This is a genomic window from Vibrio diabolicus (assembly GCF_011801455.1).
Lineage (GTDB): Bacteria > Pseudomonadota > Gammaproteobacteria > Enterobacterales > Vibrionaceae > Vibrio > Vibrio diabolicus.
This window is the reverse complement of the sequence record NZ_CP042451.1, coordinates 1,095,752-1,153,422: the sequence shown is the minus strand read 5'-3', so window position 1 is coordinate 1,153,422 and position 57,671 is coordinate 1,095,752. Positions and strand designations below refer to the sequence as shown.

Below are 57,671 nucleotides of genomic sequence, written 5' to 3'. Positions count from 1 at the left end.
CGCAAGGAGACAGCGAAATGACAATCAGCGCAATTATTATGATGGTTATTGGTTTAGGTATCACTTGGGGCGGCGCTGCCGTTTGTATCAAGCGAGCCATGGATAAACAATAGCAGTATTGCATTCCAAACAAAAAACGCCGGTATTTACCGGCGTTTTTTTATGTTTCTTTTATTCTAGAAACTGTATTTGATGCCAACGGCACCACCAAGTTGTAAGTCAGCACCTTTGTAAAGATCTAGCTCTGGGTGTATTTGACCATAAAGATCCCAGCCGCGTGATAAATCCCAGTTCACACCGAGAGGTACACGCACGCCAAACTCATCATCCCACTCATACCAACCACCAACGCCAACATACCAGGTCACAGGCATGTTTTGATCGAATGTTCCACGTTTAGCGATGTAATCAAACGCCATACCATCGTTACCGATAATGCCGCGATACTTATTATCTAACTCAACAACAACACTCAACTGTTGATCGACAGCCATACCAACAGACAAGTTCGTTGGCTCATTTGCCGCAATTGCGGTACTAGAAACTAGTCCTGCTACTAGTCCTGCTAATAAAATTAATTTGCTCTTCATACACGTTATCAATTATTAAAAAAACATCATGCGCTATTCAAACATAGTGGTGTTTCAATATGTCAACGATGAGTAAGCGCGATGTATGAAAAGACTGGCAAAAGTAAAGATGAGTTTAGGATCACACTCAGAAAGCACTTTTAGCAATGAGAGAGGAACTAAAAAAGGAGGCCGAAGCCTCCTTTTATTCATTGTTATGAATGACGGTGATTAGCCGTGGTTACGGATCCACTCATCCATTTCAGTTTTTAGGTTGTCAGACTTAGTACCGAAGATAGCCTGTACACCACCTGCAACAACTACAACACCAGCAGCGCCAAGTTGTTTCAGTTTGTCTTGGTCAACAGCTGCTGTATCTGCAACCGCGACACGTAGGCGAGTGATACATGCGTCTAGACCAGTAATGTTAGCTTTACCACCGAACGCTGCAACCAGTTCACCACCCATGTCAGAGCCAGAAGTTGCTGCCGCACTTTCTGTTTCATCTTCACGACCAGGAGTTTTTAGGTCAAGTGCTGTGATTACGCCACGGAACACTACGTAGTAAATCACTGCGTATACTAGACCAACAGCAATCATTAGACCCATCTTCTGAGCGTTACCAGATAGAACTAGGAAGTCGATCAAACCGTGAGAGAAAGAAGTACCGTGTACAAAGCCTAGAGTGTTAGAAACAATGTATGCAGAACCAGCTAGTAGAGCGTGGATACCGTATAGTAGTGGAGCAACGAATAGGAATGAGAATTCGATAGGCTCAGTAATACCAGTTAGGAATGAAGTCAGTGCAGCTGACGCCATGATACCCATTACTTTTGCGCGGTTTTCTGGTTTAGCACAGTGAGCAATTGCGATTGCTGCAGCTGGTAGACCAAACATCTTGAACATGTAACCACCCGCTAGCTGACCGAAGCCATTACCAGCAGCACGAGATGCTTCATCAGCAACTAGGTAACAAGTTAGTACGCCGTTTTGAGCTTCACCAGCAGCGTTAACACAAGAACCAGCTTCGAAGAAGAACGGTACGTTCCATACGTGGTGTAGGCCGAATGGGATTAGAGAACGCTCTACAACACCGTAGATACCGAATGCTAGTTGTGGGTTTTGGTGCGCAGCCCAATCAGAGAATGCAGAGATTGCACCGCCAATTGGTGGCCAAATTACAGAAAGGATAACACCAAGGATGATCGCTGCAAAACCAGTGATGATAGGCACTGCACGCTTACCAGCGAAGAAGCCAAGATACTCTGGAAGTTGAATTTTGAAGAAACGGTTGAATGCCCAAGCAGCCACACCACCGACAAGGATACCACCTAGTACACCTGTATCGATTTTCTCAACACCCATAACACCCGCCATTACACCTAGCGTTGCCGTCATGATGCCGTAACCAACGATTGCTGCAAGACCAGCAACACCGTCGTTATTAGTGAAGCCTAGAGCTACACCTACTGCAAATAGAAGTGCCATTTGGCCGAATACTGAACCACCAGCTTGTTCCATAAGATTAGAAACGATCTCTGGAATAAAGCTTAGATGGGCAGCACCCACACCTAATAAAATACCTGCAACTGGTAAAACTGATACTGGAAGCATCAGCGCCTTACCAACTTTTTGCAGGTTAGCAAAAAGGTTCTTAAACATGTTTATGCTCCTGATAAATTTATAAGTATTATTTGGGCACTAACGGCACACCCCCGTAGCCTAAAGGTTAGCACCCAATGAAAATGTAACCACAACTGCATTATATTTTCCGGCTCTAAATATATATTGATGACCCTCAAACTTTCCACACAGTTACGAAATTTAGTTTCAAAACAAGTCTTGGATCACACCCAAAAACAGCTGATGAAAAGGTTTGCATTGCAGTTATATTACTGTTTTATAAAGAGTTTATTATTTATATAATTAATTTTAAGGCGTAAATAAAATACGCTCCAATGTTATTTTTAGTAACAAAATTACATTTGTGATTTTTGAATGTTATTAAATCAACATTTTTAGTAAACATTAAACTCATGAGTATATCTGTTGTTTTTATCAACAAAAAAGGAGCATACGCTCCTTTTTTATGCTCTTATTGATTTTTTATCGCAAAAAAAGATTTCGGAAATTTTCGGTGGTTTTTTGTGCCACTTCAGAAAGAGAGCACGATTTGAGTTGCGCAATATAAGAAGCCACCTCGACAACATAAGCAGGTTGATTCTCTTTACCTCGGTGAGGGACTGGAGCCAAGTAAGGAGAATCTGTCTCAATGAGAAGCTTCTCTAGAGGTAGAGTCTTCACCACTTCTTTCAACTCTGTAGCTTGACGGAAAGTGACAATCCCCGAGATAGAAATATAAAACCCCAGCTCAAGTGCAGCTTCAGCAAATGGAAGATCTTCTGTAAAACAGTGGATAACACCACCACATTTCTCCGCCCCACCCTTACGCAAAATATCTAGAGTATCCGCACGTGCGTTTCTGGTATGGATAATTAAAGGTTTGTTAAGCTCCACCGCAAGATCAACGTGTTGCTCAAAACGCTCTTTCTGTAACGCTGCCGTTTCTGGCTTATAATGATAATCCAAGCCTGTTTCACCAATGGCAACGACTTTTTCATTCGATGCGTGGTGACGTAGCACGTCCATCGAAAAGTCGCTTTCAACATCAAGTGGGTGTACACCGCACGAAGCATAAACATTCTCATAAGGCTCAATCATTTCCATCATTTTAGGGAAAGAATCCAGCGTAACTCCCACAGAAAGCAGCTCGGTTACCTTTGCTTGTTTAGCTTTGTTAATAACGTCTTCCACATTGATGTGGAGATCGTCGTAATTCAATTTGTCTAAATGACAATGAGAATCTACGAACATAATGCCTCTCGTGATTCAATTAACCAGTTCATTGATAGTAGCTCAAGGTTTAGACCAGGAAAGGCTTGCACCTGAGCTTTGAGGTCCATCAGCGCCTTCGCTGATGAGTACAAACCGTTGTAGTTGTTCGGCTGAAACTTTATAGCGCCAGGAAGCATTTGTGCTTCTGATACACCAAACTGCGCTTTCTGAGCGTCTGTTAGTAAATACCACGCCCAGTCTAGTGATTGCTCCGAGTGTTTAGCCATTAAAGAAGCACACTCAGAAATGTCTGAGGCAGGAGAAGACATCGCCTTAATAAAAGTGCGCTCAAAAGCCAAGTAAGCATCGAGATCGCCATTATTTAACGCATCCAATGTTTTTATAGGAGAGCCCATATTCAGTTTTAAGGCGTAAGCAGGAACTTGCTGCGCCCCTTGTTCGCGCATCCATTGCATCGCTTGTTCCGTTGACGGCGGCGCAACAACCCAGTGTTGGCAACGGCTACGAATCGTTGGAAGCAGGCGCTCCTGATTGTGGGTAACGAGCAAAAACAAGCACTTTGCCCCAGGCTCTTCTAGCGTTTTTAACAATGCATTCGATGCCGATTCATTCATAGAGTCCGCTGGCTCTATAACAAATAGGCGATAACCATTAAGCTGTGATGATTCCTGAGCAAGACGGTTGCAAGCTCGAACTTGGTCCACCGTTATCGCTTTTCCTTCTTTTTCTGGTTTGATCCAGTGTAAATCTGGGTGGTTGTGTGATTGATTTAATTGACAGCTATGACAAAAACCGCACGCTTCACTGGCGTAATTTTGGCAAAGAAGTGCTTGGCTAAAAAACTCGATAAGTTTTTCGATGCCTAAGCCTTGCTCGCTTTGCAATAAAAGCGCACCTGGTACTCTGTCCGACTCTAGCCCTACTTTGAGGTTATCCCATACTGGCTGCAACCATGGATAATCATTTAACATGAGTCACCTAAATTTAAGTTTCACTTATTATTGACGAGCTAACCACTCGTTAAGAGCGTCCCGAATATCACTCGACACGTCTTCGATCGCCTGCTCAGCGTTAATGATAATGATAGAAGGATCAGCATGAGCAATCTCCAAATAACGCTCTCGTGTACGTTCAAAGAAGCTGATATCCATCTTCTCGATACGATCGAGCTCACCACGCCCACGCGCACGCTCAAGCCCAACGCGAGGGTCAATATCCATATAGAGAGTGAAAGCAGGTTTAAAATCACCAAGCGTTGTGTCTCGAAGGTTTTTCATTAGCGACGCGTCAATCTGACGGCCACCACCTTGATAAGCCTGCGACGACATATCGTGGCGGTCACCCACCACCCACTGACCGTTCGCCAAAGCTGGTTTGATCACGTTCTCAACCAACTGGACACGTGCAGCATATAGAAGAAGCAACTCCGTCATGTCTTTAAGTTCTTCGCCTTCATGCTCTTCTTTCACCAGAGCGCGCATCTTTTCTGCTAGCGGCGTGCCTCCTGGCTCACGGGTATTTACGATATTTTCAATACCTGCCGCTTTTAGCGTATCTAAAACGGTTTTAATCGCAGTGCTTTTACCCGCGCCTTCTAGGCCTTCAACGACAATAAAGTTTGCTTTCATCATTTGTTCTTTCTTAGTTCTCTTAAATAGGCTCGAACAGCACGATTGTGCTCTGCAAGGGATTTCGAAAATACGTGTCCGCCCTTTCCACTTGCTACGAAATATAAATAGTTGCTACTTTCTGGATTCAAAGCAGCTTCAATAGAGGCTTCACCTGCCATCGCGATTGGGGTTGGAGGTAAACCATTGATGGTATAGGTGTTATATGGTGTCGGCGTGCGCAAATCTTTCTTACGAATATTTCCGTCGTAAGCCTCACCCATACCATAAATAACCGTCGGATCCGTTTGTAAACGCATGCGTTTGTTCAATCGGTTGATAAACACAGAAGCGACGCGCTCACGCTCAGAGTCAATGGCCGTCTCTTTCTCGATGATAGACGCCAGAATCAAGGCTTCATATTTGTCTTGCAATGGCAGCTTTTCTTGACGAGCTTCCCAGTTAGCATCCAGAATCTTATTGAGTTTTCGATGCGCTCGTTTTAATAACTGGCTTTCACTTGCACCCGCCGTGTAATGGTAGGTTTCTGCTAAAAACAGTCCTTCAAGCTTTTCTCGCTCAATACCCAACTTTGCTGCCATGTCTTTTTCTGATAGATCGGTTAAGTCATGCTCTAAATAAGGAGCACTTTTCAATTGCTCTACCCACTCAGAAAAGCGGCTGCCTTCAACAAAAGTGATCGCAAACTGGTATTCTTTTCCGGTATTCAGGTGCTCCAATGCTTGCGAAAGCGACATACCAGGCTCTAGTTGATAAGTACCCGCTCGCACTTGCAACAGTTCTGGATATAAGTGAGGTATTAAACGGATGTACTCCGATGTTTCAATTACCTCATCTTCAACTAAGGCGCGCATGACATGATGAAAGCTTGTACCACTTTCTACAGTAAACAGCTGAGGTTGTTCCAATAGAATAGGCTTTTCAACGTATTGTTTAGCCTGTGAAATTATATAAAAAACAGCTGCTGCGCCTATCACTGCGATCAGCACAACAAAAGCCAACAGTTTTTTAATCACGTAGTTAAATTCCCTTGCAGTCGTTGAGTCAATTTTCCTATCGGAAATATAGTCTTAGAGTTAGATGCCACTATGCTGCGAATTGGTGCGACACCTAATATTGAGTTACACATGAAAGCCTCGTCTGCGCTCTGCAAATCTGGAAGTATAAAACGCCCCTCGATGACTTCAATATGACTTACTTTTAGTAGCTCAAGCACCTTACGACGCATTACGCCCGCAACGCCAGATAAGGTCAGCTCCGGTGTAAATACTTTATTACCTTTAACCCAAAAAAGGTTGGCCATTGTAGTTTCAATGACATGGTTTTGCACATTTAACGTTATTGCATCTGCAAACTCGGTATCGTCTATTTCAGCCTTGGCGAGAATCTGCTCTAAACGGTTGTTGTGCTTGTGTCCAGCGAGTAAAGGTTGAATCCCGAGACGAGTCTCACAAACGCCCAAATCCACGCCTTTTTCTTGCCAAGAAGAGTAATGAGAAGGAAACGCAAAATTGGAGATAGTCACGATAGGGCCTTCAATCCCATTAGGACTATACCCTCGCCCACCAATACCACGGCTAACGTGAATTTTCACCCCAGCTTGTGCATCAGATAAAGCCGCTTTGCTTGCCCAAGCATGCACAACTTGCCAGTCAGGGGAAGAGATCTTCAATACGTCAAGGCAGGACCTCATACGCTCAATGTGTTCTTGCCAGTAAACCAACTCTCCGTTTTGGGTCAGGATGGTGGTAAAACCTCCATCGCCGTATTGGAATGAGCGATCACCCAGTTCTACATGCGTTTGTGGAACTCCATTTACCCAAAACATTCGCGTACCTTCAAATTAGCAGACAACAAATAAAACAAAACGGCTCAATGCTAAGCATCGAGCCGTTAGAATACAAGTTTCGCTTATCTAAATAAGGTTAGATAGTGTTACTCAGCGAACTTTTTGAAGATCAAAGAACCGTTTGTACCACCAAAGCCAAACGAGTTACAGATAGCGTATTCCATACCTTCAACTTTGCGCGCAGTGTGTGGCACAAGGTCGATGTCTAGACCTTCTTCTGGATCATCAAGGTTAATCGTTGGTGGAACGATTTGGTCAACCAAAGACATAACCGTGATAATTGCTTCAACAGAGCCTGCTGCACCTAATAGGTGACCAGTCATAGACTTAGTTGATGATACAAGTACTTGCTTCGCACCTTCTTCACCAAGAGCACGTTTCACGCCCTTGATTTCTGCAACGTCACCAGCAGGAGTAGATGTACCGTGAGCATTCACATAACCTACTTGGGTGCCTGTGATGTTGGCGTCACGCATTGCCGCTTCCATCGCAAGTGCACCACCCGAGCCATCTTCGCTTGGAGAAGTCATGTGGTAAGCATCGCCAGACATACCAAAACCAACCAGTTCTGCGTAAATCTTCGCGCCACGTGCTTTCGCGTGTTCGTACTCTTCAAGCACCATCATGCCAGCACCATCGCCTAGAACAAAGCCATCACGGCCTTTATCCCATGGACGAGACGCTTTTTGAGGTTCTTCATTACGAGTAGATAGCGCTTTAGCTGCACCGAAGCCAGCCATGCCAAGAGGCGTAGACGCTTTTTCTGCGCCACCAGCAACCATCGCATCTGCATCGCCGTACGCAATCATTCGTGCAGCATGACCGATGTTATGTAGGCCAGTAGTACATGCTGTAGAAATCGCGATATTTGGACCACGAAGACCACGCATGATAGATAGGTTACCTGCAACCATATTTACGATGGTCGAAGGAACAAAAAATGGGCTAACTTTGCGAGGGCCTTTTTCTACTAATGCAGTGTGACCTGTTTCGATCAGATCTAGACCGCCAATGCCTGAGCCGATAGCAACACCAACTCGAGCCGCATTTTCTTCGGTAATTTGTAAGCCAGAGTTATCAAGAGCTTGAATACCCGCTGCAATGCCGTACTGGATGAAAAGATCCATCTTACGAGCATCTTTTTTAGACATGTACTCTGTGCAATCGAAATCTTTAACAAGACCTGCAAAACGAGTTGAGAAGTTCGTAGCATCAAAGTGCTCGATATTCACGATACCACTTTGACCTTCTAGCAGGGCTTTCCAAGATGATTCTACTGTGTTGCCTACCGGTGACAACATACCCATGCCAGTGACAACTACACGACGCTTGGACACGATATAATTCTCCGGGAATTGAATATTTCTATGAGAGGATAGAAGAAGTTAGAAAGAACACAGGCGGTCTAGGAGACCGCCTGGGAGAGCTAATTACTGAGCGCTGTTTACGTAGTCGATTGCAGCTTGAACAGTAGTGATCTTCTCAGCTTCTTCGTCAGGAATCTCAGTGTCGAATTCCTCTTCTAGAGCCATAACTAGTTCTACAGTGTCTAGAGAATCAGCACCTAGATCGTCAACAAAAGAAGCTTCGTTTTTAACTTCTGCTTCGTCTACACCTAGCTGTTCAACAATGATTTTCTTTACGCGTTCTTCGATGTTGCTCATTTTTCTTTTCCTTTACAGATTTCGCCTAATGCGATGATTCCGTAGTTTATTCGAACTATTGAAAGTTGCAAGGGGGTCCTTGCTGGTCAAACCACAAAATTAGCGAATTTAACCGAATTTCAATACATTTTTGACTTAAATCATGCACAAATCTTGCGCATAAGCATGACAAGTTTATGACAGTTAACTGCAACTATAGGCTATTTTTCACAATGTAAAATAGCTTATTTTGCACAAACTGTCTCATTAAACCATGTACATGCCACCATTTACATGCAAAGTTTCACCAGTAATGTACGCTGCTTCAGGAGAAGCAAGGAAAACTACTGCTGATGCAATTTCACGTGGGTCACCTAAACGACCAGCTGGCACGTTCGACAACGTTGCCGCACGTTGCTCATCATTTAGTGCCTTTGTCATGTCAGTTTCGATGAAACCAGGGGCAACAGTGTTCACTGTTACACCACGAGACGCAACTTCACGAGCCATTGATTTAGTAAAACCAATCACGCCCGCTTTCGCTGCTGCGTAGTTAGTTTGACCTGCGTTACCCATGGTACCAACAACTGAGCCTACGTTGATGATACGACCCGCACGTTTTTTCATCATGCCGCGTAAAACCGCTTTAGACATGCGGTAGATAGGCGTTAGGTTGGTATCGATGATGTCGTTCCACTCATCATCTTTCATACGCATCAATAGGTTGTCACGAGTAATACCAGCGTTATTCACCAGAATATCGATCACACCAAATTCTTCGTTGATCGTTTTTAGTGTCGCTTCGATAGACTCGACATCAGTCACGTTAAGAGCTAGACCTTTACCGTTATCACCAAGATACTCGCTGATAGCAGCAGCGCCACTTTCAGAAGTAGCCGTACCGATAACCGTCGCACCGCGCTCTACAAGAAGTTCCGCGATCGCGCGGCCAATACCACGGCTTGCGCCGGTAACTAGCGCGATCTTACCTTCTAGATTCATCATGTTGTGTTTCCTTTTCTTATCGCAAGTTTTATCGCTTGATGGATTACTTCGCCGCGTCTAGCGACGCAACATCATTCACTGCTGCTGCAGTTAGCGTTTTCACGATACGTTTTGTTAGACCTGTTAAAACCTTACCAGGACCAAGCTCAAGAAGCTGTTCTACCCCTTGCTCGTGCATAAGCTCGACTGTTTCAGTCCAGCGAACTGGGCTATGTAGCTGACGAACAAGCGCATCTTTGATTTTTGCAGGATCTGTTTCAGCGACCACATCAACGTTGTTGATAACTGGAAGCTGTGGTGAGTTAAATTCGATAGACTCAAGAGCTACTGCAAGTTTTTCCGCTGCTGGCTTCATAAGCGCACAGTGTGATGGCACTGAAACAGGAAGAGGAAGCGCACGTTTCGCACCAGCTTCTTTACATAGTGCTCCCGCACGCTCTACTGCATCTTTGCTACCCGCGATAACTACCTGACCAGGCGAGTTAAAGTTTACTGGAGAGACCACTTCACCTTGCGCTGCGTCTTCACACGCTTTTGCAATCGCATCATCAGCCAAACCGATAATCGCGTACATAGCGCCAGTACCTGCTGGTACCGCCTCTTGCATTAGCTTACCGCGTAATTCAACCAGCTTGATTGCTTCTTTAAAGTCAATCACACCCGCACATACAAGTGCTGAATACTCACCTAAGCTGTGACCGGCTAGGTTTGCTGGTTGCTCTAAACCGAGCTCCTGCCATACACGCCAGATTGCAACAGATGAAGCTAGCAAAGCTGGTTGAGTGCGGAAAGTCTCGTTTAAATCTTCTGCAGGTCCATTTTGAACAAGCGCCCATAGATCGTAACCTAGTGCGTCAGATGCTTCTGCAAATGTTTGTTTTACTACGTCATATTGTTCGCCTAGTTCTGCAAGCATACCTACAGCTTGAGAACCTTGACCTGGAAATACGATAGCAAACTTGCTCATGTTGTTTTCCTTTAAGCAAAGTAAAAAGAAATAAGATGCAACAAGTGCACCTTAAATTTTGAATTCTCGTGAAACTTAGAACTTCACCAGAGCAGAGCCCCAAGTGAAACCGCCACCAAACGCCTCTAGCAATAAAGTCTGCCCGCGTTTAATGCGACCATCGCGCACAGCTTCATCCAGCGCAGACGGTACTGTCGCCGCAGAAGTGTTCCCGTGTCGGTCTAATGTCACTACGACTTGGTCTAAAGACATTGAAAGCTTTTTCGCTGTTGCCGAAATAATTCGATAGTTCGCTTGATGCGGTACTAGCCAGTCTAGTTCAGACTTATGCATGTTGTTGGCTTCAAGCGTATCTTTTACTAGTTTCGATAACTGAGTGACAGCGACTTTGAATACTTCGTTACCTGCCATATGAAGCCATTTGTCAGCATCTTGACCACGCTCAGGTACAGGTAGGCTTAGTAGCTCACCGAATTGACCATCCGAGTATATGTGGGTAGAAATAATACCTGGCTCTTGGCTAGCGCCTACGACAACGGCTCCAGCACCATCACCAAATAGGATAATGGTTGAACGGTCTGTCGGATCACACGTTTTAGACAAAGCATCTGAACCAATAACAAGTACGTTTTTACACATACCCGATTTAATATGTTGGTCTGCAACGGATAATGCGTACACAAAACCAGAACAAGCAGCGGCTAAGTCAAAAGCTGGACAACCTTTAATGCCAAGCTTTGCCTGCACCTGACACGCAGATGAAGGGAAAGTATGGCTACTGCTCGTTGTGGCTACGATAATCAGGTCGATATCGTTTTTATCAATACCCGCCATATCGATAGCGTTTTCAGCTGCGTAGAATGCCATGTCCGCTACAGTCTCATTTTCTGCAGCAATTCGACGCTCTTTAATACCCGTGCGAGCAACGATCCACTCATCACTTGTATCTACCATTTTCTCTAGATCTGCGTTTGTACGCACCTGAGATGGCAGGTAGCTGCCAGTACCTAAAATTTTGCTATACATGAAGACTAATAATGCCTCTCGAGTAAAACCGCTTCCAAACGATCGCTAATACGGCTTGGTACTTGTCGTTTGACCTCGTGTACTGCCTCGCCAAGTGCATTGACAATCGCAGATACATCCGCACTTCCATGGCTTTTTATGACAATGCCGCGCAATCCTAGCAAACTTGCGCCGTTATACTGGTCGGGGTTCAGTGTTTTTAGTTCATTAAATAGCCGAGAAAACAACTTTCTAGCAATCCAACCCTTTATCGTTGACGCCATCATACTGGTTTTAATTTTTTCGATAAAAAGTTGAGCTGTTCCCTCACTGGCTTTTAAGCATACGTTGCCGACAAACCCATCACATACAATGACGTCTGCAACATCATGCAAAATTTGATTACCTTCAATATAACCAACAAAGTTAATCGCGTCGGTCTGAGAAAGCATTTCTGCGCAACGTTTGACTAAATCGTTACCTTTAATCTCTTCTGCACCAATATTGAGTACAGCAACGCGAGGAGGACAACTTAAGTGTTCTTCTGCTAATGCACTGCCCATTACAGCAAATTGGAATAAACTATCAGCATCGCACGATACATTCGCACCTAGATCTAGCATCCAAGTACGCTTTCCAGTAATCGTCGGTAAAGCTGAAACTAAAGCAGGACGTTCAATACCAGGAAGTAACTTAAGAATGAAACGCGATAGTGCCATTAATGCACCGGTGTTGCCACCACTAACACAAGCATCCGCCTTCTGCTCAGAAACCAAATCGATAGCCATACGCATGGAACTATTTTGGCTATTACGTAGTGCCAATGAAGGTTTTTCTGAGTTCGAGATAACTTTCTCACTATGAAGAATAGTCAAGCGGGAACTGGTCGAGGTACCGAGTTGAGATAATTGAGACGTGATCAGAGATTGATCACCTATAAGAATCACTTTTAGCTCTGGGAAATGAGACAGTGCCTGCACGGCGGCAGGCACTGTTACGCGTGGACCGAAATCCCCGCCCATTGCATCAAGTGCAACGGTAATACTTTGCAAAGGTTCAACCTTACTTGTTGATAACCTTTTGACCACGGTAGTAACCTTCAGCAGTTACGTTGTGGCGTAGGTGAGTTTCACCAGAAGTCGCGTCTACAGATAGAGCAGCTGTAGTTAGCGCATCGTGTGAACGACGCATACCGCGCTTAGAACGAGTTTTACGGTTTTTCTGTACGGCCATTGACCCTACTCCTATACTATTGGGTTAAAAACCTGAAGAAGAATCGGTTACCACACCTATTACTTTTTCAGACTTTTCAAAACGTCGAATGGATTCGGTTTTTCTTCCTCAATTTCTTCAGGAATCTCACCAAAAACCATGTTATTTGAATCAACGCTACAATCCGCTTCATCGTGCATCGCAATTTGAGGTAATGCTAAGATGAACTCGTCTTCAACCAGTTGTATAAGGTCTAATTCACCATATTCATTTAGATCTACCAAATCATAAATTTCTGGTGCTTCCTGTTCCGTTTTCTCACCGTAGTAAGGAGTAGAAAGGAATTCAACTTCGCACTCATGTGCGAATACCTCATTACAACGCTGACACTCTAAATCGACTTCGATGTTAGCTTTACCAGAGATAACAACGAGTCGCTGTTCATCCATCCCAAATGACAATGAGACTTCTGCGTCGCGTTTTACGCCTTCAGTTGTTTCCGCTAAGCGCTTGAAAAGACTAGCTTGGATGATTCCATCGTAATCTAATCGTTTCTGTGCAGCTTTCGCTGGGTCAACCGTTCGCGGTATTTTTACCTTTTGCATAGGGCGCGAATATTATCTTCCAAATCAAAATTAGTCAAAGAAAAAGGCAAAAAAGTTGTACTTTTTTACGCTTAACATACAGAGCATTAGCCAGAATCATTTTTGATCGATTATCCTATCGGAAATGCTCCCACGAATTGTAATTCAAAATGAAAAATTACCAACTGGTTTTAGCTTCAACCTCCCCTTTTCGTAAACAACTGCTTGAAAAGCTTTCACTACCGTTCATTTGTTTATCACCTGATTGCGATGAAACACCGTTTGACCAGGAAACGCCTCTTGAACTGGTGCAAAGATTGGCCCAAGAGAAAGCAACATCTTGCCAGACGGATAAAGCAAGTTTAGTTATCGGCAGTGACCAGGTTTGTGTCATTAATGGTGAAATCGTTGGCAAACCTTTAAATAGAGACAACGCAATAAATCAACTTTTGTCTCAAAGTGGAAAAGTCATCACTTTCTATACTGGTCTTGCGGTACATAACACCGTCACAAACCATACAGAAGTCGGCTTTGATTCTTTCGAAGTACACTTTAGAGATTTGACGCTTGAACAAATCGAGCGCTACGTCGACAGGGAAGAACCTTTTTACTGCGCAGGCAGCTTTAAAAGCGAAGGAATGGGAATTTGTTTGTTTAACAAATTAGTGGGGAAAGACCCGAACACACTTGTCGGACTACCATTGATTGATTTGATTGATATGTTGCATGTTCAAGGACTCGATGTCCTTTGATCAAAATATGATAAAAGGGAGCCACAGGCTCCCTTCTTGCATCCGCGAGGAAAACATGGTTACGCGTTTCTTAAACCCGCCAACACTTTTTCTAGCTTCGGTTCCATCGGTGCGTTGATTTCCATCCACTCATCATTTGATGGGTGTTGGAACTTGATGTTTGCCGCGTGTAGGAACAAACGATCTAAACCAACTTGACCTGTGTAAGCATCAAAGCGGCGGTCACCGTAGCGATCATCCCAAGCGATTGGGTGGCCCGTATATTGTGTATGAACTCGGATTTGGTGAGTTCGACCAGTAATCGGACTCGCTTGAATCAATGTTGCTTGTTCAAACTTTTCCAAAATCTTAAAACGCGTTTCAGACGGCTTACCGTTAGGGTTAACACGAACAATACTGTTCACTTCGTTTTTAAGCAGTGGCGCGTTCACAACCTTACAACTGCTTTTCCATTGTCCCATGACAAGAGCTAAGTAAAACTTCTTCACTGTCTTTTCACGAAACTGGGCTTGCAAGTGACGAAGTGCAGAACGCTTCTTAGCAACCAGCAAGATACCTGAAGTATCACGGTCAATACGATGCACAAGTTCAAGAAAGCGAGCTTGAGGACGCAGAGCTCTAAGCGCTTCAATCGCGCCAAACTTTAAGCCACTGCCACCATGCACAGCGGTACCAGATGGTTTGTTTAGAATCAACATATGATCATCTTCGAAGATGATCATATCTTCCAGCTCTGCGACTTTGTTTAGTTTCGTACTTGGCGCAACATCGTCATCTTTTTTCTCGACTGTCACCGGTGGAATACGAACGAGATCGCCTGCTTTTAACTTGTACTCTGCTTTTATACGCTTTTTATTTACACGTACTTCGCCCTTACGCACGATTCGGTAAATCATGCTTTTAGGGATGTCTTTTAATTGGTTGCGCAAAAAATTATCAATGCGCTGACCCGCCATATCTTCGTCAATGTCGACGAACTGGACTTTTGTTCTTATTTCGCTCATGGGCGGTATTGTAAACTCAATTTCGCGCGACTTCACATTATTCTTGTCGTAAAAGAAACACTTGATAGTACAAACTGGTCTAAATTTCGCCAAGCTTTTGTTTAAATTATTAAAACTCTCAATCGAGTTCTCAATTTGTTTTCTGTCTTGATCAGTTTACACATCTCAATTGCTTATGAAACAGCCAGTTATAAATTAGAAATTTTGAGTTTAGCGGCAAATTTTCTATCGTTTGCGTGAAAGCAGATTGCTGATAGCCACGCGCACTGCTATAGTTCACAGCTGCTAAGGAAGGTTTGGTTACATTTTATTCATTACCAATCATTTATCCTCAAGCAATGTGAGTAGATCGTTGAAGGTCGAGTGCAGCATTGGCGTGAGACACATCGAATTCAACACTCTTGCCACCCTACTCCTCGCATATTCACGTTGAGTACCTACCGCCCAAATAGCGGGTCACAAGTCTACGTTTCCAACAGAAACCACAAGAGGCTTGTGATGACTGAAGTGCCCGAGAGCATCCCCTTCCAGCCGGGAGGCTGCAAAATACAAGCCATGGGATCAGGCACCGTGAAAGAGCGAAAAAACAGTGGCAAGTCGACAAGAAAGATATAAAAGAAAAGACAACGAGAATTTTCAATGAAAAGAATGTTAATTAACGCAACTCAAAAAGAAGAGTTGCGTGTCGCTCTGGTTGATGGCCAGCGACTTTTCGATCTTGATATCGAGAGTCCAGGTCATGAATCTAAAAAAGCGAATATCTACAAAGGACGTATCACACGTATCGAACCAAGCTTAGAAGCCGCATTTGTTGATTACGGCGCCGAGCGTCACGGTTTCCTCCCTCTCAAAGAAATTGCCCGCGAATATTTCCCTGAAGGTTACACCTACCAAGGTCGTCCAAGCATCAAAGAAGTGCTAACGGAAGGCCAAGAAGTTATCGTTCAAGTGGAAAAAGAAGAACGTGGAAGCAAGGGCGCAGCTCTTACTACTTTCATTTCTCTTGCTGGTAGTTACCTTGTTCTTATGCCTAACAACCCTCGTGCTGGCGGTATTTCTCGCCGAATCGAAGGTGACGAGCGTACTCAACTAAAAGCCGCATTAAGTACTTTGGAACTGCCTCAGGGCATGGGCCTAATCGTACGTACTGCTGGCGTTGGCAAGAGTGCTGAAGAACTTGAGTGGGATTTGAATGTACTACTTAACCACTGGGGTGCAATCAAAGGTGCAGCGGACTCTAACCCTGCTCCATTCTTAATCCACCAAGAAAGTAACGTTATCGTTCGTGCAATCCGTGACTATTTACGTCGTGATATTGGCGAAATCTTAATTGACAGCAACACCATCTACGAACGTGCAAAAGAGCACATTCAATTGGTGCGCCCTGATTTCCTTAACCGCGTTAAGAAATATGAAGGCGAAGTTCCACTATTCAGCCACTACCAAATCGAAAGCCAAATTGAATCAGCTTTCCAACGTGAAGTGCGTCTGCCATCTGGTGGTTCTATTGTTATTGACCCAACCGAAGCACTAACGTCTATCGATATCAACTCTGCTCGTGCAACCAAGGGCGGCGATATTGAAGAAACAGCTCTAAACACGAACCTAGAAGCAGCCGACGAAATTGCTCGCCAGTTACGTCTACGTGACTTGGGTGGCTTAGTGGTTATCGACTTTATCGATATGACACCTGTTCGCCACCAACGAGAAGTAGAAAACCGTCTACGTGAAGCCGTTCGTCTTGATCGCGCTCGTGTACAAATCGGTCGTATTTCTCGCTTTGGTTTGTTGGAGATGTCACGTCAACGTTTAAGCCCTTCTCTAGCAGAAGCAAGCCACCACATCTGTCCTCGCTGTAGCGGTACTGGAGTCGTTCGCGACAACGAATCTCTAGCACTTTCTGTGCTTCGTTTAATCGAAGAGGAAGCACTGAAAGACAATACAGCGCAAGTTCTCGCAGTTGTACCTGTGCCAATCGCTTCTTACTTGTTGAACGAAAAACGTCGTTCAGTTAACCATATCGAACGCATTCAAGAAGTGAAGATTACGGTTGTTCCAAACTCTGACATGGAAACGCCGCACTTCGAAGTTATCCGTGTTCGTGAAGGTGAAGAGTTCGATCTGATTTCTTACCTACTTCCTAAAAAACTGGAAGCAATGAAAGAAGCGGAAGGTAAAGAGCCAGCGGAAGTTGACGTAAAACCTAAACGAATCGAAGAACCTGTTCTTAAAGGCTTTGCGGCTCCTTCTCAAACGGCACCTGCACCAGCAGCTAAACCTGCCCCTGAGGCGAAGAAGAAAGAACAGAAAGTTGAACAAGAAGAAAAACCTGGACTGTTCAGCCGTTTGTTTAAAGCACTTGGTAGTTTCCTATTCGGCGGTTCTGAAGAAGTAAAAGAAGAACCGAAACCTCAGGAAGAGAAAAAGCCAAATCGCGATAATCGACGCAACAAACGTGATCGCAATGATCGTCGTCGCAATAACAACCAACGCGATAATCGTGAGAACCGCGACAATCGTGATAACCGTGATAACCGACGTCGTCGTAAGCCTCGTGATGAGCAAGCGAATGAACAAAACGAAGCTCAACAACAAACCAATAAACAGCAAAACCGCAACCAAAAGCGTAAGCCTAAAGCTCAACAAGCAGACAAAGCCCAAGAGCAAAAAGCAAATGCAAAAGTAGCGGAAAAAGGCCTGCAGCTAGCGGCGGAAGCTCGAACTGAAACAAAACCAGAAGAGAGCAAACCAAAGCAACAAAACGCGAAAGCAGAAAAAGTGAAGGAGCGTCGCCAACGTCGCAAACTGAACAAGTCTGTACGCGTTAAAGACCAAGAAGCGGTTGAGAAGAAAGCAGAAGAAACGGCGGTTAAGACTCAAGAAACGGTTGAAACCAAAGTTGAGAAGCCAACAGAAGCAGCGGTAGAAGCACAGCAAGACAACAAGCAAGCAGAGTCTAAGCAACGTCGTAACCGTCGTTCGCCACGTCACCTGCGTGCAAGCGGCCAGCGCCGTCGCCGTGGTCGCGATCGCCGTCCTAACCCGTTCCGCCTGCGTAAAGGTGGTGTAGCTTCTCCTGAGATGGCTATGGGTAAAGTAATGCCACGCTACATTCCGAAACCTGCACCTAAGAAAGAAGAGCAAGTTAAGGAAGAAGCAGTAGCAGCAGTACCTACAATGCAAGGTGGTTTTGCTTGCCCAGAAATGGCTATGGGTAAAGTGATTATTCGACGCGAGCAACCTGTTGTAACAGAAGCACCAGTTGTTGAATCAAAGGTTCAAGAAACAGTTGAAGCGAAAGTTGAATCTCCAGCAGTAGAAGCACCTGTTGTGGAAGCAGTAATCGCAGAAAAAACTGAATCGGCAGTAGTAGAAACAGCCTCTGTAGAGCCTATCGTTGAAACTCCTGCAACTGAACATGCTGAACCGGTTGATGCCATTGTAGAAACGGCACCAGCTGAAGAGCCTGTGGTTGAAGCAGCAAAAGAGATTGCAGCCGAAGCGCCAGTAGCTAAACCAGAGCCTAAAGTCGAAGCCATCAAAGTTGCTGCTAAGCTAAACGCTAGCGCACCGATGACAAAAGCACCTGGCCCTCAAGAGCTACGCGAAATCACGGTTGCAGCAGCACCGTTCAAAACCGAACGTTACCAAGCTAAAGGTGCGGGTAGCCAAGTGGCTAAAAACCGCGCATCGGCAGAGATGACAAAGCCTAACTTTAACTAGGCTAAATCATTACGTTCAACTGCTTAACTGCATAAATAAATTAAAGGCTACCATCTGGTAGCCTTTTTTATCTTCATATCTGCCCAATAAATTGTTCATATAAATACCAATTCGTGATCACATTTGTACGCCATTATTCGTATCATTCTTGAACTTAATCACACTTTTCGGTAGCATGCGCCGACTCAAGTTTTCGACACCATTCTGATGCTGCTCTTTTAATACTACGGTTTACACTGCAATGTTTGATTAGAAATCAACCACTCAGTGGCTTGTGCAAATACGAATATGTGTCGGGTTTAACTCATTGCAAAGAGAACTTAAAAACAAACATGTTCGAATTTCCCCAATTTTCTAAGCACTCCGTAAAAAATGATGTGCTATCAGGCTTAACCGTTGCGCTAGCATTGGTTCCTGAAGCTGTCGCATTTGCGTTCGTCGCAGGCGTAGATCCGATGGTCGGTCTTTACGCTGCATTCATCGTTGGTCTTATTACTTCCATTTTCGGTGGTCGTCCCGGCATGATCTCTGGTGCAACAGGTGCCATGGCAGTCGTAATGGTTTCGCTTGTCGCGACTCACGGTGTCCAGTACCTATTCGCAGCCATCATGCTCGCTGGTATTCTTCAAATTGCCGCTGGTATGTTTAAATTGGGTAAGTTCATCCGTATCGTGCCTCACCCTGTGATGATTGGTTTTGTGAACGGTCTGGCTATTGTTATCTTCCTAGCTCAGTTGGGTCAGTTTAAAGCGCCAGATATCAACGGCATGCTTACTTGGCTACCACAAGACCAAATGCTGCTAATGCTTGGTTTGGTTGCGCTAACTATGGCAATCATTCACTTTCTACCAAAAATCACAACGGCTGTACCCTCTTCACTTGTTGCAATCGTAACGGTGACTGCTTTAGTGGTTGGTTTGGATCTGGAAACTCGCACTGTTGTTGACTTCTTGCGTACAATGTCTGGTGATGAAGCGGCAACACTCGCAGGTTCACTGCCGACCTTCTCTATTCCGGCGGTGCCATTTACGCTAGAAACTCTACAAATCATTCTTCCATACGCGATCATTCTAGCGGCCATTGGTCTAATTGAATCTCTGCTAACGCTGACAGTTTTAGATGAGATGACGAACACTCGTGGTCAATCTAACCGCGAATGTATCGGTCAAGGTATGGCAAACATGACCTGTTCTGTGTTTGGTGCTATGGGTGGTTGTGCAATGATTGGTCAGTCGATGATCAACGTAAACTCAGGTGGTCGCGGTCGTCTATCTGGTATCGTTGCTGCTATCGCTCTATTGATGTTTATCTTATTCGCTTCTTCGTTAATTGAAATGATCCCACTCGCTGCTCTGGTTGGTGTGATGTTCATGGTTGTAATTGGTACATTCGAATGGGCAACATTTAAACTAGCGCGTCGCGTACCGAAGCAAGACTTCTTCGTTATTGTTCTTGTGACCGTTGTTACTGTTCTTACTGACCTAGCCGTTGCCGTAGCGGTTGGTGTTATTGTTTCTGCATTAATGTTTGCATGGCAACACGCTAAGCACATCTATGCCGACACATGCTTAAACGAGGAAGGTTCAAAAGAGTACAAGATTCACGGTCCTATTTTCTTTGGTTCTGCCGCTAACTTCTTGGAGTTGTTTAACGCGCCTGAAGATCCAAAAGATGTGATTGTCGATTTTGCAGACTCTCGCGTGACGGATCACTCCGCAATTGAAGCGATTGAAACACTAGCAGAGCGTTACAACTCTCAAGGTAAAACGCTGCACCTTCGCCACCTAAGTCCAGATTGCCGCAAGCTTTTAGATAAAGCGGGCAGCTTGGTTGAAATCAATGTGAAGGAAGACCCAAGCTACAAAGTGGCAACCGACATTTTAGCGGGTTAATACAAATAAAAAGGGATGGGCTCAGCTCATCCCTTTTCCTATTATCTTTAAGCCCGGCGATTATAGCTTCTTCAAAATCTCCTCTGATGCCTCTTCGATTAAATCAAGCACCAGTTCAAAGCCATCTTTTCCACCGTAATATGGGTCTGGGACTTCATCGTAATCTGACCCAGAATGACTTAAAAATAACGATACTTTGTGTCGATACTTCAACGGACAAATATCCAATAAATCGGCTAAATTTGCTTTATCTGCGGCTAATATCAGGTCAAACTTTTCAAAGTCATCAATGGTAACTTGACGCGCACGCATTCCTTTAAAAGAGTAACCTCGCTGCTTTCCTGCGGCCATTGCCCTTGAATCCGGTGGGTTTCCTGCGTGGTAGCCAATCGCACCTGCCGAATCAACCTCCACGGCAATACCCAACTCTTGAGCTTTCGCTCTTAACACTGCTTCTCCGGTTGGTGACCGACAAATGTTTCCCATACAAACAACAAGTATTTTCTTCATTTTATTCCCTGAATTATCGGTGGTTTTTCTTCACGATATGTTGGTCTATCATAGCGAGATAAATCAATGAACCCAAATTAGCTTGGGCACAGCACGAAAAGGAATTGAGGAAGTATTATGTCTATCGAAGAAAATAAAGAAGCACGCCATAAGGCTCGCCAACAAAAAGTCAAAGAACAGGTAGACGCAAAAATTGCTGCTGCTCAAGAGGAAAAAGGTCTGCTACTGATCATTACCGGAAATGGTAAAGGTAAATCGACATCAGGGTTCGGTACGATAGCACGCGCAGTGGGTCATGGTTTGAATTGTGCTGTCGCGCAGTTTATTAAAGGTACTTGGGATAATGGTGAGCGCAACCTACTTGAGAAACTCGGCGTTGAATTCCAAGTAATGGCGACCGGCTTTACATGGGAAACTCAAAACAAAGCCGCTGATACCGAAGCAGCGCAAGGCGTATGGCAAGAATGTAAGCGCATGCTCAAAGATGAATCTATCGATGTGGTTCTTTTTGACGAGCTGACGTACATGGTGAGCTACGGCTACATTGATTTAGACGAGGTCGTTGAAGCGCTGAACAACCGCCCTAAAATGCAGTCGGTTGTCATTACTGGCCGTGGCGCTCATCGCACTCTGATTGAAATGGCTGATACCGTTTCTGAAGTGAAGAATGTAAAGCATGCATTTGAGTCAGGCGTCAAAGCGCTGAAAGGTGTCGACTGGTAAAGCTCACCAGCAGAACTAAAAAAGGGTTGGCTAATGCCAACCCTTTTTGCTTTGGCTCGAATCTAATTGAATAGATTCTTTATCAAACCATCGACTGCTTCTTTGGTTTTTTCGTCTTTGATCTTGTCCGTTAGCTTCTCTACGCCACGATCGATTTCTTTCTGAGCTTTCTGCTTCAGAACATCATCGAATACGAGCTTGAATTTAGGATCTGCCCACTTACCAGACACATTGATTGGAATCGTGATGTCTTTCAACTCATCTATATCTTTACCGCCCTGGCCTTCTAGGCTGCCTACAACTGACGTGCTGATAGTAAAGTTAACAGTTTCATTGATGTAGTTTGCGGTGCCTTTACCACGAACACGGAGCAATGGAGACTGAGCTTGCATATTATCCGTTGATACGACACCTTTATTGAGCTTCAATGTCGCCGTCATCGCACTAAAATCTGTTTTCTTAACTTCATTGGTGCCTTCGACTTTTTGCCCTTTAAATTTCGCGTAGTTTTCACGAATCAATTGAGCAACGTTGATGCCATTTACCGCACCGTCAGCAAAATTGATAACAACCGTACCAGAAAGATTCTTCTTGATACCGGTAGGCGTGAGACTCTTACCGGTAACATTCACATCAATGTTACCCGTCCCTTCAAGCTTGTCGTTATCAGCGACATCAATAAGTAGCGGTTGAACTTTCACGCCTTTGATTGACTTTTTCACACTGTAAGTCGCTGGTGATTGGCGTGCATCTAACTTCGCTGTCGCTGAGATTGTGCCTTGGTACAGCTTCGAACTAAATGAAGTAAGCTCAAATACGCCACGATTTACAGTGAAGCTCGTTTTTACCGCTTCCATCTTCGCATTTGCCGCTTTGAATTTGTCGATGGTAATGTCACCCTTTACATCTAACGTTTTCAACGCAGACAAATCAGGCTCAACCTCAGACCCAGCTGGAGCACTCTCGCCACCAGAAGCAGGCTTATTACCTTCGGAATCTTGCTGATCTAATCCTAAGAATTCATCAAGATCGATATTTGGGCTGTGGAGAGCAAATCGTACTTTAGGAATATCGCCAAGTGTCACATCTGCCTTACCATCTAAGGCGATAGCATTCGCTGTTAACTTCTCTAGGACAAAACTAAGTTGGTTTTTCGTTAGGTCGAAAGACAGATCAGACACCATGTCGACTTTCATCGGTGACTGAGGTAATGCATCACCCTCAAAAGTCGATTTAAGAGTTAACTTATCCAACTGCACTTTGCTGATAGCCTTGTCTACACTAAGTTGACCAGCACCCTGCATATCTAACTTCATACCACCAGCGTCGCCCTTCATGGCATAAGTCAGGTTATTTACTTTATCGAATTCAAACGAATCTAAACCGATCGTTGCCGATTCAATCTTATTGGCAGGGTCAGAGTATGTCGCATCAAAGTTGATGTTCTTTAGCGCGTAGTTTGCCAAACCTTTTTCTAGCTTAAGGTCGGCCTGACCTTTCGCTGTGAACTTTTGGTCATTCATTTCGCCCTTCACGCCAAAATCAGCCGTTGTCCAGTTGTCAAAAGCGAATTCGGAAAGGTTTAATGAAATATCATAAAGTTTGGTGTAACTACCGGCTTGCTTATCCTGCATTTCTAATGAGCCATTAGAAACCGTAACACCAGCAAGATTAATGCTCCAATCAGAGCCAGAAGGCTGCGTTTCACCATTTTGCGTAGGCGCAGTATCGCTCGCTTGCTCTGCTTGTTGTGTTTGGGCTTTCGTCAATGCATCAATATTCTTGCTGCCATCTTTCTTGGTTTCAATATAGAACTCAGCCCCATCAAGCGTGACGTTTCCAATTTCAAGCTGCTGACTAAAAAGTGGCATGACAGAGATGTCTACACCAACGGTATCAACTTTGAATAAATTGGGTTTACTAAAGCCTTGTGGGTTTCGCAATTCTGTATGTCCCAACTCAAAGCCGATCGATGGGAAAAATTGCCAACTGATATCTCCTTCAATCACTAGCTCTAAACCGGTTTGCTTTTGCGCTTGCTCAACAATAAGGGGCTTAAACTGGTTAGGATTGACGAAGATGGTTAACGCTAAAATTGCGACCAAAATGACCACAATCGGTATTGCTAGAATTAAGAGCAGTTTCTTCATTTGTTTTTCCTTGCTCGAGTGTTTTTACAATTATAAGCGCAGACTCCATTTACCGCTGACAGTTCCACAAAAGCGTGAAAAATGTCTGGTTTTAACCTGCAACTGACTAATTTAAAAACAAAAAAAGAAGTGGCACTTAAGGTGCCACTTCTTCTCTTAAAAATAAAGCGATATAGCCGTCTAAAGGCTTAAGCTTTCAAAAGTCTTGCAATGTGAGCTTTTAATACATCGATTGCGATACGGTTTTTACCACCGCGAGGAACAATAATGTCCGCATATTGCTTAGAAGGTTCGATAAACTGCATGAACATCGGACGTACTGTTTGTTGATACTGCTTAAGAACAGATTCCATAGTTCGGCCTCGTTCTTCCACGTCACGCTTAACACGACGAAGTAAGCAAATATCTAACGGTGTATCCATAAATACTGTCGCGTGCATCAAATCACGAAGACGAGGGTCAGTAAGAAGAAGGATGCCTTCTAGAATGATCACCTTTTTAGGCGTCATTGTGGTCGTGTTACTTGTTCTTGTGTGCTCAGTGTAGCTGTACTCAGGTACTTCTACTGCTTCACCACGTACCAATTTTTCAAGGTGCTCACACAGTAGGTCGTGGTCCAACGCACTCGGGTGATCGTAGTTCGTCTTTACTCGCTCTTCCATGCTTAGGTGGCTTTGGTCGTTGTAGTAGCAATCTTCCGTGATGACACCGATTTGATGATCGCCTACTTTCGCGCGAAGCTCATTATAAATAGTGCTCGCGATCAGACTTTTTCCAGAAGCAGAAGCGCCAGCAATACCTACGATGACGCATTGATTATTATCAGACATTAGTTTGCACCCGATGATGATTTCTAGTCACATAAAAAGATAAACTGCCTGATTATAGGGAGTTCACCCCATAGTTACTAGTTGGAATTAGGGTTTAGTCATAAGTTTCTGCCTGCTCAGAGGATTAACCTCCGAGCAAACGTTAAAATGTGCAATTATCAACCAACAGGCATAGTAAACTTAGTTCACCATTGTAAAGCTAATCGCATCTGGTTTTGCTTTACCTTGCCAAAACATCGTGCTACATACGCGATCGGCAAGTTGCTTATAATACCCTGCATGCTCACTTTCTGGGCGTCTTGCTACCGTTGGCACTCCAGCGTCAATATCTTCTCGCATAGAGATATGAAGCGGAATTTGTCCTAACAATGCTAAGCCAAATTCTTGCGACATTTTTTCAGCTCCGCCCATACCAAAAATATGCTCTTTCGCGCCACATTGACTACAAATGTGATAACTCATGTTTTCCACAACACCAATGACCGGGACATGGACTTTGTTAAACATTGCCGCACCCTTCCTTGCATCGGCAAGGGCTAAATCTTGCGGTGTTGTGACTAGCACGCTACCTGTCACCGGAATCTGTTGTGACAACGTCAACTGTATATCACCCGTGCCTGGCGGCATATCAATCACCAAATAATCTAAATCGGGCCAGTCTGTTTCCGTTAATAACTGCGACAACGCTTTTGAAGCCATTGGACCGCGCCATATTGCCGCTTCTGATTTGTCCACTAAATAGCCGATAGAGTGAGTATAGATGCCGTGAGCGAAAATGGGCTCCATCCACTTACCATCACGAACTTCTGGTTTTGCATCTTCTTGCCCTAACATCATAGGGACGGAAGGTCCGTAGATATCCGCATCCAACAATCCCACTTTCGCCCCAGATTGAGCAATCGCCAATGCTATGTTAACCGCAGTCGTTGACTTACCGACCCCACCTTTCGCAGAACTAACGGCAATGATGTTCTTAACACCTTTAACCGGATTGGCCACTTGAGTTTCTAATGCTTTAACTCCAAGGCGAATATTGAATGGGAATTCAGCCACTTTATCTGCGGTTTGTTGCTGTTTAATCCAGTCATGCAATATGGTTTGAAGCTCATTACTTGCGAATGGCAACGTTATCTCAACAGAACCTTGTGCCGTAATCGAAATTGCGCCATGAATATCTGCCCAATTTTCCACCAACTGTGGATGCTGGAATTGGTTAAACCAGTGACAAAAATCTTGTTTTGAAGTGAACTGATGCATAAGTCCTCCTTTTAGATGCCATGCTAACACCGTCCTCCCTCAACCAGAACCCCAAAAAAACTAAGGCATTCCGCAGTTTGACACCTTGGAGTTAGTGAGTTCATGGGGTAGTATTATCCATCAAAATTTATTTATACCTATCAAGAAAAGCGAATATTAAGTATGGCAAACGATCCAAGAAACTTTCCGTCAAGGAAAATGCTGGTAACTTGTGCCCTTCCGTACGCTAACGGTTCGATCCACCTTGGTCATATGCTTGAGCATATCCAAGCGGACATTTGGGTTCGTTACCAACGCCTACGCGGCAACACTGTAAACTTCATCTGTGCTGACGATGCTCATGGCACGCCAATCATGCTTAAAGCGCAACAGATGGGTATTACTCCTGAAGAAATGATTGCCGCAGTTAGCGAAGAGCACCAGAAAGACTTTGCTGGCTTTGATATCAGCTTTGATAACTACCACAGCACACACTCAGATGAGAACCGTGAGCTAGCGTCACACATTTATCTTGAGCTGAAGAAAAACGGCTTTATCTCTAGCCGCACAATTTCTCAGTTGTTCGACCCAGAAAAAGAGATGTTCCTACCGGACCGTTTCGTAAAAGGTACGTGTCCAAAATGTAAGTCAGAAGACCAGTACGGTGACAACTGTGACAACTGTGGTGAGACTTACAGCCCAACAGAACTGATCAATCCTAAATCTGCGGTTTCTGGTGCGACGCCAGTAATGAAAGATTCTGAGCACTTCTTCTTCGACCTGCCTCAGTTTGAAAGCATGCTAAAAGAGTGGACTCGCTCTGGCTCGCTACAAGCTGAAACCGCGAACAAAATGCAAGAGTGGTTTGAATCAGGTCTACAACAATGGGATATCTCACGTGACGCGCCATACTTCGGCTTCGAGATCCCAGGTGAGAAGAACAAATTCTTCTACGTATGGCTAGACGCACCTATCGGCTACATGGGTTCTTTCAAAAACCTATGTGACAAGCGCGACGACCTAGATTTCGACGAGTACTGGAAGAAAGACAGCTCAGCAGAACTGTACCACTTCATCGGTAAAGACATCGTTTACTTCCACAGCCTATTTTGGCCAGCAATGCTAGAAGGTTCTGGCTTCCGCAAGCCTAACAACGTATTCGTACACGGTTACGTAACCGTAAACGGCGCGAAAATGTCGAAGTCTAAAGGTACTTTCGTAAAAGCAAGCACTTACCTAGAGCACCTAGACCCTGAGTGTCTACGTTACTACTACGCGGCGAAGCTAAACAGCCGTATCGACGATCTAGATCTTAACCTTGAAGACTTCACTCAGCGCGTAAACGCTGACGTTGTTAACAAGATCGTTAACCTGGCATCTCGTAACGCAGGTTTCATCGCAAAACGTTTTGAAGGCAAACTGTCTGACAACTTTGCAGAGCCTGAGCTTTACAACGAATTTGTTGCTGCGGCTGACCGTATCGCTGAGCTTTACGAAACACGTGAATTTGGTCGTGCAATCCGTGAAATCACTGCACTGGCAGACAAAGCTAACCAATACGTTGATGAAAAAGCACCGTGGGTTGTAGCAAAAGAAGAAGGCAAAGATCAGGAGCTACAAGACATCTGTTCTGTCGGTATCAACCTGTTCCGTGTACTGATGACTTACCTGAAACCAGTAATGCCTGCACTTGCTGCACGTACTGAAGCATTCCTAAACCAAGAGCTGACTTGGGAAAACATCGCTGCGCCACTAACAGGCCACGAGATCACTAAGTTCAAAGCACTGTTCAACCGTATCGATCCGAAGAATGTTGAAGCGATGATCGAAGCATCTAAAGAAGATGCGGCGGCAGAAATGGCGGCGAAAGAGAAAGCAGAAGCGGAAAAGAACAAGGCTAGCCAAACTGAGCTAGACAAAGAGCCAATCGCTGAAGAGATTGAGTTCGACGCTTTTGCAGCAGTAGATATGCGTATCGCTCGTATCATCTCTTGTGAAGAAGTGCCAAAAGCAAACAAACTGCTTAAGTTCCAACTGGACATCGGTGGTGAAACTCGTCAAGTGTTCTCTGGCATCAAGTCAGCGTACAAACCTGAAGAGCTAGAAGGCAAACTAACGGTAATGGTAGCAAACCTAAAACCTCGTAAGATGAAGTTTGGTATGTCAGAAGGCATGATCCTAGCAGCGGGCCCTGGTGGCAGCGACTTATGGATTCTTGAGCCACACGAAGGCGCTCAACCTGGCATGCGCGTAATGTAAGTCGCATTCCAAATATAACACTATAAAATCCCTGCCAATTTGGCAGGGATTTTTTGATCATATTCACAACTTTGGTGAATCCATGCACCAATAACGACCGCCCCAAAAGAACATTTAACATAACCAGTTGTTTTAATTTAATTTTTGTTTGGCATCAAAACTGCAATCCTTCCTTGCTAGGTCCAAACACTAACAAGGAGTTGGTTATGTTTGTTTTGATTTCCACATTATTATCTATCGCTATTTTAGCCGGAATATATCACTTATCTTCTAAACGAGAGCAGCAACACGCGCGTAAATATCAGCTGTTAACATTATTGCGAGATGTTGTTCATCTGCTGAGACGCCATCGAGCTGCGACGCACTACTCACTTCAATTTCAACAAAATAACGAACAAGAATTAGAAGTCCTTCATAACGATCTCACCAACAAACTGCATCTTTTGGTCGAAACCTCACGCTTTGAAAATAAACCCATGTATCGCGTGCTGCAGATCAAAGTAGGAAAACTGCTTGAACAATGGAACGATCACAGTGTTGCAAGGAACCAGATGGAGCATGGTAAGTTAATTCGTCATTGCTTGTTTTTGATGGATGAAGTAACCATCGCATGGCTAGCGGTTGAGCAAAGAGATGACTTGCATAATGAGTATCACATGAACTGGCAAAACATTATGGATAGCTTGGAGACCCTGACTCAGTTACGAATCAGCATTCAAGATTTAGGAGAGCAAGGCGGAAATGAGCGTTTCACAAATTACGCATCGGTTATGACACGCAAGCTAAATCAATTAGCAGTTATCGCTCCGCTTAGTATCGTTTCTCCTGCTTCCACACGCTCAATACAGACGTTAAATAACTATGTGACAGGAAGTCATGTCGACTTAACAGAAGCAGAGCTTTATGGCGTCACATCAGACTTATCGTTGACCATCTTCAATACTTACGACCACGTCCTTTCAGACATCGTTGAAGCATTGTATCTACCGTTGCCCAAACTCTCTGTAGCAAGATAAGCTCTATACAGTGCTGTGCCAATTGTCACAACAGGAACGTAACTGGTATCTATAGGTAAAAACAAAAAAACCGCAGACCTTAGGTTCTGCGGTTTTTAATTCATCAAACTTCTCAGCGCTTAGCTGTCATCTTCTGTGAAGTTCGTTGGTAATTGCTTTTTCATCTCGTTCCAGATTAGCGCACTTTCCATACCATAGTGACGAATCACAACTGGCAGTTGTTCACGCTGACCACTTTCACAAGTTTCTAGCAACTGATGGTAAAACTTCAGCGCTAGCTCACGAGAAGCTGGGTTTGAGAAATAATAGCTACCAACGCGATCATAGAGCTTCTTCAAGCCATTAAAAATCAAACCGTAAATCTGATTCCCTGAATGGAATGCTAGGCGTTGGAACAACATGTAGTCGTAAAAGTTGAACGTTTTAGCAATCAAGATTTCTTGACGCTTCGCTTCATCTTTCTCGTTGTCTTCTTTCACGTTCTGTAAGACTTTCTCAGCATAAGGTGAAGAAGCGATGAAATCGTCCCAAGAAGCAGCATTCATTAAAGCTTCACAAGATTCAATTACATTCTTGATCGTGCGCTCAGAGTTCTCTTTATTTGCTTTAAATGCATAACGCATAAAGATAGGGCTGATGTTGGTACGTGCTGCAAGCAAATCTTCTACAATGTTTGTTGCGTTATCTACGTCCAACGTCATCAACGTATCCAAAATATGCAGACCAGAGGTCTCCATAAATTGGTTTACCTTCGTTGGTTTACCGTGTTGGATTGTTAACCAACCATCACGGGCTAGTCGTTGAAGAACCTCTCGTAAAGTCGTTCGAGTAACACCAATTAGCTCAGACAGCTCGCGTTCAGCAGGTAAAATAGAGCCAGGAGGAAAACGGCCGTTCCAAATGCTCTCGATAATATATTTTTCTGCGAATCCCGCAGGGCTTTTCGCCTTTATGACCATTCTACTTTTTATCCAATATTGATTTCTGAGGGTCGATACTACTCATCATACCACTACTTAACGGTTTGAGAAAATTTACGATCAATAATTGAAACGATTCTACAATATAGAGTTAATACTCTATATGTTATGTCAATCTAGGAGGGTCTGACGTGCGAGTGAAAGCGGTAAAATCTGAATTTTCGTTTAATTAAACAGCTCACAAATTGCGGAGAAATAAAGACTACTGCGTCACAATTTTATATTCAAAATATGAAAAATTACTTTGTATATCACAGTTAATATTCTTTCTTAATTTGCCTTTTCTCGTCACTGACCGTCATTTAAAATCCAAGAGGATTTTTTTGAGCCTTTCATGATATAGTAACGCCGTTTTGATCGCGTTATTACATTTAAAAAGTCATTTTAGTCGGTAGCATCACGTTTTGTTATTGACTAATAAATGCCTGAGTGTAGAGTTTGCGGTCGAAAGTGAGCGGTGCTTGAGTTCAGGGGAAGTAACTTGGCAAGACTGCAATAAACAAAGGATTGTTGTTTTACTAAGTTATTGTTTTAAAAGACTAGTTAATAAGTTTAACAAACAGATACTTAAGCACTATTGTAGTGTCTATTCATAATTTTGTTATAAAGAGAATTATCATGCCGATATCGCTCGGAAACGCTTTTATCAAGAACTTTCTTGGTAAAGCGCCTGATTGGTACAAAGTTGCCATTATAGCCTTCTTAATAATTAACCCGATTGTATTCTTCCTAATAAACCCATTTGTTGCTGGGTGGTTGCTGGTTGCTGAATTTATTTTCACGCTTGCAATGGCATTAAAATGCTACCCATTACAACCTGGTGGTTTACTTGCTATTGAAGCCATCGCTATCGGCATGACTAGCCCTGCGCAAGTTAAGCACGAGTTGGTGGCAAATATTGAGGTATTACTGCTGCTGGTATTTATGGTTGCGGGCATCTACTTCATGAAGCATTTATTGCTGTTCATTTTTACCAAAATTTTACTTGGTATTCGCTCCAAAACCCTTCTATCACTTGCGTTTTGCTTTGCCGCTGCATTTTTATCTGCGTTTTTGGATGCTTTGACGGTTATCGCCGTTGTTATCAGTGTGGCGATCGGTTTCTACTCTATCTACCACAAAGTGGCTTCAGGTAACCCGATTGGTGACCATGACCACACACAAGATGACACGATCACTGAGCTAACGCGTGATGACTTAGAAAATTACCGCGCCTTTTTACGCTCATTGTTGATGCACGCTGGTGTAGGTACTGCGCTAGGTGGCGTAACCACTATGGTAGGTGAACCTCAAAACTTAATTATTGCAGACCAAGCGGGTTGGTTATTTGGTGAATTCCTAATCCGTATGTCTCCAGTGACGCTACCCGTATTTTTCTGCGGTCTCATCACTTGTGCTCTAGTCGAAAAGCTTAAAGTGTTTGGCTACGGTGCAAAACTTCCTAACAACGTTCGTCAAATCCTCGTTGACTTTGACAATGAAGAACGCAAAACGCGTACCAATCAAGACGTTGCAAAGCTATGGGTTCAAGGGCTTATTGCCGTTTGGTTGATCGTGGCATTAGCCTTGCACTTGGCGGCGGTAGGCTTAATTGGTCTTTCAGTGATCATCTTAGCGACGGCTTTCACTGGCGTCATTGAAGAGCATTCCATGGGTAAAGCGTTTGAAGAGGCTCTGCCTTTCACTGCACTACTTGCGGTATTTTTCTCGATCGTTGCGGTAATCATCGACCAAGAGTTGTTTAAACCAGTTATCGACGCAGTGCTTGCCGTTGAAGATAAAGGCACTCAGTTAGCTCTGTTCTATGTCGCGAATGGCTTACTATCAATGGTGTCGGATAACGTATTCGTCGGTACGGTTTACATCAATGAAGTAAAAACAGCACTCATTGAAGGTCTCATTACTCGCGAGCAGTTCGACTTACTGGCAGTTGCTATCAACACTGGTACTAACCTACCATCTGTTGCTACGCCAAACGGTCAAGCGGCATTCCTATTCCTACTCACCTCGGCTCTCGCTCCATTAATTCGTCTGTCTTACGGTCGAATGGTTATCATGGCGCTGCCTTACACCATCGTTCTTGCGATTGTCGGGCTAATGGGCATTATGTTCTTCCTAGAGCCTGCAACGGCTTCTTTCTACGATGCAGGCTGGATTTTACCTCATAGTGGTGATCTGACTCCCGTAGTCTCCGGCGGTCACTAAAATTTGAGTTGATTAGGAAACTTATCCACGTTAAAAAGCTCTGAGTATTCAGAGCTTTTTCTATTTCAGACAGGAACAAAAACGTGACTATTTTAAATTCACTTAACCAGTTTTCGAAGGGACGCTTATCGTGGCTGCTGCTTCTGCTATTCGTCGTTTTCTTTGAAGCATGTGCCCTCTATTTTCAGCACGTCATGATGCTTGCTCCATGTGTCATGTGTATCTACGAACGAGTCGCGATGATGGGAGTGGGTGTCGCTGCAATCGTTGGTCTTATGGCACCAAATAACCCAGTTTTCCGTTGGCTAGGTTTGATTGGCTGGGGATTAAGCTCTTACAAAGGACTGTTGCTTGCTCAGCAGCACGTTGATTATCAGTTTAACCCATCACCATTCGCGACTTGTGATTTATTCGTAACATTCCCTAGCTGGGCTCCGCTTAATCAGTGGGTTCCTTGGATGTTCGAAGCATACGGCGATTGCTCGAAGATTGTTTGGCAATTCCTCGATTTATCAATGCCACAATGGTTAGTAGTTATTTTCGCGGGCAATTTAATCGCTTTAGCATTAATTGTGATCGCACAATTCTTCCCAGCAAGACGCACTAATCCGATTCGTTAATCCTTCAGAGAAATGATAACGAAAAAAGCCGACCAGATGGTCGGCTTTTTACTGAGTAAACATCGCGGCTATTTAACTTAACCACGTTAACTCAACCACGTGATTGACCACAACACTGCTTGAACTTTTTGCCGCTCTCACAAGGACAAGGATCATTGCGCCCGATACCTTTGAATGGGTTTAGGCTTTGAGCCTTATTGCCTACCATCAACTCATCCGCTCCTAACGCCACTTCACCAACCATCAAATCAAGCTGGTCGACCAAGTCTGCAAGAGCTGGAGGCGTTTCAATACCGGCGTCGCGCATCTGTTGCTGCGTTGCCGACTCATCGATAGCCAGCATCAAAGTGGTCAGTAATGCTTGTAGCATACGTTGCAATCCATCATTGAGCTCAACGTCTTGCCATTGTTCTTCAATCATTGGCCAAACAGACATAAAGCCTTCGGCAAAATCAGCAAGTTGTTCAGGTTCTTTGCCTGTTAGCTTTAGCACGGAATATTCGTTTCGTTGAATTCGATTGTGCTGCTTGTGAATTTGCTCTTCTACTGCCGGTTGAATCGCTTTGAATCCTTCACCTAATAGCGGCTCTAACCACTTTTCAGGAGCGAGTGGTTTTGTCGTCAGATTAGCAGCGAGCACTGCGCCTTCGATAAATAGGCAAGATTCATCGATGTGAATTTCGCCTTTCTCAATCAATGTGTATTGCATGACATCTGGTTTCCCATAAATTTGGCGGCATTATACCTCAGAGCATAAAAGCACGTAACCGGGAGTTGCGAGTTTGACTGTATTGAGTGCTTTGAGTCTTTTAATGACAAACTTAGCTTACATCGCTACAATCGCCCTCCTTTTTATCACCAAACTGTATTAGGCAAACTATGCGAGTTGTACTAGGCCCAATGGAAGGCGTTTTAGACCATTTGATGCGCCAAATCCTGACCGAGATAAACGACTATGACCTATGTGTTACGGAATTTGTTCGAGTCATCGACCAGTTATTGCCCGATCATGTATTTCACCGTTTATGCCCGGAGCTGTTGCAAGGTTCTCAAACCGCATCAGGTGTGCCAGTACATGTGCAATTGTTAGGACAAGAACCAAACTGGATGGCTGAGAACGCAATTAAAGCGGCAAGCCTTGGCGCTAGAGGCATCGATATAAATTTTGGTTGCCCAGCCAAAATGGTCAATAAAAGTAAGGGTGGTGCTGCTCTACTTCAGCATCCTGAGCTAATTCACCGTGTGGTTAAAGCTTGTCGAGAAGCTGTTCCAGAGGCTATTCCTGTGACCGCAAAAATTCGTCTTGGCTGGGAAAACCCTGAAGATTGCTTTGAAATTGTTGATGCCATTCAATCTGCTGGTGCAAATGAACTCACCGTTCACGCTCGGACTAAGCAGGGTGGTTACAAAGCGTCTGAGATAAAATGGGATTACATCAACCAAATTCGCGAACGTTTTGATATTCCGCTTATTGCGAATGGCGAAATTTGGAATTATGAAGATGGTCAACGTTGCATTGAAACGACTGGCGTTGACTCTTTGATGGTGTGCCGCGGCGCTTTCAATATCCCTAACTTGGGCAACATGGTAAAACACAACCACCAGCCAATGTCATGGCCCGAGGTGGTTGAGCTACTGATCTACTACTCCAAGTTTGAGATGAAAGGCGACAAAGGCTTGTACTATCCAAACCGTGTAAAACAATGGTTCTCTTACTTACGTCAGGCCTATCCTGAAGCAAAAGATCTATTCAGAGAAATCCGAACGTTTAACAAAGCCGCGCCGATTGTTGAGCATATTCAACATTATCGTGATGAGTTAAATTCTCAGGTTGCATAAAATCTGAGCATTGCAAAGGGCGAACTGCTCGCCCTTTAAGCGCTTAGATCTTCGTAGCAAATCTTATTTTTGCCTGTACTCTTGGCTTGATATAACTTTTCATCCGCCGCTTTAAATAACTCATCAAAGCTTTCCACTCGGTTCTCTTTACTGAACACCACACCGCCAGAGATCGTAAAACCTTCTTTAGTCACGCGTGTCGAGCGTTCGTCTATGGCTTTTTTTACCCGCTCTAGAATCAGCTTAATGCCTTCCGAGTCTTCGTCGTAAATCGCCAACACGAACTCTTCGCCACCAAATCTTGAGGCGACATCGGTGTGGCGAATATTTTCACGTATACATTTTGCAACTAGCTGAATCGCAGAGTCGCCTACATCATGACCATAGGTATCATTGATCTTCTTGAAGTTATCAATATCGAACACTGCTAATGCAACCTGTTTTTTCGTCATCTTATTGCGCCACACGGTTTGCATTCCTCGACGGTTCAACAAGCTCGTCATCGGATCTCTGGCGGCGAGATCTTTAAAATAACGTCGCTCACTATGCATATTCACATAGAACAATACGACTGTGCTCAAAACGTAAATAGAGATCGCAACAATAAGGCTGTATTTTTCGAAAACCGCTAGGTTCTTAGCTTCATTCCAAAGGTTGTACTCGTAATACATGCTGTGATTCGCACTCAATCGCTCTAACTCGACTGGTTTGATACGTGTACTGTTAGAAGGAATGGATTGTAAATTGGAAACCAAATGAAACTTACCAACAAGACCTAGCGACGAAGCCATCAACGCATTGACATCAAAATCAATGGACAGCACACCTTGATGCCTCCCTTTTTCGTAAACAGGCACCGTCATACTAATGATTTGACCTTCCATCGAATCCAACATCGGCCCAGGTCCGGCCAATGTGATGTTCACTTTATCTTGTGCGGTTTTTTGCCAAAATGGGCGCGCTTTTAGCGTTGACCAAAGCTCTCTAGTGAAGTTTTTCGCGTACGTGTCAGGAGACGAAATGACGTAACCACGCTTATCGATGTAATGAATACCAACGATATGGGATTCAATATCGTGCAGAAAAGACAATGACGGTGCAAAACCCGCCTTTTGTTCAGCTAATTGGTTAATCGTTGAACCTTGCTGACATAAGCTTTCATCGCCCACAATCATGTAATCAAGATCAACCGCAGGTAACCCCTCACTGTAGACACTCTCTAGCAATAAGACGTCTATCGGCCAAATATAACAAAGCCCCTTTTTGACTAAAGAATTGTGCTCTTCAAACAATGGGTTAGCGTAATTCGTATAGTTAGTAAAACTATAATCTAAGGCGGTGAGGACTTTAATACCACGGGACATGGCACGATCAATACGTGCATACTCAGAATCAATATAGCGATTGACCGCATCGTAGTAGTTTTTTGTCGTAACAAGCAAAACCACTACAAATAATGCGAGGGGGAAAAAGATGACAAATGAGAGACTAAATCGCCTTTGGTTAACCATTGAGTACCATGTATGTGAAAGGTAGACCGTCTCTTATCAAACAATGGGATTACGCTGTCTTATCAACTGGCAATGCGTAGTGCGCATCGCCAGTTGATCAGATAACCAACAAATGTATACGCATTGTAGGAGACTGTTTATATATTAAAGAAGTTTAATCAATATAGAAGTTAGTGTCACTTCAGTTGCCACAATTTGAAGCTCTGTGCAGGTATATTGACAGAAAGATGACCCTTATAATCAATAAGTTCGCGTCCATCCAGTAGTGGCGAAAGATGGGTAGCCTCCAAACCAAGTTGCCACAGAGGCAAGTCAATTGAACACTCATCGCCACTTAGATTCATCACAACAACGATCGCTTCACTTCCAAGTACGCGCGCATAAGCCAGCACGTTGGTATCGCAATGCAGCCATTGAATACTACCAGACTGTAAAGACTTGTACTGTTTACGTATCGAAATCCATTGCTTGTAAATCGACAGCCATGCTGAGTTTTCGATTTCATTCCAAGGGAAACAGCGACGATTATCCGGGTCCAGCCCTCCCTCTAGTCCGACTTCACTCCCATAGTAAATACAAGGTGTACCGACGTATGTCATGAGCAGAGCAAGTGCGATGTTCATTTTACGCTTATCACCATCAACCAGTGTGATAAAACGAGCAGTATCATGACTATCGAGTTGATTTAGCTGCGATAGCTGATTCGAAAATGGAATTTTTGCTCTGGCTTCGTCCAACCATGCTTTAAACTCCAAACCATCAATGTTGATTGGTTCATACATAATATCTTGCTGCGCGATAAAAGCTCGAACTGGATGAGCAAAACCGTAGTAGTTCATCGCCCCATCCTCTTGGTCACCTTGCAGCCACTGTGTCGCTTCAAAAAAGTGCTCACCTAGCACATAGGCATTCGGATTGACTGACTTCGTCGCATGGCGAAACGCTTCAACATAATGAGCATTGTTTTTCGCTCCCTCTCCTTCGCCAAGCATATGAATAACATCAAATCGCCAACCATCGACTGAGTATGGCGGCTTAAGCCAGTGCTTAATAACAGATGCTTCGCTTTGATAGATATAGTCACGCACTTGTTCATTTTCGAAGTTCAGAACCGGTAAGTTACCAATGCCCTTCCAACCAATATAGTGATTGGTTTCGCCTTCGAAAAAGTAGTAATCGCGGAACTTTGACTGCGGATTGCCATACGCCCCTTCTCCTTTTTGTTGGATATCAAACCAAGGATGATGCACTGACGTGTGGTTAAACACCGCGTCTAAGACAATCTTCATATTCTTACCACGGATTTTCTCACACAGTTCCGCAAACTGATCATTGGTGCCGAACATAAGGTCAACAGTGAAATAATCGGTGGTGTCGTATTTATGATTACTTGGTGAAGAAAAGATCGGATTGAAGTAAAGCGCTGTTACACCGAGCTGCTCAAGATAATCCAACTTCTGCTCCACACCTTTGAGATCGCCGCCAAAAAACTCTCTTGCTCCTGTATTTTTGTGAGACCCCACCGCTTCTCCCCACGATTTAATGATCGCTTCTGAATCATGCTGAGCATAAGCTTTACGAATGTCAGATTCACTTTTACTAGCAGAAAAACGGTCAGGAAAGATTTGATAGAACACTTGCTCTTGGACCCAGCTTGGTGGTTGATGGTTTACATTCAACTTAAAGTGGAACTCTTTGGGTGGAATACGCTTTTGTACGCCTCGTGCATCGAGCCAGTATTGTTGTCCGTCTTTGAGAAGCTTAAACACATAATGTGTGACATCTCGATCTCGATTTGGTCGGAACGATGCTTCCCATAGTAACAATTCCCCAGCTGTTCCAATTTGAGCCATGTCGACCAGATATTCTTCATTGTCCGGCTCAAGACGCACATATACGGAATCAAAATCCAATGTCTCGGTTTTCAGTCTGACTGTGACTTGCTCTTGATTAAAAGCTAAACCATCAATAGTTTGACTATGAAAAATAAATGGCAGGTTCATTATGGGCACTCCTCGTCATCGGATATGCCACTATGTTATTGAAGAATGAGAGACAAGAAATCCTCCTTGCGAGTTGACATATCAGCCAATTTTCCCAAGGAGGATCACACTTAGTAGGCGTAGTAACTAGTAGGATACTGCTTAGTTCAACAAGAGACTGTCATCTGCAAGCTCTTCACCACGCACTTTGGAGAACATATCCAACAAGTCTGGTACTTGCATGTTAGCGCGCTGCTCTCCAGCCACATCTAGCACAATTTCACCTTGGTGAAGCATTACGGTCCTATCGCCACATGCTAATGCGTCTTTCATCGAATGCGTCACCATCATCACGGTTAAATCGAACTCATCGACAATACGCTTAGTTAAGTCGATAACAAACGCCGCCATACGGGGATCAAGCGCAGCCGTGTGTTCATCAAGCAGTAACAACTTACTCTCCGATAACGTCGCCATCACAAGGCTAACGGCTTGTCGTTGCCCACCAGACAGCAACCCAATGCTATCGCCCAAGCGGTCTTCTAAACCAAGCCCTAGGATGCTAATTCGCTCTTGGAACAGCTTGCGACGTTTAGTAGAGAGCGCCAACCCCCAGCTGCGTTTTTTACCACGCATGTACGCTAAAGCCATGTTCTCTTCTATCGTTAGCTCTCCACAAGTTCCGGCCAATGGATCTTGAAACACTCGTGCGCATTGCGTCGCACGCTGGGCAACCGTCTGCTTGGTGACGTCTTTGCCATCAATGATCACCTGACCACCTATCATCGGTGTCTCACCTGTCACCGCACCAAGCAACGTCGATTTTCCTGCGCCATTAGAACCAATCACAGTCAGAAACTGATGTTCTGGAACCTCTAAAGAGACGCCTTTCAATGCACGATTTTCTAAAATCGTCCCTGGGTTGAACGTGACCTGAATGTTATTAAGTTCAATCATAACGCCTCCCCCGAACCATTTTTTGATGCCGCTTGTTTAGCATCGGTAACGCGTTGTTTCGCTCTCATGCTCTGTTTTAGCTTTGGAGCAATAAGCGCCACAGCCACCAATACTGCGGTAACCAGGTTGAGGTCTGAAGCTTGTAAACCAAACATGCCAGAGCTCAAAGCGAAAGCTACAGCAAGACGATAAAGCACCGAACCGATGATGACAGCAAATACCGCAACCCAAATTTTTCGCCCGGGAATAAGGGTCTGGCCCAAAATCACAGCTGCCAAACCAACCACAATGGTGCCCACGCCAGAGGTCACATCTGCAAAGCTGTTCGTTTGTGCAAACAACGCGCCTGCGAATCCGACAAAACCGTTGGATAAAGCCAACCCAAAGTAGGTATAAAAACCAGTGCTCGCCCCTTGCGCAGAAACCATACGCGCATTAACGCCCGTGGCTCGTAAACCAAGACCAAAGTCGCTGTTCAGCAGGCGAATGACAAAGAAAGCGGACAGAAGAACTAAGACCCCAACAACCAGAGGGCGAATAAACATCGCATCGCCCAATGCTTCAAACGGAGTGAGAATCGTATCCTTTCCAAGCAACGCCATATTAGGTTTGCCCATAATACGAATATTGATTGAAAATGCCGCGATCATGGTAAGAATGGAAGCTAACAGGTGCAAAATACCACATCGAACAGCCAGAAAAGCGGTTACCCAACCCGTCATACTACCGGCTATCATCGCCATTATTGTCGCAAGCCAAGGATTAATACCTGCGACAATCGCCGTTGCAGCCACCGCCGCTCCCATTGGAAAGCTGCCATCCACACTCAAATCGGGGAAATCGAGAACACGAAACGTAAGATACACACCCAAGGCAACTAGGCCATAAATTAAGCCAATTTCGAGTGCGCCAAAAAAAGCAAATGCAGACATAACTGCTCCTTTCTGCATGTTCAGGCTGGCTAATACCAACCTGAACTTAAGACTTCTAACGTATACTCCCATTCTTCTCTAGCAGAATGCTCTACACGAGAAGTCCGGCGAGTATCAATTTTGGGGCAAGCCTCTATCAACAGACGTGACGGCCCTAACCCCAAAAAAGAGCGTTACTTATTGCATGCTTGTCGCACGTTCAACCACAGAACTTGGCAGCTTGATACCGAGCTTAGATGCTGCGCTTTCATTAATTACGAGGTCAGAGCCCGTCGCGACTTTTACATCCAACTTGCCTGGTTCTTGACCATCCAGAATCGCCGCCACGTAATCCGCGGTTTGTACACCAACCTGGTAGTAGTCAAAACCTAGACCGGCGATCGCACCTTTTTCGACATATGACGTCGCACCACCAAATACAGGTTTTTTCGCTTGATTCGCTGCCACAATCATCCCTTCAATCGCACTTGCAACTGTATTGTCTGTTGGGGCGTAAAGAATGTCTGATTTCGCTGCAATGGCTTGAGTCGCAGACTGAACATCAGCACTTTTTAGTGCGGTCGCTTCAACCACTTGTATGCCTTTTGCTTCTGCGCTTTCTTTTAGTAGTTCAACCAAAGTCACGGCATTAGCTTCACCGGGATTAAATACAACCCCGATGCTTTTCACCTGAGGGAGAATTTCTTGGATGAGATCGACATGCTGAGCAACGGGTGAAAGATCAGACAGGCCAGTTACGTTTTTGCCTGGTTGTTCCATCGACTTAACCAATTTCGCACCGACCGGGTCTGTTACCGCAGTAAAGACAACAGGAATAGAGCGCGTTGCCGACACCAAGGCTTGTGCCGAAGGCGTCGCGATACCCACTAACACATCAGGATTTTCGCCGACGTACTGACGGGCAATTTGCACTGCAATCGCAGGGTTACCCTGTGCGGTCTTATAATCAAATTCTAGATTTTTGCCTTCTTCGTAGCCTTTCGCTTTCAAACCATCAAGCAATCCTTGGCGCGTCGCGTCTAACGCCGGGTGTTCGACAATTTGTGAAACTGCAACGGTTGCAGTGGCGGCCAGTACATTGGCAGAAGAGAAAATAGCAGTAGCAGATAGAACGGCAGTGGCTAATAAACGTTTCGTTTTCATCATAACTCCTTGATGTGACTTCGTCCTTGTTTCGCGAGCATTCAACATGAATATCGACTCGTGAATTCAAATGTTTGAAGGGGGTAATGTTGTGTTCGTATAACTGTGCACTTCTTGCGCATCTTGTTTTTATTATTACTACTAAGTCTTAGTAAAGAAAAGAAAGATTTAACACTAAAGCAACATTTGTGATCGGGGGACTTCTTCATCCGGAAAGAATCTTTGGTAAACAAAGCTTCGCTCGCTTCATCAACGACCGTCAAAGTAGGTAATAGAGGCAGGATCAAAAATGGAGCGGCTAATGCACACTCCATTTCAAAAAACTTAGATTAGAACCAACGCTCTAGTGAGGACTTATCAAGCTGACGAAACGCTCGATTCAGTATTATCGCAAGCTCTTTATAACGAGGGCGAGCTTTAACAGGCTCTAGTGCAAAACCTGTTTCCACAATCTTTTGATGTAGCTCCCGATACCAAGACGCCAGAGAAGGCGGCAATTTCGTGTTGGATCGAGCACCAAGCCACCAAATGCCTTGAAGTGGCAAGCTAATCGCAAACAAGGCAACAACAATGGATTGAGGTAACGCGTGGTAATTGTTGAATGCCATTTGAGTGAGTACGCTGATCGCAGCAACGGCTGGCATGACTTTAATGCCAAAGCGAGTCGCCTTAATGATACGCTGTTCCGGAAATATGGCGCTTAGCTCTTTACGAACCGGCCAGATCTCCATGTAATTCTGGCCATCTTTCAGGCTATGGATCAATCCGACTTTATTACTCATACCGCTCTCTCACTAAAAAATAGTTGAACATTTCAACTGAAGGTACAAAAAATTGATGAAAGTTAATATTCTTTCAAATTTTTTTTGTTATCATTGCTTATTATCGCTATCCTTTGCAGACCCTCAATCTCATTGTTGCTGTTATTTACAATTTAAGCAACTCCGAGATATCTATCTGCACGGATCGCATCATAGTGATGGATGGGTTCATCACTATTTCTTTATATGGAATTAGAACAATTTTTGACCAGGATTAGTACGCAGCCTTCTGGGTATCGGCTATTCTTGTGATTAATTTTTCATTCTTTAACTGATTTTTTATCAGACGAATAACAGGTAGTCATACATGTCTAAGCTAGTTTTAGTTTTAAACTGCGGTAGTTCTTCTCTTAAATTTGCCGTTGTTGATGCCGAGAACGGCGACGAGCACTTATCAGGTCTTGCTGAGTGTCTTCACCTTCCTGAAGCTCGCATCAAGTGGAAACTTGATGGCAAGCACGAAGCTCAACTAGGCAATGGTGCAGCTCACGAAGAAGCACTAGCGTTTATGGTAGAAACTATTCTTGCTTCTAAGCCAGAGCTTAAAGCTAACCTAGGCGCAATCGGTCACCGTATCGTTCACGGCGGCGAGCAGTTCACTCAATCTGCACTAATCACTGATGAAGTTCTAAAAGGTATTCAAGACGCTGCAACATTTGCACCTCTTCATAACCCTGCTCACATCATCGGTATCGAAGCGGCTAAGAAAAACTTCCCAGAGCTGAAAAACGTTGCTGTATTTGACACTGCGTTCCACCAAACTATGCCTGAAGAGTCTTACCTATACGCTCTTCCATACAACCTATACAAAGAACACGGTATCCGTCGTTACGGTATGCACGGTACTTCTCACTTGTTCATCACTCGTGAAGTTGCTGGCCTACTAAACAAACCAGTTGAAGAAGTAAACATCATCAACTGTCACCTAGGTAACGGCGCGTCTGTATGTGCAATCAAGAACGGTCAATCTGTAGACACTTCTATGGGTCTTACTCCACTTGAAGGTCTAGTAATGGGTACTCGCTGTGGCGACATCGACCCTGCGATCATCTTCCACCTACACGACGCTCTAGGTTACTCTGTTGATCAAATCAACACGATGCTAACTAAAGAGTCTGGTCTTCAAGGTCTAACTGAAGTGACTTCTGACTGTCGTTTCGTTGAAGACAACTACGGTGAGAAAGAAGAAGCAACACGCGCAATGGACGTGTTCTGCCACCGTCTAGCTAAGTACGTAGCTGGCTACACTGCTTCAATGGACGGTCGTCTAGACGCAATCACTTTCACTGGCGGTATCGGCGAGAACTCTGGCCCTATCCGTGAAATGGTTCTAAACCGTCTTGGCATCTTCGGTATCGAAGTAGATAGCGAAGCTAACCTTAAAGCTCGCTTCGGCGGCGAAGGCGTTATCACGACTGAAAACAGCCGTATCCCTGCAATGGTTATCTCTACTAACGAAGAGCTAGTCATCGCTGAAGACACTGCACGCCTGACAGGTCTTTAATTGAATTACTGGCTAGCCACTCGGCTAGCCAGATTTTCATTCAAACGAATTTCTTAGGGGCTCAACTCCTATTCTTCGAGCTTCATGGAATAAGAGTTGAGCTTTTATCCCCCAAATAGCTAAAGGTACTCTACGAATGTCTCGTACTATTATGCTTATCCCTACTAGCGCAGGCGTTGGCCTAACAAGCGTTAGCATGGGTGTTCTTCGCGCTATGGAGCGTAAAGGCGTTAAAGTTTCTTTCTACAAGCCAATCTGTCAGCCACGTTCAGGTGGTGATCAGCCAGATCTGACTTCAACTATCGTTGGCCACAACAGCGATATGAAGATCGGTGAACCAATGGCGATGTCTGTTGCTGAAAGCCTAATCGGTAACGACAACATGGACGAGCTGCTAGAAACCGTTGTTGAACGTTACAACCAAATCAACAAAGACGCAGACGTTACGCTAATCGAAGGTCTTGTACCTACTCGTAAGCACCCATTTGCAAACCAAGTAAACGCGGAAATCGCGGCAACACTTGGTGCAGAAATCGTGCTAGTTGCGACTCCAGGTACTGATAACCCAGCGCAACTGAAAGAGCGTATCGAAGTAGCATGTTCTAACTTCGGCGGCACTAAGAACAAAAACATCTCTGGCGTTATCATCAACAAGCTAAACGCTCCTGTTGACGAAGCTGGCCGTACTCGCCCTGACCTATCTGAAATCTTTGACGATGCAGATAGCGCGAAACAAAACGAATTGAAAGTGATGGAAATCTTCAACACTTCTCCAATTCGTGTACTAGGTTGCGTGCCATGGAGCATTGATCTGATTGCGACTCGTGCAATCGACATGGCTAAGCACCTGAAAGCAGATATCATCAACGAAGGTGACATCAACACTCGTCGCATCAAGAGCATCACTTTCTGTGCACGTTCTCTGCCAAACATGATTGAGCATTTCAAACCTGGCTCTCTACTTGTTACTTCTGCAGACCGTCCTGATGTTATCGTTGCTGCTTCTCTTGCTGCAATGAACGGTGTGGATATTGGTGCTGTACTGCTAACTGGCGGTTACGACATCCCTCGCGAAATCGAAGGTCTATGTAAACCAGCGTTCGACACTGGTCTACCTATCTTCAAAGCACAAGGTAACACTTGGCAGACATCTCTAAACCTACAGAGCTTCAGCATCGAAGTACCTGCAGACGATAAAGAGCGTATCGAGTTCATCAACGAGCACGTTGCTGGTCACATCGACGGTAACTGGATCGAGTCAATGACTGAAGGTACTCAGAAGTCTCGTCGTCTAAGCCCACCAGCGTTCCGTTACCAGCTAACTGAACTTGCTCGTAAAGCAGGCAAGCGTATCGTTCTTCCAGAAGGTGACGAACCTCGTACAGTTAAAGCAGCAGCAATCTGTGCTGAACGCGGTATTGCAGACTGTGTGCTTCTAGGTAACCCAGATGAAATCCGTCGCGTAGCAGCTCAACAAGGCGTTGAGCTAGGTACTGGCGTAACCATCATCGATGCCGATGCTGTTCGTGAAAACTACGTTGCTCGTCTAGTTGAGCTGCGCGGTGCGAAAGGCATGACTGAAGTTGTGGCTCGTGAGAAGCTACAAGATTCAGTATTCCTAGGCACAATGATGCTTGAGAACGACGAAGTTGACGGCCTAGTTTCTGGTGCTGTTCATACTACGGCGAACACTATCGTTCCTCCGTTCCAAATCATCAAGACTGCACCAAATGCGTCTATCGTATCTTCAGTATTCTTCATGCTTCTGCCTGATCAAGTACTGGTTTACGGTGACTGTGCGATCAACCCAGATCCAACCGCTGAACAGCTTGCTGAAATCGCTATCCAATCTGCTGACTCTGCAGCAGCATTCGGTATCGACCCTCGCGTTGCTATGATCTCTTACTCTACTGGTGAATCTGGTAAGGGTGCAGACGTTGATAAAGTACGTGAAGCAACTCGCATCGCGAAAGAGAAGCGTCCTGATCTAGTGATCGACGGTCCTCTACAGTACGACGCAGCTATCATGGAAAACGTGGCAGCGTCTAAAGCGCCTAACTCTCCAGTAGCAGGTAAAGCGACAGTATTCGTATTCCCAGACCTAAACACGGGTAACACGACTTACAAAGCGGTACAACGTTCAGCTGACCTAGTTTCTATCGGTCCAATGCTGCAAGGTATGCGCAAGCCTGTAAACGACTTGTCTCGTGGCGCGCTAGTAGACGATATCGTGTATACAATCGCTCTAACAGCAATCCAAGCAGACCAAGAAGCTAAATAATCGCTTCTGACATCTAGTTGGACAACTATCCAAAGCCCTCGATTCGTCGAGGGCTTTTTCTATTGTTGGCCACACAGCAAAGAGGCTATTAGCTATAGCACTAATACGCTCTTACGAATACAGCGCCATAAATACCCCAGCCCCAACCACAACACAACCTGTCATCACTGGTGCGATTCGGCGCCAAAGCTTCTTATCCCCTATCGCGATGACCATCCCCATTTTCACAATGGTATTAACCGAAGCGGCAATCAAAATGCCTAACGCAGCAGTGGTCACGCTCAATGTTTGCGTACTTTGACGCCCGAGGGTTAACGAGATCGCATCAACGTCAGTAATCCCTGATAAAGCAGAAAGGATCAACACACCCGCGTTGCCGAACCAGTCAGACAAAGCATGAGCAAGCAGCATAATCACCGCCAACACGAGGCCAAAGAACAGTGCCGACTGCAAAGCAAGAGGGTTCGTTTGCTTATTTGATTGCTCAATCTGCTCAACTTCACTTCTGCGCCAAATCCACCATGCCGGAATGTACAGCGCAACCATCATCGCCATCACAATTGGCCAAAGCAGTTTCACTAATTGTGGATTGATAACGGACAGTACGATAAGTAAACGAGGGAACATGGTTCCGCAGCTCAAAAGAATACCACTAGCGAGTAACGGGCTGATGCTCGCTTGCTCACGAGAAAGATGGGAAAACTGCAACGTTAATGCTGTCGAAGAGCTAAGCCCCGCAAATACAGACGTAAACAAAATACCTCGCTTCGCCCCGCCGATTTTTATCGCAAAATAACCGACAAAAGAGATACTAGCGATCAACACAACCATCCACCAAATCTCATACGGGTTAAGTGCATTCCAAGGGCCGTAAGATTGATTTGGTAACAGGGGTAACATGACTATCGAGATAAGTAATAAACGCAGTGCTGCGTCTAACTCATACTCTTGCAGTTTTTGTAGCGCTTGATGTAGCTCTCTTTTGTTATCAAGCACCACCGCGGTAATAACGGCCGCTGCTGCAGCCAAAACAGCCTCACCCGACACGGTAAGGTTACCCAGAACAAACACCACCATGATACTAACCACGCCAGTGATGCTCACATCTCCGCTCTTTTTCTGCTGTATAACAAAAGCGATGCAAGTGAGGATGACTAAAGCGATAAGCGCAAAACCAATGAGTAAAGGTGTATAGATGTTGGCGAGAATGCCAACTAAACCACCGAGTAAACCGACTAAAGAAAAAGTACGAATGCCTGCTACACGACTGCCTTCTACGCTATTGCGCATCACCCAGCCACGTTGGGTGCCAACAATTGCCCCTAGTAATAGAGCAATAAGCAGATTCCAAATTAGATGCTCGCCACTGACAAACTCATTGATATCCATGCATCACCCCGTTAAAAAGCGGTTGTTATATCATTAGTTTATTTGAATATGGGTAAGAAGCTGTGACGATGAGAGGATAATCAGAAAATGGCCCCGGTTCCCTGCTTACCATTGCGTCTTATAATTTCATTATTCTTTTATCTACCACCAAAACGTAATAGAACGAAGCGGCCCTCCCTGTTCAATTTATCAGCATTATTTACATTTCAACTGAACTTTCTTACTCGAACTACGTAACGAACATGGACTGCTATTAAGCAAACTCACACATAATTAAGGAATACATATGAACAACTCCATCAACAACTCACTGCTAAAGCTTGGTTTAGCTGCAATTCTGTTCAGTTTTTCTTCATTCAGCTTTTCTGCCCCAAGCATTAAAGGCGTTGATCAAGATATGTCCGGAGGAACGGTAACCGCAAAAATGGCTCATGCTGACGACAACGGATGGATGGTCGTCCACCGAACGGACGAATCAATGAAGCCTGGCCCTGTTATCGGCTATGCCCCACTAAAGATGGGACAGAATGAGAACGTGAATGCAATTTTGATGGAACCGGTTGAGTCTGGCGACATGCTGATGCTAATGGTCCACGGAGAAAAAGGGGGAATGAAGACTGGCGTATTTGAATATACACTCGGAGCCAAAGAAGATGGCCCTGTAAAAGTCGACGGAAAATTAGTGATGGACGTCGTACGCGCTAAGTAGACGAGCGCACACTTAAGAGTCACTCTCCTGCTCCTAGTATTTAGTTGGCATCAAAGTACTTAACGATATTGCTAACCGTTAAGTACTTTTTCATTTCTGATGGAGGCAGCAAACTAGCTAATTATTTCTCTTCCATGAGGAGAGTTTAAGTCTAAATCAGGCCCTTTGGGTACAACTTGCGTCGGGTTAATACCAGTGTGGCTGAAATAGTAGTGACGTTTAATATGGTAGAAATCCGTGGTTTCTTCGACGCCTTCGACTTGATACAACTCTTTTAAGTATCCTTGAATATTTTCGTAGTCTGCGATGCGCTGCTTGTTACATTTGAAGTGACCCACATACACGACATCGAAACGGATCAGAGTCGTAAACAAACGCCAATCAGCCTCAGTAATAGTATTCCCCGCTAAATAACGATGCGTCGCTAGGTGCGAATCGATTTTATCTAGCGCAGCAAATAAAGAATCGAATGCTTCTTCATATGCCTCTTGTGTGGTCGCAAAACCACAGCGATACACTCCATTGTTGACGTTTGGATAAACAAAATCGTTCCACTCGTCAATAACATGCTTTAGCTGTTCTGGATAATAGTCATCGTGGTTTCCTGTTAACTCATCGAACTCCGAGTTAAACATACGAATAATTTCTGACGACTCATTCGACACAATCGTATTGGTCTTTTTATCCCAAAGCACAGGCACAGTTACACGGCCTGTGTAATCTGGTTTGGCCTGCGTGTAGATTTGGTGCATACGAGTGTGACCAAATAGTGGCTCAGGAAGCCCCATTTGCCAGCCTTGGCTTAACATATCAGGGCAAACAACCGTGACATCAATATGTGGTTCTAAGCCTTTCAGCTTGCGGAAGATGAGCGTTCGGTGTGCCCAAGGACAAGCAAGAGAGACATACAAATGGTATCGACCAGACTCTGGTTTAAACTCCGCATCAGGTTCGTTTTTAACCCAGTTACGGAATCCGGCATCTTCACGCACAAATTTGCCACCATTTGATTTTGTGTCATACCAGACGTCATGCCAAACACCTTCGACCAACTTACCCATGATTGCGCTCCTCTCATTCTGTTTATGTCTATATTAGCGTTTCCTATCAAACAGAAAATCACTGAACTTAGGACATCATGTTCAAGAAATTCGAATGTATAAATCAGATGCATAAAAAAAGCGCGACCCGATGAAGGTGTCGCGCTTAAGCCCGTCACAGGCTGAATTTATACACTAACGTGCAAACAAGATACCGCGTGAACGTCGTTGCCTTGAATCGTTGGCTTCGTCTTCGCACACTCTTCGGTTGCTTGTGGGCAACGAGTGCGGAACACACAACCCGATGGTGGACTGATCGGCGAAGGAAGGTCGCCTTCCAGCATTTGGATTTTCTTACTGCGCTCAATGTTCGGGTCCGGAATCGGAACCGCTGACATCAATGCGCGTGTATATGGGTGCTTAGGATCAGCAAACAGCGCCTCCGCCTCACCGAGCTCGACAGCATTACCCAAGTACATGACCAAAACACGATCTGAGATGTGTTTAACCACTGACAAATCATGCGCAATGAATACCAGAGAAAGGCCTAGTTCTTTTTGAATCTCTTTAAGCAGGTTAACAACCTGAGCTTGAATAGATACATCAAGCGCCGATACGGGTTCATCACAGATGATCATCTTAGGCTTAAGGATAAGCGCACGCGCAATACCGATACGCTGGCACTGACCACCCGAGAATTCATGCGGATAACGGTTGATCACATTTGGTAGTAGACCCACTTTCGCCATCATTTCTTTAACGCGGTCTTTCACTTCCTGCTTAGACAGTTCTGGGTAGAACGTTTCAAGAGGCTCAGCAATAATGTCGCCAACCGTCATACGTGGGTTAAGAGATGCCAAAGGATCTTGGAAAATCATTTGGATTTCTTTACGCGTTTCACGACGTTGGACGTCTTTCATCTTAGTTAGATCTTGACCCAACCAAACTACTTCGCCATCCGTCGCTTCAACAAGACCGATGATGGCGCGCGCAAACGTCGATTTACCACAACCTGACTCGCCTACTACACCAAGTGTTTCCCCTTCGTATAGTCGAACGTTCACCCCATCAACCGCTTTTAGGCTTGAAGGCTTTGACCAAGGCCATGCCGATTTTGACGCAATGCTGAAGTGAACTTTCAGCTCTGAAATGTCCAGAATTAGCTTTTTATCTACTTCGTTCATTTGTTCCAAGCCTCCCATTCAGAAAAACATGCGCGCTGACGGCCATCACCAAATGGAGTCAGAATTGGCGCTTCACGCTTACAACGATCCATCACTCGGTGACAACGCTCTTGATAAGGGCAGCCCGGTGGTAGACGAAGCAAGTTTGGTGGATTACCAGGAATGGTTGGCAGAATTTCACCTTCCGTATCAAGGCGAGGAATCGCCTTCAGCAGACCCTCTGCATAAGGGTGGCTTGGATTATAGAAGATTTCGTTTACGTTGCCGTACTCCATCGTACGACCTGCATACATCACCAGCACTTTGTCACACGAACCTGCAACAACACCAAGGTCGTGCGTGATCATGATGATCGCAGTGTTGAACTCGTCTTTAAGCTCATTAAGCAGGTCCATTATCTGTGCTTGAACCGTCACATCAAGTGCTGTTGTTGGCTCATCGGCAATAAGCAGTTTAGGACGACATAACAACGCCATCGCGATCATTACACGCTGACGCATACCGCCTGAAAACTCATGCGGGTACATCGTGATACGCTTACGCGCTTCAGGGATTTTCACCGCTTCCAGCATGCGTACTGATTCTTCAAATGCTTCCGCTTTGCCCATGCCTTTGTGCAGCATAAGCACTTCCATCAACTGATCACTTACTTTCATGTAAGGGTTCAGTGATGTCATTGGGTCTTGGAAGATCATTGCGATCTGTTCCGCACGCACTTTGTTCAGTTCTTTTTCTGGTAAGTTTAGGATTTCTTTGCCTTCAAACTTTGCGCTACCAGAAATAATACCGTTCTTAGCCAACAGGCCCATGATTGCGAATACGGTTTGAGATTTACCTGATCCCGATTCTCCAACGATACCTAAGGTTTCGCCTTGGTTGAGAGAGAAGTTCAAATCGTTTACTGCGGTTACGATACCATCTTGCGTGGTGAATTCGACGCGCAGATCTTTGACATCTAATAAGCTCATCATTGCTTCCTTAATCTTATCTTTTAATTATCTGTCTTTTGGATCCAGCGCATCGCGCAGGCCGTCACCAACGTAGTTGAAGCAGAATAGCGTCACAACCATGAACACTGCTGGGAATGCCAGCTGCCAGATTGCTACTTCCATTGTCTGTGCACCTTCTTGTAGAAGCGCGCCCCAACTTGTCATTGGTTCCTGAACACCAAGACCAAGGAATGATAGGAATGATTCAGTTAGAATCATACTTGGGATAAGCAGCGTAGAGTAAACCGCTACGATACCCAGTACGTTCGGCACGATATGACGAGTAATGATTTTCCAGTTGCTAACACCACACACATGCGCCGCTTCGATGAACTCTTTGCTACGTAAGCTGAGTGTTTGACCACGTACGATACGCGCCATATCTAGCCATGCGATAGCACCAATCGCGACAAAGATCAGCATGATGTTACGACCGAAGAATGTTACCAGTACGATTACCAGGAACATAAACGGTACCGCGTACAAAATCTCTAGAATACGCATCATCACACGGTCAACTTTACCACCGATAAAACCAGATGCTGCGCCATAGAGCGTACCAATCAGTACGGCTACAAAAGCACCCATGACCCCCACCATTAAAGAAATACGGCCACCGATTAACGTACGCACGTATAAGTCACGGCCTAAGCTGTCGGTACCAAACCAATGGTCAGCATTCGGTGCAACGTGCATCGCGTACCAGTCAGTATCATCAAAGGTGTGCGGTGCGATCATTGGCAGAATAATCACCGCCAACGTCATTAGAACAAGAAGGAATAAGCTCACCATTGCCGCTTTGTTGCGCATAAAACGGATACGAGCATCTTGCCAAAGACTGCGACCTTCAATCTCCAAGTTTTCGGAGAATTTCTCAATCGCTTCTAGGTTTTCTTTTTTCGTTAACATAACCAAACGTCCCTGTTAGTAGCGAATTTTCGGGTCAATCATTGCAAGTAGAATATCTACAATCGCGTTGAATAAAATGAATAGGAAACCAATCAGGATGGTTACACCCATTACTAGCGAGTAGTCACGGTTAAACGCAGCGTTAACGAATAGCTTACCAATACCTGGTAGACCAAAAATGGTTTCGATAACAACAGAACCGGTGATGATACCTACGAAAGCAGGACCCATGTAAGAAACAACAGGAAGAAGTGCCGGCTTAAGGGCGTGCTTGATGATGATGTAACGGTAGCTTAGACCTTTAGCACGAGCCGTACGAATAAAGTTACTGTTCAATGTCTCTATCATCGAACCACGCGTAATACGAGCGAAGGTTGCAACATACAGTAGTGACATACCAATGACAGGAAGCACTAAATACTGCCAGCTACCATCTTGCCAACCGCCCGCAGGGAAGATATTCCAGTGAAGCGAGAACAGATAGATAAGAGCAGGTGCCAATACAAAAGAAGGCATTACCACGCCGAGCATCGCTGTCGACATGATGGTGTAATCAATCCAAGTATTCTGCTTGAGCGCAGCAATGGTGCCGACGGTAACCCCCATAATCAGGGTAAAGATAAAGGCGATAAAGCCTACTTTAGCCGAAACAGGTAAGGCAACCGCGATCAGCTCGTTAACCGAGTAATCAAGGTATTTAAATGACGGCCCGAAATCCCCTTGGATAACATTGGTCAAATACGTGGTGTATTGTTCAAATACAGGTTTATCTAAGCCATATTTAGCTTCAATATTTGCCATTACTTCGGGTGGCAATGGACGCTCTGTCGAGAAAGGGTTTCCCGGTGCAAAGCGCATAAGAAAGAAAGATACGGTGATCAAAACCAACATTGTTGGGATCGCCTCAAATATCCTTTTTGCGATGAATTTAAGCATAAACTCACTCTTTCAGTCTGTGACAGTTAAATTAAAGAAGTCGTCCAATTCTTTTGGACTAAAGATAGGCGCTACATGCAATTTCTCACATGTAGAGCCTCATTTTTATAGTTCTATCGAGTTACGAATTACTCTGTGATGTAGAGATCTTTAGAGTAAATCTTGTCTTCCGCGTTATTGACTGGGAAGCCACCAACTTTCGGTGATAGTAGACGTGATTTCACGTACTGGTAGATAGGTGCGATTGGCATATCTTTTGCCATCAACTTCTCTGCTTCTAGGTAAAGCGCTTGACGCTCTTCGTCAGAAGTTGAAGCAAATGCTTTGTTCATGATTGCATCGTACTCTTTGCTGTCGTAGTGAATACCACCAGTAGTGTTATTACTCATCATCAGCGTTAGGAAAGATGAAGCTTCGTTGTAGTCGCCACACCAACCTGCACGAGCAACTTCAAAGTTGCCAGAATCTTTGGTAGATAGGTAAGTTTTCCACTCTTGGTTTTCTAGCGTAACGTCTAGACCAAGCGTCTTCTTCCACATTGAACCCAGTGCAACCGCAAGTTTCTTGTGATTCTCTGACGTGTTGTATAGAAGGTTAAATTCAAGAGGGTTGTCTGCGCCGTAACCAGCTTCTTCCAACAGACGCGCCGCTTCAGCGTTACGTTCTTCTTGCGTCATTTTGCCGTATGCAGGAATTTCTGGGTTGAAACCCGCCGTGATTTCAGGCGTTAGGAAATAAGCTGGCTTTTGACCTTGTGCTAGGATCGCATCAGTCACGATATTACGGTCAATCGCATAAGAAATCGCTTTACGTACGCGAACATCATCAAACGGCTTTTTCTTCGTGTTGAAGATGTAGTAGTAAGTACACAAGTTACCCGACACAGACACGTCTTCTGGATGCTCTTGCTTCAAACGCTTGAAGTGCTCTGTAGGCAGTTCATTCGTGAAGTCAATTTCACCTGCTAGGAAGCGGTTCATTTCCGCTACTTGGTTTTCGATTGGCAGGAAAGTAACTTGATCAAGCGTCGTGTTTTCGTTGTCCCAGTATTGTTCGTTACGTTTTAGAACTAAACGCTCGTTTACAACCCAGTTGTCAACAACATAAGCACCGTTACCTACAAAGTTCTCAGGCTTCGTCCATTGATCGCCGAACTTTTCAACGGTTGCTTGGTGAACAGGCTTCACTGTTGTGTGGCCCATCATCATCACAAAGTATGGTACAGCAGTGTCTAGCTCAACCACTAACGTGTGGTCGTCAACCGCTTTAACACCCAACTCACTCTTGTCTTTTTTACCCGCAACAATGTCTTTTGCGTTCTTCATCTTGGTGTATTCCATGTACCAAGCGTATGGAGAAGCGGTTGCTGGGTCGACTGCGCGTTGGAAGCTGTATACAAAATCACCTGCAGTAACAGGATCACCGTTAGACCATTTTGCGTCTTCACGTAGGTGGAAAGTGTATGTTTTGTTGTCTTCAGTTTCCCAAGATTCTGCAACACCAGGGATAGTGTTACCGTCCGCATCTTGGTTTACTAGGCCTTCAAGAAGATCGCGAATCACGTGGGATTCTGGAACACCTTGAGATTTATGAGGGTCTATTGTCGCAACTTCTGTACCGTTACCACGCACCAATTCTTGAACAGCAGCAAGTTTTGGCTCTTTAGAATCAGATTTAGCTTCAGGGGCTGGAGCCGGAGCAGGCTCAGCAGCTTGTTTCTCTGCAGGCTTTTCGCCACAACCAGCTAAAGCGAGAGAAAGACCAGCACCAATAAATAAAGCGCGCGTGATTTTATTCTTATACATGCGTAAAACTCCAAATTTTTTCGTTAGCATCCATGACTTCTTTGTAAGGGCCTGGAACGGTCAGAGTTTTAGATTTTTTTAGTGCATTTTCTGAGCACAAAAGCCTAAAACCTTACAAAGACTGCGGCACACATTAGCAATCATTGAAGTAATTTGCCATAAAAATGTAGCAAAAAAACCAATAATCCTGACTAAACCACACATATCTAGCAGTAAACTCTAATCAAAAAGTATTCACCAGCCAAATGGAGACCAGAAGCGACATTCCACAGACAAAACTTTCGATTAATCTACATTTAAACCATTTGATAGCATCTTATGCTAGATATTTACATATTATTTAACATTTATGACAAATGAAGTCTAACAAATAATTGTTTATATATTGGGCTAAAAACTTTTATTGTGAAGAATATCACCAGAGCGAGTACGGGTTGTGTTGAAGTCAAATGAGCAGAATTATGAAGATAAGTACAAAAAAAGCTAAGAGCCATTGACACTTAGCTTTTTTCACTAGAATGAGGCGTGGGTTCTATTTTTCCCAACGCTGTGCAGCTTGGTGATCAGTATCGCGCGACTCAATCCAACGATCTTCACTCGTCGTGCGTTCTTTCTTCCAAAATGGTGCTTTGGTTTTCAAGTAGTCCATAATGAACTCGCAAGCATCAAATGCTGCTCCGCGGTGTGCACTTGAAACACCAACAAAGACGATTTGATCACCGCTATCCATATCACCAACGCGATGAATCACGCGTACGCCCAATAATGGCCAACGTGATTCAGCTTGATCGCAAATGTCGCTCAAGCTCTTCTCAGTCATGCCTGGGTAGTGTTCCAAGTGCAAACCAACAACATTATCGCCAAGGTTCATATCTCGAACTTTACCAATGAATGTTACGACAGCACCAGCAGCCGTACCTTCGGATAAACGTTGATATTCGTGATCAACGGAAAAATCTTCAACTTGTACAGAGACGCGAGGGTCCATCTTAACCTCCGGTTACCGGTGGGAAAAATGCAACTTCATCCCCCGCTTTTACTTCGGTATCAAGTGGGACAATAGATTGATTAACAGCAGCAAGTAGCTTTCCTGGCTCTAAAGCCAAATCCCACTTGCCATTTTTATCAGCGCCCTCTTCCACGAGATGCGCGCGAATCGCTTCAACCGTTTCAAATTGATCATCTAATTCGACACTGTCGATACCAATCAGCTCACGAGTCTGAGCAAAAAAAAGTACTTTAATCATGATTCCGCCTTGAAGTGTCCAGATTTTCCACCCGTCTTTTCTAGGAGACGAACTTGACCGATAACCATATCTTTTTGCACCGCTTTACACATATCGTAAATCGTCAGTGCAGCAACAGAAGCCGCCGTGAGCGCTTCCATTTCTACGCCCGTTTTACCTGCAAGCTTACAAACAGATTCAATACGAACTTTGTTTTCTGACTCAATAGCCTCCAACTGAACTTCGACTTTAGAAAGCAACAGAGGATGACAAAGTGGAATCAAATCCCACGTTTTCTTTGCAGCTTGGATACCAGCAATTCGAGCCGTCGCGAACACATCACCTTTGTGATGCTGCCCGGAAACAATCAGTTGCAAGGTTTCTGGGGCCATGTGAACAAATGCTTCTGCACGTGCTTCACGAACCGTTTCAGCTTTTGCAGACACGTCGACCATGTTAGCTTCGCCAGACGCGTTGATATGGGTAAATTGAGTCATTGTTTTTCCTTCGCTTTTAGGAAAGGGGTTATACAGATAGGTGCGGCATGAAGTTACAAGGGCGATGGCTTGCATCTAACTGCTGCTTGATGATCTTCGTCCAGCCAGTGCGGCACGCGCCTGTTGAACCAGGCATTGCGAAGATAACTGTATGGTTAGCAAAACCTGCAATTGCACGCGATTGGATCGTTGACGTACCAATTTCTTCGTAAGACACCATGCGGAATAACTCACCAAAACCTTCTACTTCTTTATCAAACAGAGGCTTCAGCGCTTCTGGCGTGCTGTCACGTGACGTGAACCCTGTACCACCAGTAATCATGATCGCTTGAACATTGTCGTCCGCAATCCACTGAGAAACAATTGCGCGAATTTTGTACATGTCATCAATAACAATTTGCTTATCGACAACATTGTGACCCGCTTCTTGAGCGTGTTCAACAAGGTAGCGACCAGAGGTATCGTTTTCTTCGGTACGAGTGTCAGATACCGTTAGAACGGCAATATTTGCAGGTTGAAATTTGCTTTCAGCGTGACCCATGTGTTCACCTATTCTCTTTTAACTTTGATACGTTTGGTATCGATTCTAGAAAAGCGAGGGAAAGCTAGCCTATAAATAAGCTTTCCCTACAAAATTTGAGTTGATTTAGCCGCCGATAGACGCCAGATGTGGCGTCATACCCGTATTACCATCGTGCAAGAAGTGGCTCACCGACTTAGTTTGTAACTGCGCTTGGATGCGTTCAATAAGCTCACTTTCTTGCTCATCACATTCCAGTAGATCACGCAGTTCTACACC

54 protein-coding genes (2 of these 54 running past the window's edge) are annotated in these 57,671 nt (G+C 44.6%); 14 read left to right on the top strand and 40 right to left on the bottom strand.

Annotated features, from left to right (window positions below; genetic code table 11):
- Window positions 1-21: the 3' end of a sodium-dependent transporter gene (locus FR741_RS05445; RefSeq protein WP_005398219.1), read on the top strand. It extends 1,446 nt beyond the left edge of the window; only the last 21 of its 1,467 coding nucleotides appear in the window; the start codon falls outside the window, past its left edge; its stop codon occupies window positions 19-21.
- Window positions 18-113, top strand: coding sequence for a MetS family NSS transporter small subunit (locus FR741_RS05440; RefSeq protein WP_005372963.1), 96 nt, complete (start codon window positions 18-20; stop codon window positions 111-113). The genes FR741_RS05445 and FR741_RS05440 overlap by 4 nt, the downstream gene beginning before the upstream one ends.
- Window positions 114-176: 63 nt before the next feature.
- On the opposite strand, the gene FR741_RS05435 is transcribed toward FR741_RS05440, so the two are convergent.
- The 15 genes from FR741_RS05435 to yceD form a co-directional block, all read right to left on the bottom strand.
- Complete coding sequence (locus FR741_RS05435) at window positions 177-590, bottom strand: hypothetical protein (protein WP_167426381.1); 414 nt, start codon at window positions 588-590, stop codon at window positions 177-179.
- 210 nt (window positions 591-800) lie between these two features.
- Window positions 801-2,231 (bottom strand): PTS glucose transporter subunit IIBC, encoded by a 1,431-nt coding sequence (ptsG, locus tag FR741_RS05430; protein ID WP_006743155.1) that lies wholly within the window; start codon window positions 2,229-2,231, stop codon window positions 801-803.
- 444 nt (window positions 2,232-2,675) lie between these two features.
- On the bottom strand, window positions 2,676-3,443 hold the full coding sequence (locus FR741_RS05425) for a TatD family hydrolase (RefSeq protein ID WP_005396993.1): 768 nt from the start codon (window positions 3,441-3,443) through the stop codon (window positions 2,676-2,678).
- Window positions 3,434-4,396, bottom strand: coding sequence for a DNA polymerase III subunit delta' (locus FR741_RS05420; protein ID WP_048625758.1), 963 nt, complete (start codon window positions 4,394-4,396; stop codon window positions 3,434-3,436). Before FR741_RS05420 ends, FR741_RS05425 begins: the two co-directional genes overlap by 10 nt.
- Before the next feature lie 27 nt (window positions 4,397-4,423).
- Window positions 4,424-5,056 carry a dTMP kinase gene (gene tmk, locus FR741_RS05415; protein ID WP_134647376.1) on the bottom strand — a complete coding sequence of 211 codons (633 nt, stop codon included), beginning with the start codon at window positions 5,054-5,056 and terminating at the stop codon, window positions 4,424-4,426.
- Window positions 5,053-6,069, bottom strand: a complete 1,017-nt coding sequence (gene mltG / locus FR741_RS05410) for an endolytic transglycosylase MltG (protein ID WP_134647374.1) — start codon at window positions 6,067-6,069, stop codon at window positions 5,053-5,055. Before mltG ends, tmk begins: the two co-directional genes overlap by 4 nt.
- Window positions 6,066-6,881, bottom strand: coding sequence for an aminodeoxychorismate lyase (gene pabC / locus FR741_RS05405; protein WP_167426380.1), 816 nt, complete (start codon window positions 6,879-6,881; stop codon window positions 6,066-6,068). Before pabC ends, mltG begins: the two co-directional genes overlap by 4 nt.
- Before the next feature lie 107 nt (window positions 6,882-6,988).
- Window positions 6,989-8,239, bottom strand: a complete 1,251-nt coding sequence (gene fabF, locus FR741_RS05400; protein ID WP_167426379.1) for a beta-ketoacyl-ACP synthase II — start codon at window positions 8,237-8,239, stop codon at window positions 6,989-6,991.
- Window positions 8,240-8,332: 93 nt separating this feature from the next.
- Complete coding sequence (gene acpP / locus FR741_RS05395) at window positions 8,333-8,566, bottom strand: acyl carrier protein (RefSeq protein ID WP_004406112.1); 234 nt, start codon at window positions 8,564-8,566, stop codon at window positions 8,333-8,335.
- 246 nt (window positions 8,567-8,812) lie between these two features.
- Window positions 8,813-9,547, bottom strand: coding sequence for a 3-oxoacyl-ACP reductase FabG (fabG, locus tag FR741_RS05390; protein WP_031780596.1), 735 nt, complete (start codon window positions 9,545-9,547; stop codon window positions 8,813-8,815).
- Between the two features lie 46 nt (window positions 9,548-9,593).
- Window positions 9,594-10,517: an ACP S-malonyltransferase gene (fabD, locus tag FR741_RS05385; RefSeq protein ID WP_012841591.1), complete on the bottom strand. Its 924-nt coding sequence runs from the start codon at window positions 10,515-10,517 to the stop codon at window positions 9,594-9,596.
- Window positions 10,518-10,592: 75 nt separating this feature from the next.
- Window positions 10,593-11,543: a beta-ketoacyl-ACP synthase III gene (locus FR741_RS05380; protein WP_005396980.1), complete on the bottom strand. Its 951-nt coding sequence runs from the start codon at window positions 11,541-11,543 to the stop codon at window positions 10,593-10,595.
- A gap of 5 nt (window positions 11,544-11,548) precedes the next feature.
- The gene (plsX, locus tag FR741_RS05375) at window positions 11,549-12,574 is read right to left on the bottom strand and encodes a phosphate acyltransferase PlsX (protein ID WP_167426378.1); all 1,026 of its coding nucleotides are present in this window, start codon (window positions 12,572-12,574) and stop codon (window positions 11,549-11,551) included.
- A 10-nt stretch (window positions 12,575-12,584) separates the two neighbouring features.
- Window positions 12,585-12,755: a 50S ribosomal protein L32 gene (gene rpmF / locus FR741_RS05370; protein WP_005396978.1), complete on the bottom strand. Its 171-nt coding sequence runs from the start codon at window positions 12,753-12,755 to the stop codon at window positions 12,585-12,587.
- A gap of 59 nt (window positions 12,756-12,814) precedes the next feature.
- Complete coding sequence (gene yceD / locus FR741_RS05365) at window positions 12,815-13,339, bottom strand: 23S rRNA accumulation protein YceD (protein WP_005396977.1); 525 nt, start codon at window positions 13,337-13,339, stop codon at window positions 12,815-12,817.
- A 149-nt stretch (window positions 13,340-13,488) separates the two neighbouring features.
- Between yceD and FR741_RS05360 the strand changes: the two genes are divergently transcribed.
- Window positions 13,489-14,070, top strand: coding sequence for a Maf family protein (locus FR741_RS05360; protein WP_005396976.1), 582 nt, complete (start codon window positions 13,489-13,491; stop codon window positions 14,068-14,070).
- A 59-nt stretch (window positions 14,071-14,129) separates the two neighbouring features.
- Here FR741_RS05360 and rluC read toward each other — a convergent pair whose 3' ends face one another.
- The gene (gene rluC / locus FR741_RS05355; RefSeq protein WP_005396975.1) at window positions 14,130-15,074 is read right to left on the bottom strand and encodes a 23S rRNA pseudouridine(955/2504/2580) synthase RluC; all 945 of its coding nucleotides are present in this window, start codon (window positions 15,072-15,074) and stop codon (window positions 14,130-14,132) included.
- Window positions 15,075-15,713: 639 nt separating this feature from the next.
- On the opposite strand from rluC, the gene rne reads away from it, so the two are divergent.
- Together rne and FR741_RS05345 are read left to right on the top strand one after the other, a co-directional pair.
- Window positions 15,714-18,797: a ribonuclease E gene (gene rne / locus FR741_RS05350; protein ID WP_167426377.1), complete on the top strand. Its 3,084-nt coding sequence runs from the start codon at window positions 15,714-15,716 to the stop codon at window positions 18,795-18,797.
- 332 nt (window positions 18,798-19,129) lie between these two features.
- The gene (locus FR741_RS05345) at window positions 19,130-20,689 is read left to right on the top strand and encodes a SulP family inorganic anion transporter (RefSeq protein ID WP_005396973.1); all 1,560 of its coding nucleotides are present in this window, start codon (window positions 19,130-19,132) and stop codon (window positions 20,687-20,689) included.
- Between the two features lie 60 nt (window positions 20,690-20,749).
- Here FR741_RS05345 and FR741_RS05340 read toward each other — a convergent pair whose 3' ends face one another.
- Window positions 20,750-21,199, bottom strand: coding sequence for a low molecular weight protein-tyrosine-phosphatase (locus FR741_RS05340; RefSeq protein ID WP_164666428.1), 450 nt, complete (start codon window positions 21,197-21,199; stop codon window positions 20,750-20,752).
- Window positions 21,200-21,316: 117 nt separating this feature from the next.
- Here FR741_RS05340 and cobO point away from each other — a divergent pair, with 117 nt between their 5' ends.
- On the top strand, window positions 21,317-21,922 hold the full coding sequence (gene cobO / locus FR741_RS05335) for a cob(I)yrinic acid a,c-diamide adenosyltransferase (RefSeq protein ID WP_005396966.1): 606 nt from the start codon (window positions 21,317-21,319) through the stop codon (window positions 21,920-21,922).
- 62 nt (window positions 21,923-21,984) lie between these two features.
- On the opposite strand, the gene FR741_RS05330 is transcribed toward cobO, so the two are convergent.
- The 3 genes from FR741_RS05330 to apbC all read right to left on the bottom strand — a co-directional run bounded on the left by FR741_RS05330 (window position 21,985) and on the right by apbC (window position 26,159).
- Window positions 21,985-24,072, bottom strand: a complete 2,088-nt coding sequence (locus FR741_RS05330) for an AsmA family protein (protein WP_167426376.1) — start codon at window positions 24,070-24,072, stop codon at window positions 21,985-21,987.
- A 188-nt stretch (window positions 24,073-24,260) separates the two neighbouring features.
- The gene (gene udk / locus FR741_RS05325) at window positions 24,261-24,902 is read right to left on the bottom strand and encodes a uridine kinase (protein WP_005396962.1); all 642 of its coding nucleotides are present in this window, start codon (window positions 24,900-24,902) and stop codon (window positions 24,261-24,263) included.
- A gap of 180 nt (window positions 24,903-25,082) precedes the next feature.
- Entirely contained in the window at window positions 25,083-26,159 is a 1,077-nt protein-coding gene (gene apbC / locus FR741_RS05320) for an iron-sulfur cluster carrier protein ApbC (RefSeq protein ID WP_167426375.1), read from the bottom strand.
- A gap of 162 nt (window positions 26,160-26,321) precedes the next feature.
- Here apbC and metG point away from each other — a divergent pair, with 162 nt between their 5' ends.
- Together metG and FR741_RS05310 are read left to right on the top strand one after the other, a co-directional pair.
- Window positions 26,322-28,397 (top strand): methionine--tRNA ligase, encoded by a 2,076-nt coding sequence (gene metG, locus FR741_RS05315; protein WP_046874415.1) that lies wholly within the window; start codon window positions 26,322-26,324, stop codon window positions 28,395-28,397.
- Window positions 28,398-28,603: 206 nt separating this feature from the next.
- Complete coding sequence (locus FR741_RS05310) at window positions 28,604-29,413, top strand: hypothetical protein (protein ID WP_048625765.1); 810 nt, start codon at window positions 28,604-28,606, stop codon at window positions 29,411-29,413.
- A 119-nt stretch (window positions 29,414-29,532) separates the two neighbouring features.
- On the opposite strand, the gene fadR is transcribed toward FR741_RS05310, so the two are convergent.
- Entirely contained in the window at window positions 29,533-30,372 is an 840-nt protein-coding gene (gene fadR, locus FR741_RS05305; RefSeq protein WP_005396954.1) for a fatty acid metabolism transcriptional regulator FadR, read from the bottom strand.
- A 639-nt stretch (window positions 30,373-31,011) separates the two neighbouring features.
- Between fadR and nhaB the strand changes: the two genes are divergently transcribed.
- Window positions 31,012-32,598, top strand: a complete 1,587-nt coding sequence (gene nhaB, locus FR741_RS05300; protein ID WP_005396952.1) for a Na(+)/H(+) antiporter NhaB — start codon at window positions 31,012-31,014, stop codon at window positions 32,596-32,598.
- Between the two features lie 83 nt (window positions 32,599-32,681).
- Complete coding sequence (gene dsbB, locus FR741_RS05295) at window positions 32,682-33,218, top strand: disulfide bond formation protein DsbB (protein WP_005396949.1); 537 nt, start codon at window positions 32,682-32,684, stop codon at window positions 33,216-33,218.
- Window positions 33,219-33,309: 91 nt separating this feature from the next.
- Here dsbB and FR741_RS05290 read toward each other — a convergent pair whose 3' ends face one another.
- Window positions 33,310-33,927 (bottom strand): YecA family protein, encoded by a 618-nt coding sequence (locus tag FR741_RS05290; protein ID WP_167426374.1) that lies wholly within the window; start codon window positions 33,925-33,927, stop codon window positions 33,310-33,312.
- A gap of 170 nt (window positions 33,928-34,097) precedes the next feature.
- On the opposite strand from FR741_RS05290, the gene dusC reads away from it, so the two are divergent.
- Window positions 34,098-35,057, top strand: a complete 960-nt coding sequence (dusC, locus tag FR741_RS05285; RefSeq protein WP_167426373.1) for a tRNA dihydrouridine(16) synthase DusC — start codon at window positions 34,098-34,100, stop codon at window positions 35,055-35,057.
- A gap of 35 nt (window positions 35,058-35,092) precedes the next feature.
- Here the strand turns inward: dusC and FR741_RS05280 are convergent, their stop codons facing one another.
- The 6 genes from FR741_RS05280 to yfbV all read right to left on the bottom strand — a co-directional run bounded on the left by FR741_RS05280 (window position 35,093) and on the right by yfbV (window position 42,364).
- Window positions 35,093-36,568, bottom strand: a complete 1,476-nt coding sequence (locus tag FR741_RS05280; protein ID WP_167426372.1) for a sensor domain-containing diguanylate cyclase — start codon at window positions 36,566-36,568, stop codon at window positions 35,093-35,095.
- A gap of 176 nt (window positions 36,569-36,744) precedes the next feature.
- Window positions 36,745-38,571, bottom strand: a complete 1,827-nt coding sequence (malZ, locus tag FR741_RS05275; protein ID WP_167426371.1) for a maltodextrin glucosidase — start codon at window positions 38,569-38,571, stop codon at window positions 36,745-36,747.
- A 141-nt stretch (window positions 38,572-38,712) separates the two neighbouring features.
- On the bottom strand, window positions 38,713-39,507 hold the full coding sequence (locus FR741_RS05270; RefSeq protein ID WP_114323289.1) for an ABC transporter ATP-binding protein: 795 nt from the start codon (window positions 39,505-39,507) through the stop codon (window positions 38,713-38,715).
- Entirely contained in the window at window positions 39,504-40,439 is a 936-nt protein-coding gene (locus FR741_RS05265) for an ABC transporter permease (protein WP_167426370.1), read from the bottom strand. The genes FR741_RS05270 and FR741_RS05265 overlap by 4 nt, the downstream gene beginning before the upstream one ends.
- A gap of 177 nt (window positions 40,440-40,616) precedes the next feature.
- Window positions 40,617-41,582, bottom strand: coding sequence for an ABC transporter substrate-binding protein (locus tag FR741_RS05260; protein WP_047010059.1), 966 nt, complete (start codon window positions 41,580-41,582; stop codon window positions 40,617-40,619).
- A gap of 329 nt (window positions 41,583-41,911) precedes the next feature.
- Entirely contained in the window at window positions 41,912-42,364 is a 453-nt protein-coding gene (gene yfbV, locus FR741_RS05255) for a terminus macrodomain insulation protein YfbV (protein ID WP_005380809.1), read from the bottom strand.
- 346 nt (window positions 42,365-42,710) lie between these two features.
- Here yfbV and FR741_RS05250 point away from each other — a divergent pair, with 346 nt between their 5' ends.
- Both FR741_RS05250 and pta read left to right on the top strand, forming a co-directional pair.
- Entirely contained in the window at window positions 42,711-43,907 is a 1,197-nt protein-coding gene (locus FR741_RS05250) for an acetate kinase (RefSeq protein WP_005396635.1), read from the top strand.
- A 136-nt stretch (window positions 43,908-44,043) separates the two neighbouring features.
- A complete protein-coding gene (gene pta / locus FR741_RS05245; protein WP_005396636.1) occupies window positions 44,044-46,188 on the top strand; it encodes a phosphate acetyltransferase in 2,145 nt (714 codons plus the stop codon).
- 111 nt (window positions 46,189-46,299) lie between these two features.
- On the opposite strand, the gene FR741_RS05240 is transcribed toward pta, so the two are convergent.
- Window positions 46,300-47,577: an MgtC/SapB family protein gene (locus FR741_RS05240; protein WP_065646642.1), complete on the bottom strand. Its 1,278-nt coding sequence runs from the start codon at window positions 47,575-47,577 to the stop codon at window positions 46,300-46,302.
- A gap of 286 nt (window positions 47,578-47,863) precedes the next feature.
- Here FR741_RS05240 and FR741_RS05235 point away from each other — a divergent pair, with 286 nt between their 5' ends.
- Window positions 47,864-48,286: a DUF7282 domain-containing protein gene (locus tag FR741_RS05235; RefSeq protein WP_012841581.1), complete on the top strand. Its 423-nt coding sequence runs from the start codon at window positions 47,864-47,866 to the stop codon at window positions 48,284-48,286.
- A 113-nt stretch (window positions 48,287-48,399) separates the two neighbouring features.
- Here the strand turns inward: FR741_RS05235 and FR741_RS05230 are convergent, their stop codons facing one another.
- From FR741_RS05230 to moaA, 11 genes are all read right to left on the bottom strand, one after another.
- Complete coding sequence (locus FR741_RS05230) at window positions 48,400-49,347, bottom strand: glutathione S-transferase family protein (RefSeq protein ID WP_048625772.1); 948 nt, start codon at window positions 49,345-49,347, stop codon at window positions 48,400-48,402.
- Between the two features lie 167 nt (window positions 49,348-49,514).
- Window positions 49,515-50,528, bottom strand: a complete 1,014-nt coding sequence (gene oppF, locus FR741_RS05225; protein ID WP_269819731.1) for a murein tripeptide/oligopeptide ABC transporter ATP binding protein OppF — start codon at window positions 50,526-50,528, stop codon at window positions 49,515-49,517.
- Window positions 50,507-51,478: an ABC transporter ATP-binding protein gene (gene oppD, locus FR741_RS05220; protein ID WP_005396641.1), complete on the bottom strand. Its 972-nt coding sequence runs from the start codon at window positions 51,476-51,478 to the stop codon at window positions 50,507-50,509. Before oppD ends, oppF begins: the two co-directional genes overlap by 22 nt.
- 27 nt (window positions 51,479-51,505) lie before the next feature.
- Window positions 51,506-52,408, bottom strand: coding sequence for an oligopeptide ABC transporter permease OppC (oppC, locus tag FR741_RS05215; RefSeq protein WP_005396642.1), 903 nt, complete (start codon window positions 52,406-52,408; stop codon window positions 51,506-51,508).
- Between the two features lie 15 nt (window positions 52,409-52,423).
- Window positions 52,424-53,344: an oligopeptide ABC transporter permease OppB gene (oppB, locus tag FR741_RS05210; RefSeq protein ID WP_006742810.1), complete on the bottom strand. Its 921-nt coding sequence runs from the start codon at window positions 53,342-53,344 to the stop codon at window positions 52,424-52,426.
- 128 nt (window positions 53,345-53,472) lie between these two features.
- Window positions 53,473-55,149, bottom strand: coding sequence for an ABC transporter substrate-binding protein (locus FR741_RS05205; RefSeq protein WP_005396644.1), 1,677 nt, complete (start codon window positions 55,147-55,149; stop codon window positions 53,473-53,475).
- Between the two features lie 532 nt (window positions 55,150-55,681).
- The gene (moaE, locus tag FR741_RS05200; RefSeq protein WP_048625774.1) at window positions 55,682-56,137 is read right to left on the bottom strand and encodes a molybdopterin synthase catalytic subunit MoaE; all 456 of its coding nucleotides are present in this window, start codon (window positions 56,135-56,137) and stop codon (window positions 55,682-55,684) included.
- Window position 56,138: 1 nt separating this feature from the next.
- Window positions 56,139-56,396 carry a molybdopterin synthase sulfur carrier subunit gene (gene moaD, locus FR741_RS05195; RefSeq protein ID WP_005396646.1) on the bottom strand — a complete coding sequence of 86 codons (258 nt, stop codon included), beginning with the start codon at window positions 56,394-56,396 and terminating at the stop codon, window positions 56,139-56,141.
- Window positions 56,393-56,872, bottom strand: a complete 480-nt coding sequence (gene moaC / locus FR741_RS05190; RefSeq protein WP_005396647.1) for a cyclic pyranopterin monophosphate synthase MoaC — start codon at window positions 56,870-56,872, stop codon at window positions 56,393-56,395. Before moaC ends, moaD begins: the two co-directional genes overlap by 4 nt.
- 28 nt (window positions 56,873-56,900) lie before the next feature.
- A complete protein-coding gene (gene moaB, locus FR741_RS05185; RefSeq protein WP_005396648.1) occupies window positions 56,901-57,413 on the bottom strand; it encodes a molybdenum cofactor biosynthesis protein B in 513 nt (170 codons plus the stop codon).
- Window positions 57,414-57,518: 105 nt separating this feature from the next.
- A protein-coding gene (gene moaA / locus FR741_RS05180; protein ID WP_085342816.1) for a GTP 3',8-cyclase MoaA crosses the window boundary here: on the bottom strand, window positions 57,519-57,671 show its end. 837 nt of this gene lie beyond the right edge of the window; only the last 153 of its 990 coding nucleotides appear in the window; its start codon lies beyond the right edge, outside the window; its stop codon occupies window positions 57,519-57,521.

Coding starts and splice junctions, on each gene's coding strand:
- FR741_RS05440 (WP_005372963.1), top strand. CDS start 18: ATGACAATCAGCGCAATTATTATGATGGTTATTGGTTTAGGTATCACT.
- FR741_RS05435 (WP_167426381.1), bottom strand. CDS start 590: ATGAAGAGCAAATTAATTTTATTAGCAGGACTAGTAGCAGGACTAGTT.
- ptsG (WP_006743155.1), bottom strand. CDS start 2,231: ATGTTTAAGAACCTTTTTGCTAACCTGCAAAAAGTTGGTAAGGCGCTG.
- FR741_RS05425 (WP_005396993.1), bottom strand. CDS start 3,443: ATGTTCGTAGATTCTCATTGTCATTTAGACAAATTGAATTACGACGAT.
- FR741_RS05420 (WP_048625758.1), bottom strand. CDS start 4,396: ATGTTAAATGATTATCCATGGTTGCAGCCAGTATGGGATAACCTCAAA.
- tmk (WP_134647376.1), bottom strand. CDS start 5,056: ATGATGAAAGCAAACTTTATTGTCGTTGAAGGCCTAGAAGGCGCGGGT.
- pabC (WP_167426380.1), bottom strand. CDS start 6,881: ATGTTTTGGGTAAATGGAGTTCCACAAACGCATGTAGAACTGGGTGAT.
- acpP (WP_004406112.1), bottom strand. CDS start 8,566: ATGAGCAACATCGAAGAACGCGTAAAGAAAATCATTGTTGAACAGCTA.
- fabG (WP_031780596.1), bottom strand. CDS start 9,547: ATGAATCTAGAAGGTAAGATCGCGCTAGTTACCGGCGCAAGCCGTGGT.
- fabD (WP_012841591.1), bottom strand. CDS start 10,517: ATGAGCAAGTTTGCTATCGTATTTCCAGGTCAAGGTTCTCAAGCTGTA.
- FR741_RS05380 (WP_005396980.1), bottom strand. CDS start 11,543: ATGTATAGCAAAATTTTAGGTACTGGCAGCTACCTGCCATCTCAGGTG.
- rpmF (WP_005396978.1), bottom strand. CDS start 12,755: ATGGCCGTACAGAAAAACCGTAAAACTCGTTCTAAGCGCGGTATGCGT.
- yceD (WP_005396977.1), bottom strand. CDS start 13,339: ATGCAAAAGGTAAAAATACCGCGAACGGTTGACCCAGCGAAAGCTGCA.
- FR741_RS05360 (WP_005396976.1), top strand. CDS start 13,489: ATGAAAAATTACCAACTGGTTTTAGCTTCAACCTCCCCTTTTCGTAAA.
- rluC (WP_005396975.1), bottom strand. CDS start 15,074: ATGAGCGAAATAAGAACAAAAGTCCAGTTCGTCGACATTGACGAAGAT.
- rne (WP_167426377.1), top strand. CDS start 15,714: ATGAAAAGAATGTTAATTAACGCAACTCAAAAAGAAGAGTTGCGTGTC.
- FR741_RS05345 (WP_005396973.1), top strand. CDS start 19,130: ATGTTCGAATTTCCCCAATTTTCTAAGCACTCCGTAAAAAATGATGTG.
- FR741_RS05340 (WP_164666428.1), bottom strand. CDS start 21,199: ATGAAGAAAATACTTGTTGTTTGTATGGGAAACATTTGTCGGTCACCA.
- cobO (WP_005396966.1), top strand. CDS start 21,317: ATGTCTATCGAAGAAAATAAAGAAGCACGCCATAAGGCTCGCCAACAA.
- FR741_RS05330 (WP_167426376.1), bottom strand. CDS start 24,072: ATGAAGAAACTGCTCTTAATTCTAGCAATACCGATTGTGGTCATTTTG.
- udk (WP_005396962.1), bottom strand. CDS start 24,902: ATGTCTGATAATAATCAATGCGTCATCGTAGGTATTGCTGGCGCTTCT.
- apbC (WP_167426375.1), bottom strand. CDS start 26,159: ATGCATCAGTTCACTTCAAAACAAGATTTTTGTCACTGGTTTAACCAA.
- metG (WP_046874415.1), top strand. CDS start 26,322: ATGGCAAACGATCCAAGAAACTTTCCGTCAAGGAAAATGCTGGTAACT.
- FR741_RS05310 (WP_048625765.1), top strand. CDS start 28,604: ATGTTTGTTTTGATTTCCACATTATTATCTATCGCTATTTTAGCCGGA.
- fadR (WP_005396954.1), bottom strand. CDS start 30,372: ATGGTCATAAAGGCGAAAAGCCCTGCGGGATTCGCAGAAAAATATATT.
- nhaB (WP_005396952.1), top strand. CDS start 31,012: ATGCCGATATCGCTCGGAAACGCTTTTATCAAGAACTTTCTTGGTAAA.
- FR741_RS05290 (WP_167426374.1), bottom strand. CDS start 33,927: ATGCAATACACATTGATTGAGAAAGGCGAAATTCACATCGATGAATCT.
- dusC (WP_167426373.1), top strand. CDS start 34,098: ATGCGAGTTGTACTAGGCCCAATGGAAGGCGTTTTAGACCATTTGATG.
- FR741_RS05280 (WP_167426372.1), bottom strand. CDS start 36,568: ATGGTTAACCAAAGGCGATTTAGTCTCTCATTTGTCATCTTTTTCCCC.
- malZ (WP_167426371.1), bottom strand. CDS start 38,571: ATGAACCTGCCATTTATTTTTCATAGTCAAACTATTGATGGTTTAGCT.
- FR741_RS05270 (WP_114323289.1), bottom strand. CDS start 39,507: ATGATTGAACTTAATAACATTCAGGTCACGTTCAACCCAGGGACGATT.
- FR741_RS05265 (WP_167426370.1), bottom strand. CDS start 40,439: ATGTCTGCATTTGCTTTTTTTGGCGCACTCGAAATTGGCTTAATTTAT.
- FR741_RS05260 (WP_047010059.1), bottom strand. CDS start 41,582: ATGAAAACGAAACGTTTATTAGCCACTGCCGTTCTATCTGCTACTGCT.
- yfbV (WP_005380809.1), bottom strand. CDS start 42,364: ATGAGTAATAAAGTCGGATTGATCCATAGCCTGAAAGATGGCCAGAAT.
- FR741_RS05250 (WP_005396635.1), top strand. CDS start 42,711: ATGTCTAAGCTAGTTTTAGTTTTAAACTGCGGTAGTTCTTCTCTTAAA.
- pta (WP_005396636.1), top strand. CDS start 44,044: ATGTCTCGTACTATTATGCTTATCCCTACTAGCGCAGGCGTTGGCCTA.
- FR741_RS05240 (WP_065646642.1), bottom strand. CDS start 47,577: ATGGATATCAATGAGTTTGTCAGTGGCGAGCATCTAATTTGGAATCTG.
- FR741_RS05235 (WP_012841581.1), top strand. CDS start 47,864: ATGAACAACTCCATCAACAACTCACTGCTAAAGCTTGGTTTAGCTGCA.
- FR741_RS05230 (WP_048625772.1), bottom strand. CDS start 49,347: ATGGGTAAGTTGGTCGAAGGTGTTTGGCATGACGTCTGGTATGACACA.
- oppF (WP_269819731.1), bottom strand. CDS start 50,528: ATGGGAGGCTTGGAACAAATGAACGAAGTAGATAAAAAGCTAATTCTG.
- oppD (WP_005396641.1), bottom strand. CDS start 51,478: ATGAGCTTATTAGATGTCAAAGATCTGCGCGTCGAATTCACCACGCAA.
- oppC (WP_005396642.1), bottom strand. CDS start 52,408: ATGTTAACGAAAAAAGAAAACCTAGAAGCGATTGAGAAATTCTCCGAA.
- oppB (WP_006742810.1), bottom strand. CDS start 53,344: ATGCTTAAATTCATCGCAAAAAGGATATTTGAGGCGATCCCAACAATG.
- FR741_RS05205 (WP_005396644.1), bottom strand. CDS start 55,149: ATGTATAAGAATAAAATCACGCGCGCTTTATTTATTGGTGCTGGTCTT.
- moaE (WP_048625774.1), bottom strand. CDS start 56,137: ATGGACCCTCGCGTCTCTGTACAAGTTGAAGATTTTTCCGTTGATCAC.
- moaD (WP_005396646.1), bottom strand. CDS start 56,396: ATGATTAAAGTACTTTTTTTTGCTCAGACTCGTGAGCTGATTGGTATC.
- moaC (WP_005396647.1), bottom strand. CDS start 56,872: ATGACTCAATTTACCCATATCAACGCGTCTGGCGAAGCTAACATGGTC.
- moaB (WP_005396648.1), bottom strand. CDS start 57,413: ATGGGTCACGCTGAAAGCAAATTTCAACCTGCAAATATTGCCGTTCTA.